Origin of the sequence: Corynebacterium sp. AOP40-9SA-29, assembly GCF_052377405.1 — a bacterium.
Classification (GTDB): domain Bacteria; phylum Actinomycetota; class Actinomycetes; order Mycobacteriales; family Mycobacteriaceae; genus Corynebacterium.
On record NZ_JBQSWR010000004.1, the window covers coordinates 227,993 to 284,370 of the forward strand.

The 56,378-nt window shown below is 67.6% G+C and carries 52 protein-coding genes, 3 tRNA genes, 1 pseudogene and 1 riboswitch (2 of these 57 running past the window's edge); of the genes and pseudogenes, 26 read left to right on the top strand and 30 right to left on the bottom strand.

The annotated features are described in order from the left end of the window. On the top strand, positions 1-974 hold the final stretch of the coding sequence (locus ACT3SZ_RS09260) for an aconitate hydratase (protein WP_444618249.1). 1,000 nt of this gene lie to the left of the window's left edge; only the last 974 of its 1,974 coding nucleotides appear in the window; the start codon falls outside the window, past its left edge; it ends in the stop codon at positions 972-974. A gap of 4 nt (positions 975-978) precedes the next feature. Here ACT3SZ_RS09260 and ACT3SZ_RS09265 read toward each other — a convergent pair whose 3' ends face one another. The 10 genes from ACT3SZ_RS09265 to ACT3SZ_RS09310 all read right to left on the bottom strand — a co-directional run bounded on the left by ACT3SZ_RS09265 (position 979) and on the right by ACT3SZ_RS09310 (position 9,655). Then, positions 979-1,761 (bottom strand): ABC transporter permease, encoded by a 783-nt coding sequence (locus ACT3SZ_RS09265; protein WP_444618250.1) that lies wholly within the window; start codon positions 1,759-1,761, stop codon positions 979-981. Next, positions 1,761-2,720 (bottom strand): ATP-binding cassette domain-containing protein, encoded by a 960-nt coding sequence (locus tag ACT3SZ_RS09270; RefSeq protein ID WP_444618251.1) that lies wholly within the window; start codon positions 2,718-2,720, stop codon positions 1,761-1,763. The genes ACT3SZ_RS09265 and ACT3SZ_RS09270 overlap by 1 nt, the downstream gene beginning before the upstream one ends. Before the next feature lie 21 nt (positions 2,721-2,741). Further along, positions 2,742-3,983, bottom strand: a complete 1,242-nt coding sequence (locus tag ACT3SZ_RS09275) for an HNH endonuclease signature motif containing protein (protein ID WP_444618252.1) — start codon at positions 3,981-3,983, stop codon at positions 2,742-2,744. Between the two features lie 94 nt (positions 3,984-4,077). Then, a complete protein-coding gene (locus ACT3SZ_RS09280; RefSeq protein ID WP_444618352.1) occupies positions 4,078-4,860 on the bottom strand; it encodes a spermidine synthase in 783 nt (260 codons plus the stop codon). Between the two features lie 59 nt (positions 4,861-4,919). Next, a complete protein-coding gene (gene pth, locus ACT3SZ_RS09285; protein ID WP_444618253.1) occupies positions 4,920-5,555 on the bottom strand; it encodes an aminoacyl-tRNA hydrolase in 636 nt (211 codons plus the stop codon). Next, positions 5,552-6,109 (bottom strand): aminoacyl-tRNA hydrolase, encoded by a 558-nt coding sequence (pth, locus tag ACT3SZ_RS09290; protein WP_444618254.1) that lies wholly within the window; start codon positions 6,107-6,109, stop codon positions 5,552-5,554. The genes pth (ACT3SZ_RS09285) and pth (ACT3SZ_RS09290) overlap by 4 nt, the downstream gene beginning before the upstream one ends. A 31-nt stretch (positions 6,110-6,140) precedes the next feature. Further along, positions 6,141-6,770 (bottom strand): 50S ribosomal protein L25/general stress protein Ctc, encoded by a 630-nt coding sequence (locus ACT3SZ_RS09295; RefSeq protein ID WP_444618255.1) that lies wholly within the window; start codon positions 6,768-6,770, stop codon positions 6,141-6,143. 185 nt (positions 6,771-6,955) lie between these two features. Beyond that, a complete protein-coding gene (locus ACT3SZ_RS09300) occupies positions 6,956-7,921 on the bottom strand; it encodes a ribose-phosphate diphosphokinase (RefSeq protein WP_444618256.1) in 966 nt (321 codons plus the stop codon). A gap of 101 nt (positions 7,922-8,022) precedes the next feature. Next, the gene (glmU, locus tag ACT3SZ_RS09305; protein ID WP_444618257.1) at positions 8,023-9,462 is read right to left on the bottom strand and encodes a bifunctional UDP-N-acetylglucosamine diphosphorylase/glucosamine-1-phosphate N-acetyltransferase GlmU; all 1,440 of its coding nucleotides are present in this window, start codon (positions 9,460-9,462) and stop codon (positions 8,023-8,025) included. Between the two features lie 121 nt (positions 9,463-9,583). Beyond that, positions 9,584-9,655: transfer RNA gene (locus ACT3SZ_RS09310), tRNA-Gln, on the bottom strand. Positions 9,656-9,737: 82 nt separating this feature from the next. Here ACT3SZ_RS09310 and mfd point away from each other — a divergent pair. Together mfd and ACT3SZ_RS09320 are read left to right on the top strand one after the other, a co-directional pair. Beyond that, positions 9,738-13,454, top strand: a complete 3,717-nt coding sequence (gene mfd, locus ACT3SZ_RS09315) for a transcription-repair coupling factor (RefSeq protein ID WP_444618258.1) — start codon at positions 9,738-9,740, stop codon at positions 13,452-13,454. 31 nt (positions 13,455-13,485) lie between these two features. After that, positions 13,486-14,652 (top strand): MazG nucleotide pyrophosphohydrolase domain-containing protein, encoded by a 1,167-nt coding sequence (locus tag ACT3SZ_RS09320; protein ID WP_444618259.1) that lies wholly within the window; start codon positions 13,486-13,488, stop codon positions 14,650-14,652. On the opposite strand, the gene ACT3SZ_RS09325 is transcribed toward ACT3SZ_RS09320, so the two are convergent. From ACT3SZ_RS09325 to ACT3SZ_RS09335, 3 genes are read right to left on the bottom strand one after another with little or no spacing between them, the layout of a single operon-like run. After that, a complete protein-coding gene (locus ACT3SZ_RS09325; protein ID WP_444618260.1) occupies positions 14,606-15,487 on the bottom strand; it encodes a metal ABC transporter permease in 882 nt (293 codons plus the stop codon). The two genes, ACT3SZ_RS09320 and ACT3SZ_RS09325, sit on opposite strands and share 47 nt — an antisense overlap. Further along, the gene (locus ACT3SZ_RS09330; RefSeq protein WP_444618261.1) at positions 15,487-16,152 is read right to left on the bottom strand and encodes a metal ABC transporter ATP-binding protein; all 666 of its coding nucleotides are present in this window, start codon (positions 16,150-16,152) and stop codon (positions 15,487-15,489) included. The genes ACT3SZ_RS09325 and ACT3SZ_RS09330 overlap by 1 nt, the downstream gene beginning before the upstream one ends. Then, positions 16,149-17,072, bottom strand: coding sequence for a metal ABC transporter substrate-binding protein (locus ACT3SZ_RS09335; protein ID WP_444618262.1), 924 nt, complete (start codon positions 17,070-17,072; stop codon positions 16,149-16,151). The genes ACT3SZ_RS09330 and ACT3SZ_RS09335 overlap by 4 nt, the downstream gene beginning before the upstream one ends. A gap of 100 nt (positions 17,073-17,172) precedes the next feature. On the opposite strand from ACT3SZ_RS09335, the gene ACT3SZ_RS09340 reads away from it, so the two are divergent. The 7 genes from ACT3SZ_RS09340 to ACT3SZ_RS09370 all read left to right on the top strand — a co-directional run bounded on the left by ACT3SZ_RS09340 (position 17,173) and on the right by ACT3SZ_RS09370 (position 22,306). Then, entirely contained in the window at positions 17,173-17,844 is a 672-nt protein-coding gene (locus ACT3SZ_RS09340; RefSeq protein WP_444618263.1) for a metal-dependent transcriptional regulator, read from the top strand. Beyond that, positions 17,841-18,560, top strand: coding sequence for a lytic transglycosylase domain-containing protein (locus ACT3SZ_RS09345; protein WP_444618264.1), 720 nt, complete (start codon positions 17,841-17,843; stop codon positions 18,558-18,560). Before ACT3SZ_RS09340 ends, ACT3SZ_RS09345 begins: the two co-directional genes overlap by 4 nt. 77 nt (positions 18,561-18,637) lie before the next feature. Further along, positions 18,638-19,918 (top strand): phosphopyruvate hydratase, encoded by a 1,281-nt coding sequence (gene eno / locus ACT3SZ_RS09350; RefSeq protein WP_301443158.1) that lies wholly within the window; start codon positions 18,638-18,640, stop codon positions 19,916-19,918. 30 nt (positions 19,919-19,948) lie between these two features. Then, positions 19,949-20,671 carry an FtsB family cell division protein gene (locus ACT3SZ_RS09355; RefSeq protein ID WP_444618265.1) on the top strand — a complete coding sequence of 241 codons (723 nt, stop codon included), beginning with the start codon at positions 19,949-19,951 and terminating at the stop codon, positions 20,669-20,671. 38 nt (positions 20,672-20,709) lie between these two features. Then, a complete protein-coding gene (locus ACT3SZ_RS09360; protein WP_444618353.1) occupies positions 20,710-21,267 on the top strand; it encodes a DUF501 domain-containing protein in 558 nt (185 codons plus the stop codon). After that, complete coding sequence (locus ACT3SZ_RS09365; protein WP_444618266.1) at positions 21,264-22,223, top strand: Ppx/GppA phosphatase family protein; 960 nt, start codon at positions 21,264-21,266, stop codon at positions 22,221-22,223. The genes ACT3SZ_RS09360 and ACT3SZ_RS09365 overlap by 4 nt, the downstream gene beginning before the upstream one ends. A 9-nt stretch (positions 22,224-22,232) precedes the next feature. Further along, positions 22,233-22,306, top strand: a tRNA-Leu gene (locus ACT3SZ_RS09370). A gap of 222 nt (positions 22,307-22,528) precedes the next feature. On the opposite strand, the gene ACT3SZ_RS09375 is transcribed toward ACT3SZ_RS09370, so the two are convergent. Beyond that, positions 22,529-24,082 carry an SLC13 family permease gene (locus ACT3SZ_RS09375; RefSeq protein ID WP_444618267.1) on the bottom strand — a complete coding sequence of 518 codons (1,554 nt, stop codon included), beginning with the start codon at positions 24,080-24,082 and terminating at the stop codon, positions 22,529-22,531. Beyond that, entirely contained in the window at positions 24,079-25,455 is a 1,377-nt protein-coding gene (locus tag ACT3SZ_RS09380) for a class-II fumarase/aspartase family protein (RefSeq protein WP_444618268.1), read from the bottom strand. Before ACT3SZ_RS09380 ends, ACT3SZ_RS09375 begins: the two co-directional genes overlap by 4 nt. Positions 25,456-26,536: 1,081 nt before the next feature. Here ACT3SZ_RS09380 and ACT3SZ_RS09385 point away from each other — a divergent pair. From ACT3SZ_RS09385 to ACT3SZ_RS09405, 5 genes and pseudogenes are all read left to right on the top strand, one after another. Next, entirely contained in the window at positions 26,537-27,517 is a 981-nt protein-coding gene (locus ACT3SZ_RS09385) for a LacI family DNA-binding transcriptional regulator (RefSeq protein WP_444618269.1), read from the top strand. Between the two features lie 116 nt (positions 27,518-27,633). Beyond that, positions 27,634-28,089 carry a TSUP family transporter gene (locus tag ACT3SZ_RS09390; RefSeq protein WP_444618270.1) on the top strand — a complete coding sequence of 152 codons (456 nt, stop codon included), beginning with the start codon at positions 27,634-27,636 and terminating at the stop codon, positions 28,087-28,089. A gap of 58 nt (positions 28,090-28,147) precedes the next feature. Then, positions 28,148-28,666: pseudogene (locus ACT3SZ_RS09395) on the top strand (Ppx/GppA phosphatase family protein); the annotation flags it as partial. 9 nt (positions 28,667-28,675) lie between these two features. After that, positions 28,676-28,749, top strand: a tRNA-Leu gene (locus tag ACT3SZ_RS09400). Positions 28,750-29,255: 506 nt separating this feature from the next. Next, the gene (locus ACT3SZ_RS09405) at positions 29,256-30,008 is read left to right on the top strand and encodes a sulfite exporter TauE/SafE family protein (protein ID WP_444618271.1); all 753 of its coding nucleotides are present in this window, start codon (positions 29,256-29,258) and stop codon (positions 30,006-30,008) included. 4 nt (positions 30,009-30,012) lie between these two features. Here the strand turns inward: ACT3SZ_RS09405 and ACT3SZ_RS09410 are convergent, their stop codons facing one another. Together ACT3SZ_RS09410 and ACT3SZ_RS09415 are read right to left on the bottom strand one after the other, a co-directional pair. Next, complete coding sequence (locus tag ACT3SZ_RS09410) at positions 30,013-31,164, bottom strand: SPFH domain-containing protein (RefSeq protein WP_444618272.1); 1,152 nt, start codon at positions 31,162-31,164, stop codon at positions 30,013-30,015. 100 nt (positions 31,165-31,264) lie between these two features. Then, a complete protein-coding gene (locus ACT3SZ_RS09415; RefSeq protein ID WP_444618273.1) occupies positions 31,265-32,098 on the bottom strand; it encodes a helix-turn-helix domain-containing protein in 834 nt (277 codons plus the stop codon). Between the two features lie 115 nt (positions 32,099-32,213). Between ACT3SZ_RS09415 and ACT3SZ_RS09420 the strand changes: the two genes are divergently transcribed. The 3 genes from ACT3SZ_RS09420 to ACT3SZ_RS09430 are packed head-to-tail and all read left to right on the top strand — an operon-like array spanning position 32,214 to position 34,451. After that, positions 32,214-33,164 (top strand): quinone oxidoreductase family protein, encoded by a 951-nt coding sequence (locus ACT3SZ_RS09420; protein ID WP_444618274.1) that lies wholly within the window; start codon positions 32,214-32,216, stop codon positions 33,162-33,164. A gap of 12 nt (positions 33,165-33,176) precedes the next feature. Then, the gene (locus ACT3SZ_RS09425; RefSeq protein ID WP_444618275.1) at positions 33,177-33,584 is read left to right on the top strand and encodes a cupin domain-containing protein; all 408 of its coding nucleotides are present in this window, start codon (positions 33,177-33,179) and stop codon (positions 33,582-33,584) included. A gap of 12 nt (positions 33,585-33,596) precedes the next feature. Continuing rightward, positions 33,597-34,451 (top strand): aldo/keto reductase, encoded by an 855-nt coding sequence (locus ACT3SZ_RS09430; RefSeq protein ID WP_444618276.1) that lies wholly within the window; start codon positions 33,597-33,599, stop codon positions 34,449-34,451. Here ACT3SZ_RS09430 and ACT3SZ_RS09435 read toward each other — a convergent pair. Beyond that, positions 34,436-35,836: an MFS transporter gene (locus ACT3SZ_RS09435; RefSeq protein WP_444618277.1), complete on the bottom strand. Its 1,401-nt coding sequence runs from the start codon at positions 35,834-35,836 to the stop codon at positions 34,436-34,438. The genes ACT3SZ_RS09430 and ACT3SZ_RS09435 overlap by 16 nt on opposite strands. A gap of 102 nt (positions 35,837-35,938) precedes the next feature. Here ACT3SZ_RS09435 and ACT3SZ_RS09440 point away from each other — a divergent pair, with 102 nt between their 5' ends. Both ACT3SZ_RS09440 and ACT3SZ_RS09445 read left to right on the top strand, forming a co-directional pair. After that, complete coding sequence (locus tag ACT3SZ_RS09440; RefSeq protein WP_444618278.1) at positions 35,939-36,835, top strand: helix-turn-helix domain-containing protein; 897 nt, start codon at positions 35,939-35,941, stop codon at positions 36,833-36,835. 54 nt (positions 36,836-36,889) lie between these two features. Further along, a complete protein-coding gene (locus ACT3SZ_RS09445; protein WP_301443092.1) occupies positions 36,890-37,060 on the top strand; it encodes a hypothetical protein in 171 nt (56 codons plus the stop codon). Between the two features lie 87 nt (positions 37,061-37,147). Here the strand turns inward: ACT3SZ_RS09445 and ACT3SZ_RS09450 are convergent, their stop codons facing one another. The 6 genes from ACT3SZ_RS09450 to ACT3SZ_RS09475 all read right to left on the bottom strand — a co-directional run bounded on the left by ACT3SZ_RS09450 (position 37,148) and on the right by ACT3SZ_RS09475 (position 43,923). Then, a complete protein-coding gene (locus ACT3SZ_RS09450; protein WP_444618279.1) occupies positions 37,148-39,073 on the bottom strand; it encodes a CotH kinase family protein in 1,926 nt (641 codons plus the stop codon). 1 nt (position 39,074) lies between these two features. After that, positions 39,075-39,761: a DUF4956 domain-containing protein gene (locus ACT3SZ_RS09455; protein ID WP_301441894.1), complete on the bottom strand. Its 687-nt coding sequence runs from the start codon at positions 39,759-39,761 to the stop codon at positions 39,075-39,077. A gap of 48 nt (positions 39,762-39,809) precedes the next feature. Next, a complete protein-coding gene (locus ACT3SZ_RS09460; protein ID WP_444618280.1) occupies positions 39,810-40,733 on the bottom strand; it encodes a polyphosphate polymerase domain-containing protein in 924 nt (307 codons plus the stop codon). 14 nt (positions 40,734-40,747) lie between these two features. Next, complete coding sequence (locus ACT3SZ_RS09465) at positions 40,748-41,932, bottom strand: sensor histidine kinase (protein ID WP_444618281.1); 1,185 nt, start codon at positions 41,930-41,932, stop codon at positions 40,748-40,750. Between the two features lie 99 nt (positions 41,933-42,031). Then, the gene (locus ACT3SZ_RS09470) at positions 42,032-42,907 is read right to left on the bottom strand and encodes a siderophore-interacting protein (protein WP_444618282.1); all 876 of its coding nucleotides are present in this window, start codon (positions 42,905-42,907) and stop codon (positions 42,032-42,034) included. A 20-nt stretch (positions 42,908-42,927) separates the two neighbouring features. Next, positions 42,928-43,923 (bottom strand): ABC transporter substrate-binding protein, encoded by a 996-nt coding sequence (locus ACT3SZ_RS09475; RefSeq protein WP_444618283.1) that lies wholly within the window; start codon positions 43,921-43,923, stop codon positions 42,928-42,930. Positions 43,924-43,986: 63 nt separating this feature from the next. Here ACT3SZ_RS09475 and ACT3SZ_RS09480 point away from each other — a divergent pair, with 63 nt between their 5' ends. From ACT3SZ_RS09480 to ACT3SZ_RS09495, 4 genes are read left to right on the top strand one after another with little or no spacing between them, the layout of a single operon-like run. Beyond that, on the top strand, positions 43,987-45,321 hold the full coding sequence (locus ACT3SZ_RS09480; protein WP_444618284.1) for a helix-turn-helix domain-containing protein: 1,335 nt from the start codon (positions 43,987-43,989) through the stop codon (positions 45,319-45,321). Positions 45,322-45,344: 23 nt separating this feature from the next. Then, complete coding sequence (locus tag ACT3SZ_RS09485; protein WP_444618285.1) at positions 45,345-46,001, top strand: HAD-IA family hydrolase; 657 nt, start codon at positions 45,345-45,347, stop codon at positions 45,999-46,001. 31 nt (positions 46,002-46,032) lie between these two features. Continuing rightward, complete coding sequence (gene ilvD, locus ACT3SZ_RS09490) at positions 46,033-47,739, top strand: dihydroxy-acid dehydratase (protein WP_444618286.1); 1,707 nt, start codon at positions 46,033-46,035, stop codon at positions 47,737-47,739. A gap of 25 nt (positions 47,740-47,764) precedes the next feature. Next, entirely contained in the window at positions 47,765-48,490 is a 726-nt protein-coding gene (locus tag ACT3SZ_RS09495) for a lysophospholipid acyltransferase family protein (protein WP_444618287.1), read from the top strand. Here ACT3SZ_RS09495 and ACT3SZ_RS09500 read toward each other — a convergent pair. The 4 genes from ACT3SZ_RS09500 to ACT3SZ_RS09515 all read right to left on the bottom strand — a co-directional run bounded on the left by ACT3SZ_RS09500 (position 48,475) and on the right by ACT3SZ_RS09515 (position 51,898). Next, entirely contained in the window at positions 48,475-49,509 is a 1,035-nt protein-coding gene (locus tag ACT3SZ_RS09500) for an ABC transporter substrate-binding protein (RefSeq protein ID WP_444618288.1), read from the bottom strand. The two genes, ACT3SZ_RS09495 and ACT3SZ_RS09500, sit on opposite strands and share 16 nt — an antisense overlap. Then, entirely contained in the window at positions 49,506-50,276 is a 771-nt protein-coding gene (locus ACT3SZ_RS09505) for an ABC transporter permease (RefSeq protein WP_444618289.1), read from the bottom strand. Before ACT3SZ_RS09505 ends, ACT3SZ_RS09500 begins: the two co-directional genes overlap by 4 nt. After that, positions 50,273-51,046, bottom strand: coding sequence for an ABC transporter ATP-binding protein (locus ACT3SZ_RS09510; RefSeq protein ID WP_444618290.1), 774 nt, complete (start codon positions 51,044-51,046; stop codon positions 50,273-50,275). Before ACT3SZ_RS09510 ends, ACT3SZ_RS09505 begins: the two co-directional genes overlap by 4 nt. Next, positions 51,036-51,133: riboswitch (TPP riboswitch) on the bottom strand. It overlaps the preceding gene by 11 nt. Before the next feature lie 30 nt (positions 51,134-51,163). After that, positions 51,164-51,898 (bottom strand): helix-turn-helix domain-containing protein, encoded by a 735-nt coding sequence (locus tag ACT3SZ_RS09515; RefSeq protein ID WP_444618291.1) that lies wholly within the window; start codon positions 51,896-51,898, stop codon positions 51,164-51,166. 55 nt (positions 51,899-51,953) lie between these two features. Between ACT3SZ_RS09515 and ACT3SZ_RS09520 the strand changes: the two genes are divergently transcribed. After that, a complete protein-coding gene (locus tag ACT3SZ_RS09520; RefSeq protein WP_444618292.1) occupies positions 51,954-53,228 on the top strand; it encodes an MFS transporter in 1,275 nt (424 codons plus the stop codon). Here ACT3SZ_RS09520 and ACT3SZ_RS09525 read toward each other — a convergent pair. Next, the gene (locus ACT3SZ_RS09525; protein ID WP_444618293.1) at positions 53,133-54,290 is read right to left on the bottom strand and encodes a calcium:proton antiporter; all 1,158 of its coding nucleotides are present in this window, start codon (positions 54,288-54,290) and stop codon (positions 53,133-53,135) included. The genes ACT3SZ_RS09520 and ACT3SZ_RS09525 overlap by 96 nt on opposite strands. A gap of 886 nt (positions 54,291-55,176) precedes the next feature. Here ACT3SZ_RS09525 and ACT3SZ_RS09530 point away from each other — a divergent pair. Continuing rightward, complete coding sequence (locus tag ACT3SZ_RS09530; protein ID WP_444618294.1) at positions 55,177-56,295, top strand: alpha/beta hydrolase; 1,119 nt, start codon at positions 55,177-55,179, stop codon at positions 56,293-56,295. A 3-nt stretch (positions 56,296-56,298) separates the two neighbouring features. Here the strand turns inward: ACT3SZ_RS09530 and ACT3SZ_RS09535 are convergent, their stop codons facing one another. Then, positions 56,299-56,378, bottom strand: partial view of a TetR/AcrR family transcriptional regulator gene (locus ACT3SZ_RS09535; RefSeq protein ID WP_444618295.1) — the end only. The gene runs 565 nt beyond the window's last position; 80 of the gene's 645 nt are visible here — the last part of the coding sequence; its start codon lies off the right edge, out of view — the gene reads right to left on this strand; its stop codon occupies positions 56,299-56,301.

Below are 56,378 nucleotides of genomic sequence, written 5' to 3' on the forward strand. Positions count from 1 at the left end.
CCGTGGACGTCAACCCCACCTCGCGGGAGGTGCTCGCCGACCTGATCGCCGGTGGCTGGCTGACGTCCCTGGTCGGTTCCGGCGCTCGGATCCACCAGTCCGGGTGCATGGGCTGCATCGGCATGGGCCAGGCCCCGGCGAGCGGGCGCAACTCATTGCGCACCATGCCCCGCAACTTCCCCGGACGCTCGGGGACGGAGGAGGACGCCGTGTGGCTGTGCTCCCCGGAGACCGCTGCGGCCTCGGCGCTGACCGGGCGCATCACCGATCCGCGGGACCTGGAGTCGCTGTACGACATGACCTGCCCCGTCCCGCGGATGCCGGAGACGTTCAGCACCGTCGACGACATGCTGCTCCCGCCGCCGGAACGCGAGGAGTCGCTGGCCACCGAGCTGGTCAAGGGGCCGAACATCTCCTCGCTGCCCGAGTTCGACCCGCTGGACGACCGGCTGGAGGGCCCGGCGCTGCTCGTCATGGGCGACGACGTCTCCACCGACGAGATCATGCCGGCCGGTTCGCGGGTGCTGCCGTACCGCAGCAATATCCCGAAGATCTCGGAGTTCAGCTTCTCCCGGATCGACGACACCTACTTCGAGCGCGCGCAGGACGCGACGGGCGGTCACGTGGTCGTCGCCGGCGCGAACTACGGGCAGGGCTCGTCGCGCGAGCATGCGGTGATCGCGCCACGGTACCTGGGGCTCCGGGCGGTGGTCGCGACGTCCTTCGCCCGCATCCACTGGCAGAACCTCGCGAACTTCGGCATCCTGCCGCTCGAGTTTGACGACCCGGACGACCACGACGAGGTCACCCAGGACGAGACTGTCGTGATCGAGGGACTGCGGGACGCCCTGCGCGGCGGCACCACGGTCGAGGCGACGATCGGCGGGCGCGCGGTGACCCTGCGCCACCACCTGTCGCAACGTCAGGTCGAGATGGTGATCGCCGGCGGACGGATCCCGTACACCGCGGCCTGAGCGCTCACTCCGCGCGGCGGAACCGGGCGACGGACAACGGGGCGAAGACCGCGACCAGCAGCACCGCCGCGCCGAAGACCGCCAGCACCGGGTTCTGCATCGTCCAGATGTCCGGTGCAGGGGCGTCGCCGGTGTTGCCGAAGAGTTCGCGGGTGGCCTGCACCAGCGCGGACACCGGGTTCCACTCCGCGAAGACACGCAGGGCGGTCGGCATCGTCTCGGAGGGCACGAAGGCGTTCGACAGGAACGTCAGGGGGAACAGCACCATGAAGGTGGCCGAGTTCATCACCTCGGGGCTGCGGACCAGCTGGCCGAGCAGCACCATCACCCAGGAGAACGCCCAGGAGAACATCAGCAGCAGCGCCATGCCGGCGAGGAATTGCCACACACCGTCCTCGAAGCGCCAGCCCACCGCGAAACCGGTGAGCACCATGACCACCAGGGTCAGGGAGTTCAGGACGAGGTCGGCCAGCGTGCGGGCGACGAGCACGGCCGAGGGCGCCATCGGCAGGGTCTTGAACCGGTCGATCAGCCCCTTCTTGCGATCCTCGGACATGAACATGCCGGAGAAGGTGGAGCCGAAGACCACGGTCTGCACGAAGATGCCGGCCATGAGGAAGTCGGTGTAGTCCTGGCCCGGCACCTGGATGGCCCCGCCGAAGACCTGGCTGAACAGCAGCACGAACATGATCGGCTGGACCATGCCCCACATCAGGACGTCGGGGGTACGGCGGAAGTGGATGAGGTTGCGCAGCGTCACCGCGCGGACGTCGGTGAACCAGTTCATCATGCGTCCTTCCCGGTTGTGTCCCCGGTGAGGGAGAGGAAGACATCGTCGAGGGTGGGTCGCGCCAGGCCGATGTCGTGCACCTCGATGCCGTGGGCGCGGATCTCGCGGACGGCATGCTCCAGGGCGGCCGGGCCGTCCTCCACCGCGACGGTGAGCGTACGGTCCTGCCGCGCCACGGTGTCCTCGGCGATGGCGAGGGGCTGAAGCAGGTCGGACGCGACGTCCGCGTCGGACGGATCGGCGAGGGTGACGCTCACGCGCTGCCCGCCGACCTGCGTCTTGAGCGCGTCGGCGGTGCCCTCGGCGATGACGGAGCCGCCGTCGATCACGCTGATCTCATCGGCGAGCTGGTCGGCCTCCTCGAGGTACTGGGTGGTGAGCAGCAGGGTGGTGCCGGCGGCGACACGCTCGCGGATCACGTCCCACAGGCTCAGCCGGGCCGCGGGGTCCAGCCCGGTCGTCGGCTCGTCGAGGAAGAGGATCTTCGGGTTGTTGACCAGCGAGGACGCCAGGTCGGCGCGCCGACGCATACCGCCGGAGAAACCCTTGACGGGGCGGTCGGCGGCATCGGTGAGGTTGAACAGTTCGAGCAGTTCATCGGCGCGGGTGCGAGCGGTGCGGTCGCCGAGGTGGAACAGGCGGCCGATGAGCATGAGGTTCTCCCGGGCGGAGAGGTCCTCGTCGATGGTGGCGTACTGGCCGGAGGCGCCGATGATCTCCCGGACGCGGGCAGCCTGACGCACCACGTCGAGCCCCGCGACGGTCGCGGTGCCAGATGTGGGGCGGATCAGAGTGGTAAGCACCTTCACGCAGGTGGTTTTGCCCGCGCCGTTAGGTCCGAGGAGCCCGCGCACGGTGCCTTCCTCGACGGCCAGGTCGAGACCGTCGAGTGCGCGTACCTCCCCGGAGGAGGACTGGTAGGTTTTCCGGACGTCATGCAGCTCAATGAGGGGCATGGCACCGGATGGTACAGGTGTTTAGCCGGACTGCTCCTCGCTGTAGCGCACCGGGGACAGCGGACCGGCGGCGACGGTGGTGGCCTTCGCCCCCTCGGGTCCGGTCCAGTCGAGGGTGACGGCATTGTCCCGGCTGGTCGGGGTCCAGATCCCGGCCGTCTTGAGTGTGTGGTGGGTCCGGCACAGGCAGATCCCGTTCTCCACGCTGGTCGGCCCGTCGCTCTTCGGGTCGGTGTGCGGGGAGTTCACCAGGTGGTCGTGCTCGCAGTCATCGGCGGCGACGACGCAGCCGGGGAAGCGGCAGCGCGCGTCGCGTCCCTCGATGTAGGAGCGCTGGGCCGTGGTGAACCGGTAGGCGCCGGTGGCCGGAATCTCCCCGGCGTTCGGGAGGGACCGGACGTGCCGGGCGATACCGGACAGCGTGGCCATGGTGGCGGGGGAGACCCAGCCGGTGCCGAGGACGTAACCCGGGCCGCCGGCTGCGCGGTCGGCGCCGTCGGTGCCGTACAGATTCACGGTCACGTTGAGCTGGTCGCGCCGGGCACCGAAGAGACCGAGCGCGACCTGGCCGCGGCAGTAGTGCATGGACGGCGGGAGCTCGGACTCCGGGTCGTCCTGTGCCTCGATGATCTCGCGGCGCACGTCCAGCGCGGCAGCAGAGACCGAGGACCACAGGGAGTCCGCCACGATCTCGCTGCCGCACTCCAGGGTGAGGCGCGTCCCGCGGCGGGTGAGGGATACGGCGGCCGCGTCGTCCTGCTCGGTCTCCTCGACAACGAGCGGGGCGACGGTGCACAGCACCTCCTCGGCGACGTCGGCGATCGCGGAGATGGCGCCGATCTTGGTGGCGCGGATCCAGGCGAGCACGCCCAGGGCGACGGCGGCATCCAGCGCGTCCGGCACCTGCACGCCGGCGGCGCGCAGGGCGCGGGAGTGACGGTTGACCTTCAGCCAGATCGCGTCGAGGTGGTCGACGGAGTATTGCCCGTCGCCACGGAAGATCTCGAAGAGTTCCGGCATACGCTGCGCCAGGTCGGCGGCGTGGTTGTAGCGGTGGGCCTCACTGGTCGTACGACGGCGCACGGCGAGGGCCGTGGCCACACGCGCGTGCTCCGGGATCTCCATGAGATAGGAGACTAAGTCGAGCTCGGTGCGGTTGAGTAAGGTGCGCAGTTCCACGGCGCGGCTGTCCGGCGTGGTGCTGGGGAAGATACTGGTCTGGATGACGGGCTGGTGGGTGGTGTGGTCGGTGGTGTGGTTCACGTGCCCCTCCTTCGGATACGAACAATGTATCGCACCGTCCGGACATGAAACGCGCCAGAACGCTATCTATCGAACACCTGTTCTAAACTGGAGGTCAGCCCTGCCGCCGCGGCTTCGCGCCGGAGAAGAACTGCCGGACCCACGCCTCGTCCTTGTACTGCGCGGGCACCGCGCCGCCGAGCAGGTCGCGCGCGACCGCCGGCATCGACGGCGAGTTGGCGTCCAGCAGCGGTGCGTCCGACGCGAGCAGCACGATATTGCCGTACCGGCGTCCCTTCAGCATCGGCGGGTCGGCGACGACCGCCACATGCGACCACACCTGCGCCATGCCGGCCAGCTCCGCCTTCGCCCCACGCAGGTCGGAGTGGTCGCCGCAGTTCGCCACGTAGATCCCCGCAGGTGAGAGGCCGCGGTGGCAGTCGGTGAAGAACTCCAGCGTGGTGAGGTTTTCGGGGGTGACCGCGCCGGCGAAGGCGTCGCGGATGATCACGTCGCGGCTGGCGGGGGTGAAGGACGCGGCGACGTCGCGTGCGTCGTCCACCCGGATCTTCACCCGCGGCGAGCGCGGGATGTCGAACCACTCGCGGGAGAGCCGAGCGAGCTCGCCGTCCAGCTCCACGACGGTATTGCGCGAGCGCGGGTAGACGTCGGCGAGGTAGCGCGCCAGGCTGCACGCCCCGCCGCCGAGGTGGGTGATACGCAGCGCGTTCGCGTCCAGGTTCTCCGCCACGTGCGCGCGCAGGGCCGTGGCGATCCACTGCATGTACTCGAAGGCCAGCACGCGGGGCTCGCCGAGCACCACATGACTGCTCGGCACCCCGTTGACGCTGATCAGCCAGCCGTCGGCGAAATCCGGGTCGGGTTCCAGGGCGAGCATGCCGTAATCGCCCTCGTACGTGCCCGCCACCGGGGCGGGACTCTTCTTCGCGCTGCTCACTATCGGGAGTGTATCTCGTTCTGGGCGGCGGCCAGGCCGCGGGCGACCAGGACGTCGACGGCGTCGGCGGCGGTGGACGCCGCAGCGTCCCAGTCGGCCGCGCCGTCCAGCGGTGTCAGGACGTGCTCGACCACGCCGGTGCCGGACGCCGGGCGTCCGATGCCGACGCGTACGCGCACGTAGTCGCGGGTGCCGAGCTCGCCTGAGATCGACTTCAGGCCGTTGTGCCCGTTCTCATTACCGCCGAGCTTCACCTTGACCTTGCCGGCGGGCAGGTCGAGTTCATCGTGCACCACGACCACGTGCTCCGGGGTGATCCCGTAGCTCGTGGCCAGCGGCGCGACGGCCTCGCCGGAGAGGTTCATGAACGTGGTGGAACGCACCAGCAGGACGCCGTGGCCGTCGACCTCCACGCGCGCGACCTGCGCCTTCGTCCCCGGCATGGGGCGCAGGACGTCCCCCGCGCGCTCCAGGAGCTCGTCGGTGGCGAGGTAGCCGACGTTGTGCCGGGTGCCGGCGTACTTCGCACCGGGATTGCCGAGGCCGATGACCAGCCACTGGGCGGGGCCGGGCGCATCGGGGGCGTCGGGGGCAGTGCGGCGGAACGGTGCCAGCAGGCGGGAGAGCAGGCTCATGATTCGGAGTTTACCGACTGGAGGACGAGGTCCGCGGCGTCGGCGAGGATGATCGGCAGCTCGTCGCGCTCCTTCTTCGCGAAGGGCTTGAGAACGTAGGACGCCGGCGCCATACGGCCGGGCGGGCGTCCGATGCCGACCTGGATGCGGTGGAAGTCGCGGGTGCCCAGCGACTTGGCGATATCGCGCAGTCCGTTGTGCGAGTTCAGCCCGCCGCCGTCCTTCGCGCGCACGGTGCCGAGGTCGAGGTCCAGTTCATCGTGCACCACGATGACCTGGGACGCCGGGATCCGGTGGTAAGACGCCAGGGCCTTCACCGGCCCGCCGGAGAGGTTCATGAAACTGCGCGGGACGGCGAGGATGAGTTTGTCGGTGCCGATGCGCGTATCGGCGACGCGGGCGTTCAGCTTCTTGTTGGTGCTGAAACTGCAGTGGGTGGTGGCGGCAAGTTCGTCGAGCACCATCGCGCCGACGTTGTGCCGGGTGCCCTCGTACTGGGTGCCGGGGTTGCCGAGGCCGACAACGAGAAAGGGAGACCGGGCAGTGTTATTCACTGCACCAGTCTCCCATATTCAGGGGAGGGGACTACTCCTCGGAGTCGCCCTTGTCCTCCGCGGCATCGGCCTCGGTGGTGACCGCGTCGTCGGTCTCCTCGGGCTCCGGGGCAACCTCGGGCTCGATGATGTTGACGATGAGGGTGTCGGGATCGGACACCAGGGAGGTGTTGCCCGGCATCTTCAGGTCGCCGGCGGTGATCTGGTCGCCAACTTCCTTGCCCTCGATGGAGAAGGTGATCTCCTCGGGGATGGACAGCACGTCGGCCTCGATGGTGACGGTGTCGGCATCCTGGACGACCTGGGTGCCCGGGCCGGCCTCGCCCTCGGAGACGACGGGGACGTCGACCTCGACGGTCTCGCCGCGCTTGACGGAGAGCAGGTCAGCGTGGTCGATGTCCAGGGTCAGGACGTTCTGGTCGACGGCCTTGATCATGCAGAGGTTGTCCTGGCCGTCGATCTCGACCTCGAGGATGGCGTTGGAGCCGTGGTTACGCACGATGCCCTGGAACTCCAGCAGCTCGAAGCTCACGTGGATCGGCTCGTGGAAGGTTCCGTACAGGACGGCCGGGATGCGCCAGTCGCGGCGCAGACGGCGGGCGGCGCCCTTGCCGAACTCGGTGCGGGGCAGGCCGCTGATGCGGATGATGTTGGTTGCCATGATGATCTCCTAGAAGTCGGAACTGATCGGTCTCACGAAAAAAGCCGCAGACTCTGCTGCGGCTCCTGGTGCGGTGACCGTCCCGTGGTGAAGTCACCGTGGAACGAATGCGCGCCGATAACGGCTGGTGTGAACCAGCCCTCGCCGAGACGTGCGAAATACTACCAGACGCCTCGGCCGTGCTCCTACTCGAAGAGCGTGGTGACCGACCCGTTCTCGAAGATCTCGTGCACGGTCTTGGCGACCAGCGGCGCGATCGGCAGGACGGTCAGGTTGTCCCAGCCCTCGGTGTCCTGCGGCAGCGTATCGGTCGTGATGACCTCGCGCGCGCCGCAGTTGTTCAGCCGCTCGCGGGCCGGGTCGGAGAACACACCGTGGGTGGTGGCGATGATCACGTCGCCGGCACCGGCCTCACGCAGGACCTTCACGGCACCGGCGATGGTTCCGCCGGTGTCGATCATGTCGTCCAGCAGGATGCAGGTCATGCCGTCGACGTCGCCGACAACACGGTTGGCCGTGACGCTGTTGGCCACGTCGATGTCGCGGGTCTTGTGGACGAAGGCCAGCGGGGCGCCACCGAGCACGTTCGACCACTTCTCGGCGACCTTCACACGACCAGCATCGGGGGAGACCACGCAGAGGTTGTCCATGCCGTACTTGTCGATGATGTAGTCGGTGAGGATCGGCATGGCGTGCATGTGGTCCACCGGGCCGTCGAAGTAGCCCTGGATCTGGTCGGTGTGCAGGTCCACCGAGACGATCCGGTCGGCGCCGGCGGTCTTGAGCAGATCGGCGATGAGGCGGGCCGAGATCGGCTCGCGGCCGCGGTGCTTCTTGTCCTGACGGGCATAGGGGTAGAACGGCAGGATCGCGGTGATGCGCTTGGCGGAGCCGCGCTTCAGTGCGTCGATCATGATGAGCTGCTCCATCACCCACTTGTTCAGCGGCTGCGGGTGTGACTGCAGGACGAAGGCGTCAGAGCCGCGGACGGACTCCTCGAAGCGGACGAAGATCTCGCCGTTGGCGAAGTCGTGCGCGGTGGTGGGGGTGAGGGAAATCCCCAGCTCACGGGCCACAGCCTCGCCGAGTTCTGGGTGGGCACGACCGGAGAAGAGCATCAGGTTCTTCTGGTTGTCGATCCAGTGGGACACGGGTTCTACGACCTTTCCGACTTAAGGGAGGGAGCTATTCGCTGTTGTGAGTGTAAGACGAGCGGTTCAGGTGAACCAATCCGGGGCATCCCCAACGGGGGTCAGGAGTCGGCTGCCTCAGCAGCTTCCGCTGCTTCGGTACCGGGACGCTTGCGCTGTACCCAGCCTTCGATATTGCGCTGCCGGCCGCCGGAGACCGCCAGGGCACCGGCGGGGACGTCGTCCTTAATGACGGTGCCGGCGCCGGAGTAGGCGCCGTCGCCGACGGTGACCGGGGCGATGAACATCGTGTCCGAGCCGGTGCGCACGTGCGAGCCGACGGTGGTGTGGTGCTTGTCCACGCCGTCGTAGTTCACGAAGACGCTGGACGCACCGATGTTGGAGTACTCGCCGATGGTGGCGTCGCCGACGTAGGTCAGGTGGGGGACCTTCGAGCCGCGGCCGATGGTGGCGTTCTTGGCTTCGACGAAGCCGCCGAGCTTGCCCTCCTCGCCCAGGACGGTTCCCGGACGCAGGTAGGTGAAGGGGCCGACTTCGGCGTGCGCGCCGATGGTGGAGTCCACCGCGTGGGTGCGCACCACGGAAGCTCCCTCGCCGACGGTGACGTCCTGCAACGTGGAGTCCGGCCCGACGGTGACATTGGCGGCGATGGCGGTGCGTCCCTTGAGCTGCGTGCCAGGTAGGACGGTGACGTCTGTGCCGACGGTGACCTCCACGTCGATCCACGTCGTCGCGGGGTCGACGACGGTGGCGCCGCCGCGCATCGCGGCTTCCACCGTCCTGCGGTTGAGCTCGCGCCCGGCAGCGGCGAGCTGGACGCGGTCGTTGACGCCGGCGAGTTCGCGTGGGTCGTCGGAGCGGTGGGCGCGCACCGGGTGGCCGTCGTGGCGGGCGATGCCGAGCACGTCGGTGAGGTAGAGCTCGCCCTGGGAGTTGTCGGTGCGCAGGCGGGTGAGCGCGTCGCGCAGGATCGCGGCGTCGAAGGCGAAGACGCCCGAGTTGATCTCGGTGACGGCCCGCTCGGACTCGTCGGCGTCCTTCTCCTCGACGATGGCGGTGACCTCGTTCTCGTCGTTGCGGATGATACGGCCGTATCCGAAGGGGTCGGCGAGGTCCGTGGTCAGCACGGTGACCGCGGTGGGGACCTCGGTGTGCGCGGCGTGCAGGTGGCCGAGCGTGGTGCCGGTCAGCAGCGGCACGTCGGCATTGGTCACGATGACCGTGCCCTCGAAACCTTCCAGGGCGGGCATGGCGCACTGCACGGCGTGCCCGGTGCCCAGCTGTTCTTCCTGCACGGCGAGGTCCACCGGTGCGTCGAGTTCCTCGGCGATGTGCTCAGCGGCGGGACCGACCTGCTCGCGCCCGTGGCCGATGACGGCGACGATGCGCTCGGGGGCGACCGTATCGGCGGCGTGCAGGCTGTGCGACAGCAATGTGCGCCCGCCGATGGAGTGCAGAGTCTTCTGCGTGGCGGACTTCATGCGGGTTCCGGCACCGGCGGCGAGTACGACGACGGCGACCGGTTTGTTGACTTCACTCACGATGGGCGGTGTCCTTACCTTGGAGCTCGACTGCGGATGTGGATCACGCGGATGTCCGACAGTTTAACGCCGCGCCCGTGGGAATCGACGAACCGGTGTGCTCCGCCCCCCGACAAAGAAGCTCCCCCACCAGGACTCGAACCTGGAATGACGGTACCAAAAACCGCAGTGTTGCCTATTACACCATGGGGGAACGTCCGGCACCGGTGGTTAATCCACCCGTCCCGGTCAACCGGTCACTCTACCTGATCGCCGCGATACTACGATGGTTGCCCATGAGTCCCTCGCAGAAGTCGCCGCAGACACCACCGCTGTCCGGGGTGCTGAGTTCCCTCGCCTCCGACCCGAAGCTGCGGGGCATGGTCACCCACGTCGGCGATCAGCGTCTTCATATGCAGGGGCCGGACGCGGCGTGGGCATTCGCCGTCGGCGCGCTCGCCAGGCACCGCCCGGTGCTGCTGGTTACCGCCACGGGACGCCAGGCCGAGGACCTCACCGCCCAGCTCACCGCGATGCTGGGGGACACCGTGGCGATGGTGCCGTCCTGGGAGACGCTGCCGCACGAACGGCTGTCGCCGGGGGTGGAGACGGTGTCGCAGCGTCGCCAGGCGCTCTACCGGCTCGCCCACGGCGAGGTGAACGTGCTGGTCGCGCCCACGCGCTCGGTGGTGCAGCCGGTGATGGCCGGACTCGGCGAGGTGGAGCCGGTGCGTCTGGTCGAGGGCGTGGAACTGGACTTCTCCGAGGTGCAGCAACGCCTCGTGGAGTTCGGCTACACCCACTCCGACGTGGTCGGACGCCGCGGCGAGTTCGCCACCCGCGGTGGCATCCTCGATATCTTCCCCGCCACCTCCGAGACGCCCGTGCGCGTGGAGTTCTGGGGCGACGAGGTCAGCGAGGTGCGCGCCTTCTCCGTCGGTGACCAGCGCACCATCCCCGAGGCCGTCGCCGGCGAGGTGCTCGCGCACCCGGTGCGCGAACTGCTGATCACCGATGAGGTGGCCCGCCGCGCCGAGACCCTGGCCAGGGAGAACGCCGGTAACCCGGAACTCGCCGAGGCCTTCGACAAGATCAGCCAGCACACCCCGGTGCAGGGTATGGAGTCGCTGATCCCGCTGCTCTACGACGGCCCGATGCAGACCCTGCCCGAGCTGATGCCGGACGGCGCGCACACCGTGGTGCTCACCCCGGCGGCCGTGGAACGACGCGCCGAGGACCTCATCGCCACCGGCCGCGAGTTCCTCGCCGCCGGGTGGGAGGTCGCGGCGATGGGCGGCGCCGCGCCGGTGGACGTCGCCGCGATTGCGGATAGTTCGCAGGACTCGCAGGACGTAGACCGCGCGGGTTACCGCACGCTGGCGTCCCTGCGCGCCACGCAGGACGCCCTGGGCGCGCCGTGGTGGACGCTGTCGCCCACGGGCGTCGCGGACTGGGACGATTCCGACGCCGAGCCGCTGCTGCTCGACTTCGAGGTCGCGCCCGCACCCCACGGTGACATGGAGGCCATCGGCCAGCTGATGTCGGCGATCCGGCGTCGGGTCGAGGGCGGCGGACGGGTCGCCTACGCCGCACCGTCCCCCGCGATCGTGGCGCGCATGCTGCGCCGCTTCCGCGAGGCCGGCATCGCCGCCGAGGCGGTGGACGTCGAACTCGACGGCATCACCGGGCAGGGACGGATGCGCCGCTCGAAGCGCACCGCCGACGAGGTGCCGTCCACCGGCACCGTCAGCATCTACCAGGCCGCCGCCCACGGCGGGCTGGACACCACCGACCTGCTCTTCGTCACCGAGTCCGACGTCACCGGCAACCGCGTGGAGGCCAGCGCGACGGGGCGTCGTAAACCCGCCAAGAAGCGCAACCGGGTCGACCCGCTGGCCCTGGCCCCCGGGGACCTGGTGGTCCACGACCAGCACGGCATCGGCAAGTTCGTGAAGATGACCGAACGCACCATCGGCAAGGGCGCCGACGCCTCGCGGCGCGAGTACCTGGTGCTGGAGTACGCCCCGTCCAAGCGTGGCGGCCCCGGCGACCAGCTGTACGTGCCGATGGACCAGCTCGACCTGCTGTCGCGCTACGTCGGCGGCGAGAAGCCCGCACTGTCGAAGATGGGCGGCTCGGACTGGAAGAACACCAAGAAGAAGGCCCGCGGTGCCGTGCGGGAGATCGCCGGAGAACTGGTGCAGCTCTACGCCGCGAGGCAGGCCGCGCCCGGCTACGCCTTCGACCCGGACTCGCCCTGGCAGCGGCAGATGGAGGAGGCCTTTCCCTACACCGAGACCGAGGACCAGTTCAACGCCATCGAGGCGGTTAAGGGCGACATGGAGAAGCCGGTGCCCATGGACCGGGTCATCGTGGGCGACGTGGGCTACGGCAAGACCGAGGTCGCCGTGCGCGCCGCCTTCAAGGCGGTGCAGTCCGGCAAGCAGGTCGCCCTGCTGGTGCCGACCACCCTGCTGGCCCAACAGCACTACCGCACCTTCATCGACCGGATGCAGGATTTTCCCACGCAGATCCGGGAACTGTCGCGGTTCACCTCGCCGAAGGAGTCCACCGAGGTCTTCGCCGGCATGGCCGATGGCACCGTGGACATCGTGATCGGCACCCACCGGCTACTGGGCACCGGGATCCAGTGGAAGAACCTCGGGCTGATCATCGTCGACGAGGAGCAGCGCTTCGGAGTGGAGCACAAGGAGCACATCAAGTCGCTGCGTACCCACGTCGACGTGCTGACCATGTCCGCTACACCGATCCCGCGCACCCTGGAGATGTCGATGGCCGGCATCCGGGAGATGTCCACGATCCTCACCCCGCCGCAGGATAGGCACCCGGTGCTGACCTATGTCGGCTCGCAGGACGAGAAGCACGTCGCCGCGGCGGTGCGTCGTGAGCTGCTGCGCGATGGTCAGGTGTTCTACGTGCACAACAAGGTCAAGAGTATTGAGGAGACCGCCTCGCGGATCCGCCAGCTCGTGCCCGAGGCCCGGGTGGTCGTCGCCCACGGGCAGATGAGCGAGGAGCAGCTGGAGACCACGGTGCAGGGTTTCTGGGACCGTGAGTTCGACGTGCTGGTGTGTACCACCATCGTGGAGACCGGCCTGGACATCGCCAACGCCAACACCCTGATCGTGGAGAACGCCCACCACATGGGCCTGTCGCAGCTCCACCAGCTGCGCGGCCGCGTGGGACGCTCCCGGGAACGCGCCTACGCCTACTTCCTCTACCCGAAGGGGGAGACGCTCACCGAGACGTCCTACGACCGGCTGACCACCATCGCGCAGAACAACGACCTCGGCGCGGGCATGGCCGTGGCGATGAAGGACCTGGAGATGCGCGGTGCCGGCAATGTGCTCGGCGCCGAGCAGTCCGGTCACATCGCCGGGGTCGGCTTCGACCTGTACGTCCGGCTGGTCGGGGAGGCCGTGGAGGCCTTCCGCGCGATGGCCGACGGCGAGACCGTGGACGGTTCCGACACCGCCGAGCGCCGCGAGATCCGCATCGACCTGCCGGTAGACGCGCACATCCCGGTGACCTACATCGCCAGCGAGCGGCTGCGACTGGAGGCCTACCGCAAGTTCGCCGAGGCCACCGACGACGAGTCGCTGGCCCACGTCCTCGAGGAGCTACGCGACCGCTACGGCGACATCCCCGAGGAGGTGCAGCGCCTGGTGGTCGTCGCCCGTCTGCGCATGGTGTGCCGCGACCTGGACGTCACCGAGGTCATCCAGACCGGGGCGAAGATCAGCTTCTCGCCGATCACCCTGGCGGACTCCGGGCAGGTGCGACTCAAGCGGCTGTTCCCGGCGGCAACCTACCGGGCAACACCCAAGACCGTGCTGGTCCCGGTGCCTAAGGAGGGGTCCGGGATGCGGGCCGTCGCCCTGCGGGACCTCGACCTTGTGCAGTGGTGCGCCAATGCCCTGACGGACCTGGCGGGCGTGCCGCGCCGGGAGATCACCGGCGCCGGCGGACACACGGAGCCGGTTACCCGCTGAGACCGAACGGTGAACCGGTACACTGACCTCCATGTCCGTCGTGCTGCTGGATCCCAGGTTCCCCGCGATGCTGCCTGTCGAGGCGGTACCGCTGCTCGGTGATGACGTCTGCTACACCGAGGAGGTGCCGGTCCGCATCCGCTGGGTCATCGCCGACCTCGGTGGACACACCGTCGACGACACCGACGTGATCGTCACCACCGACCTCGCCAATGAGGCCGTCGCTGAGCGCCTTGAGCGCGGCGATGTGCTGGTCAAGGCACCCAGCCTGCTGATGGAGATGGCCGGTGACCGGGAGATCGAGGCACCGGGCGCCGCCGAGGCGCCCGTGCCGGAGATCGACTACTCCGGTGGCGGCGTCGTGGACGGGGAGATCGTCGGCACGGACGATCACACCGCCGCGGTCGCCGGGATGCGGCGCACCTCGCGCACCGAGGTGCCGTCCTCGGTGATCGACGAGGTCGAGGACGCGGTGGCGTTGATGACCCGGGCGATGAGGCAGGGGGAGTGGGAGCAGTCCCAGACCCACCGCAGCCTGCTGGCCTACCTGCGCGAGGAGACCGAGGAGCTCGCTGAAGTCATCGACCGGCTCGCCGAGGATGGCTCCGATGAGCAGTCCGATGAACAGGAACTGTGCCGCGAGCTGGCCGATATCCTGCTGCAGGTGCTCTTCCACGCCGAGATCGCCAACCAGCGCGGCTCCTTCGACATCGGCCACGTGGCCGGTGCTTTCGTCGCCAAGATGCGCTCGCGTGCGCCGTACCTCTTCGAGGACGTGGAGCGTCCGGTGTCCCGCGAAGAGCAGGACCGGCTGTGGGCCGAGGGCCGTGCCGCCGAGGGCAAGCCTCCCTACAAGCCCGAACCCACCCCGGAAATCACCGAGAACACCGGGCGGCAGGAGCCGCATGCCTCCAGCTTCGCGGCGGTGCACACCCCGGAGGCTGCGGCACCTGCCGCGCCGGCTGCGCCGTCGGCTCTGTCGGCAGCCGAGGAGGTCATCATCCTGGCCCGCGGGCACGGCTTGCACGACTCGGAGATCCCCACCGACATCCGCTTCCCGATGATCGGGCTGGAGCGCGACAATGTTGGCGACTCCGACAACCGACTGATCGGTGCGGTCGAGGAGTTCCGCCGGGAGCTGGAGCACCGTTTCAGTGGTGAGCCGGCACAGGAGGCACCGGAGGGCTGGGGGAAGTAGCCCGGCGCACCGCGGTAGTGACCAGTCCCTCCCGCGGAGCGAAGAGGTAGACCAGCACGAAGAAACCGGCCTGGACCAGCACGATCGATCCGCCGGTGGACACATCCAGGTAGAAGCTCGCCCAGATGCCGACGATCGAGCTGACCCAGGCCACGGCCGGGGCGATGAGCATCATGCGTCCGATGCGTCTGGTGAGCAGGTAGGCCGTGGCACCCGGGGTGATCAGCAGGGCGACGACGAGGATCACACCCACCGCCTGCATCGAGGCGACCACCACCAGCGCCAGGCACACCATCACCGTCCAGCGGATCAGCCCGGTCGGCATGCCGACGATGCGGGAATGCTCGGCGTCGAAGGCCCAGGCGGTGATGTTGCGGCGCATCACCAGCATCACCACCAGCGCGACCGTGCCGAAGACGAGCACCTGCACCAGGGAGTCGTGGGTGATGCCGAGCAGGTTGCCGAAGAGAATCTCCTGCAGGTTCGTACCCGCCGGGGTCACCGACGACAGCACCAGTCCCAGGGCGAACAGCGCGGTGAAGATCACGCCGATGGCGGTATCGCCCTTCAGCGTGGTGCGTCTCCCCACCGCACCGACCATGCCGACGGCCAGCAGGGCGGCGATGAGCGCGCCCACGGCGAAAGGCCAGCCGAGGATATAGGACACCACCACACCCGGCAGCACGGCGTGGGACACCGCATCGCCCATCAGCGACCAGCCGATCAACACCAACCAGCAGGACAATAGCCCGGCGGTCACCGCGGTGACCGTGGCCACCAGCAGGGCGCGCTGGATGAACCCGTACTGCAGGGGTTCCAGCAGTAACTCGACCATCAGTGCACCATCCTGTCCAGGACGTCCGACGGGGCGCCGTGGGCGACCACGGTGCGCTGCAGCAGGGTGGCGGTATCGCACAGCCCGGGTACGGACGCCAGGTCGTGGGTGGCGATGAGCACGCACCGGCCGTCGTCGGCCAGGGTGCGCAGCAGGTCGGAGACGGTGCGCTGGCTCGGCCGATCCACGCCGGCGAAGGGTTCGTCCAGCAGCACCGTCGCGGCGTCCTGCGCCAGCCCGCGGGCGACGAAGGCGCGCTTTCGCTGCCCGCCGGAGAGCTGGCCGATCTGGCGTCCGGCGAGGTCGGTGAGGTCGGTGCGGGCCAGGGCGTCGTCCACGGCGCGGCGGTCGGCGGCGCGCGGACGCCGCAACGGGCCCATGTGCCCGTGGCGTCCGGCCGTGACCACGTCGCGCACGCTCACCGGGAACGTCCAGTCGACCTTCTCGGACTGCGGGACATAGGCGACGGGGCCGGGGACGCGCACCGTGCCGGCGTCCGGCCGGATGGAACCGGTGAGCACGCCGAAGAGCGTGGACTTGCCGGCGCCGTTGATACCGACCAGGCCATGGACGGCGCCGGCGGGCAGGGTGAGGCAGACGTCCTGCAGGGCCTGGACCTGCCCGTAGGTCACCGAGACGTGCTGCAGATCGATCGCCGGGGTCACTGCTGACCACCCTGCTCGCCACCTAAGCCGGCGACGATGGTGTCGACGTCGTGACGGATGAGGTCGAGGTAGGTCGGGGCATCGCCGTCGGCATCGGTCAGCGAGTCGACGTAGAGGGTGCCGCCGTCCTGCGCGCCGGTCTCGCGGATGAGCTGCTCCTTCGGGCCGGGGTCCACGGTGGATTCGCAGAAGACCGCGGGGACGTCGTTGTCGCGGACCACGTCGGCGGCGTCCCGGACCTGGGCCGGGGTGATCTGCGCGGAGGAATTGACCGGCCAGATGTAACTCTCGGTCAGTCCGGCGTCCGCGGTGAGGTAACTGAATGCGCCCTCGCAGGTCTGCAGCACGCGCTGGTTCTCCGGCAGGTGGGCGAGGCCGTCGACGAGGTCGCTGCGCACCTCGTCGAGCTGTTCCCTGTAGGACGCCGCGTTGGCGCGGAAGGTGTCGGCGTCCGCCGGGCGGTGGTCGCTGAGGGCGTCGGCGATGTTGTCGACGTAGGACGTCGCCAGCGTCGGACTCATCCAGGCGTGCGGGTTCGGCTCGTCCGTGCCGGCGATGGGCAGCGGGTCGATGCCCTCGGTGACGGTGACGCGGGTGGCGTCCGAATCGGCGGTGAGTTTGTCGACCCAGTTCTCCAGACCCAGCCCGTTGCTCAGGATCACCTCGGCGCCGGCGGCGGTGCGGATGTCGCCGGGGGTGGGGTCGTAGCCGTGGATCTCCGCGCCGGGGCGGGTCAGCGAGGCGACCTCGAGGGTATCGCCGGCGACCTGCTGGGCCATGTCGGCCAGGATCGTGAAGGTGGCGAGCACCTGCGGGGTGTCGTCGGATGTTGCATTGCTGCAGGCAGTGAGGCCGCAGGCGGCGGCGAGTACGGCGGCGGCAGGGGTACTTCTCACGTGAGTTCTCCTCGTTGCTGTCATGAGTTCAATAGGGCGAACTCTATACTTTCACGTTGGGAACTTGCAAACATGCGCCGAAGTGGCGGCAGAACGGAGGTCAGGGTGGGGTAAAGTCTCCGCCATGCATGTCACCGATCTGCCCGACCGGTCGCAGGACTACCTCAAGAAGATCTACGACCTCCAGGAGTGGGACCGCAGCGGCGCGTCCCTCTCCGTCCTCGCCGACGAACTGGGGCAACGTCGCTCCACCGCCTCGGAGGCCGTCAAGCGGCTGGTCGCCGAAGGCCTCGTGGTCCACGCGCCGTACGGTGACATCACACTCAGCGACGACGGGCGCCGCCTGGCGTTGCAGATGGTGCGGCGCCACCGCCTGATCGAGACCTATTTGCTGCGCGAACTCGACTACGGCGTCGACGAGGTCCACGACGAGGCCGAGGTGCTCGAACACGCCGTGTCCGATACCTTCATCGCCCGCATCGACACGATCATGGGCCACCCCGTGCGCGACCCGCACGGCGACCCGATCCCCGATGACGAGGGCACCATCACCGCGCCGGAGACCCGGCCCCTGGCCGAGGCGACCGAGGGTCAACGCCTGCTCGTCGACCGGGTCAGCGACCGCGATGGCGCGCTGCTGCGCTACCTGCAGGACAACGGCATCGCCCCCGGCGTCCACCTGGTGGTCGGGGAGCGTCCCTACCCGGATATGGCCGTGCTCGGCGTCGACGGGCGCGACGTCCAGCTGTCCGTCGCCTCCCTGTCGGCGATCCTGTGCCGCGCGGAGGAGGCGTGACTGCAGGGGACACCGGGAGCACTGGAGTAGAACGCGCCCGTCCCAGCGGACGTGCAGGCTGCGGCGGGTTCCTCGGCCTGCTCATCACCGTGTTGCTGGTGGTGATCGTGGTCGGCGTCTTCCTCGTCGACGAGCAGGAGCCCGAGGAAGAACGCGTCCCGGTGCCCGACGATGTCCCGCCGGCCCGCGCGGTGAGGGTGCACGACGTTGCCGCCACCGCCGAGACGCTGGCGATCCCCGAGGACCACCTCGAGGGCTACATCGCCGGCGCGCAGACCGCCGCGAACGAGTTCCCGTCCTGCAACCTGGCCTGGAACACCCTGGCCGGCATCGGGTACGTGGAATCCCACCACGGCACCTACGGTGCCGGTGCCGACGGCGGGCAGATCATCGGCCCGCGGCTGGACGGTTCGGGCAGCTTCATGGAGATCCCCGACACCGACAACGGCGAACTCGACGGCGACCCCGAGTACGACCGGGCGGTGGGGCCGATGCAGTTCCTCCCCGAAACGTGGGGGACCTACGGTGCCGGGGGAGACCCCCACGACATCGCCGACGCCGCCGCGGCGTCCGGCCGTCTGCTCTGCGGAAACGACCGCGACCTCGACACCACCGACGGGTGGACCCGGGCGCTGTTCGCCTACAACCGCTCCGAGGAGTACATGATCGAGGTGCGCGACGCCGCGGCGAACTACGCCCTCGGCCAAGCTGCCTGACGCACCGGCGGCGGATAGGGCAGAATGGTGGTGTCTGATATCCACCGACATTCCCAGCCGAGGAGGCTGACAGCCACATGGCCGAAATCATGCAGATCATCGCCCGCGAAATCCTGGACTCCCGTGGTAATCCGACCGTCGAGGTCGAGGTCGGTCTGGACGACGGCTCCGTCGGCCGCGCCGCCGTGCCCTCCGGTGCCTCGACCGGTGTCCACGAGGCCCACGAGCTGCGCGACGGTGGCGACCGCTACCTCGGCAAGGGCGTGCTCGAGGCCGTCCGCAACGTCATCGACGAGATCGACGAGGCTCTCGCCGGACTCGAAGCCGACGACCAGCGTCTCGTCGACCAGGCCATGATCGAGCTGGACGGCACCCCCAACAAGTCCCGTCTCGGCGCGAACGCCATCCTGGGCGTGTCCATGGCCGTGGCCAAGGCCGCCGCCGAGTCCGCCGGCCTGCAGCTCTTCCGCTACGTGGGCGGCCCCAACGGCCACGTCCTGCCGGTGCCGATGATGAACATCCTCAACGGTGGCGCTCACGCCGACTCCGGTGTGGACGTCCAGGAGTTCATGATCGCCCCGATCGGTGCGGAGACCTTCAGCGAGGCCCTGCGCATCGGCGCCGAGGTCTACCACTCCCTGAAGAAGGTCCTCAAGGACAAGGGCCTGTCCACCGGCCTGGGTGACGAGGGCGGCTTCGCCCCCTCCGTCGACTCCACCCGCGCCGCGCTCGACGTCATCGACGAGGCCATCTCTGCCGCCGGTTACACCCTCGGCACCGATGTCGCCCTGGCGCTGGACGTCGCCGCCTCCGAGTTCTACGAGGACGGCCACTACAACTTCGAGGGTGGCAAGCGCACCGCCGAGGAGATGGCCAAGGTCTACGGCGAGCTCGTCGACGAGTACGCCCTGGTCTCCATCGAGGACCCGCTGCACGAGGACGACTGGGAGGGTTGGGCGAAGCTCACCGCCGAGATCGGCGACAAGGTCCAGCTCGTCGGCGACGACCTCTTCGTCACCAACCCGGAGCGTCTGCGCCGCGGTATCGACGAGGATGTCGCCAACGCCCTGCTGGTCAAGGTCAACCAGATCGGTACCCTCACCGAGACCTTCGACGCGGTCGCCCTGGCCCACAACTCCGGCTACAAGACCATGATGTCGCACCGCTCCGGTGAGACCGAGGACACCACCATCGCCGACCTGGCCGTCGCCCTGAACTGCGGCCAGATCAAGACCGGTGCCCCGGCCCGTTCCGAGCGCGTGGCCAAGTACAACCAGCTGCTGCGCATCGAGAGCTACCTGGAAGGTGCCGCCGTCTACGCCGGCGCTTCCGCCTTCCCGCGGTTCACTGCGAAGTAGTCGCGCGGCAACGGGCTAGTATCGTCCCCTATGGGAACGCGTGACCGGAGGGACCGGGAAGACACGAGACCGTCGGACGAGCGCGACAGCGCCCGGACCGACGGTCCCGGTCTGCCACGACCACGGTCCGTGGAGGGCCGTGACCGCCGCCAGCGCGAGGTGCGTCAGGCGCCCCGCAAACTGGCCCGCTCCTTCGTGGAGCTGCCGAAGAAGGTCAACCCGCTGGTCACCGTCGCGGTGATCCTGGTGCTCGCCTTCGTCGCCCTGTCCGTGGCCACTCCGCTGCGCAACTACTTCCAACAGCGCGCCGAACTCGCCGAGGTCAATGCCACGATCGAGCGTCAGCTCGCCGAGCGCGATGATCTCAACGAGGAACTCGACCGCTACAACAGCGAGGCCTACGTCCGCGAACAGGCACGCACCCGCCTGGGTGTCGTGGAGCCGGGGGAGTCGGCCTTCAGGCTGATGGACCCGCGCATCGACACCAGTTCACCGACCGATCCCGGCATGGAGCAGGACGAAACCGAGCCGGACCCCTGGTACACCCAGCTGTGGGGTTCGGTCGCCACGCCGGACGACGAGGACGACGGTGACGGCTCCGGTGACGAGGGGCAGGACGGTGGCTCCGATGGCGGTTCCGGTAATCTGCCGATTGATCCAGACCAGCCGGAGGACCCCGCCCAGGAGGGCGACCCGGACCTGCAGCGCGAACTGCAGGAGCAGCAGCAACAGCAACAGCAGGGAGCACAGTAGTGACTGAGAGTACCGTCAGCGACGCCGACTACGAGACCATGTCCCGTCAGCTCGGACGCAAGATCCGTGGCGCGATCGAGGTCTCTTACCGCACGCCGGACGGCGCGCCGGCCGTGGTGAAGACCGCCCCGCGGCTGCCGGACGGCACCCCGTTCCCCACGCTGTACTACCTCACCGACCCGCGGCTCACCGCCGAGGCGTCCCGCCTGGAGGTCGCCGGTGTGATGCGCACGATGCAGGCGCGGCTGGGGGAGGACGCCGAGCTCGCCGCCGACTACCAGGCGGCCCACGAGCACTTCCTCGCCGAGCGCAACGCCATCGAATCCCTGGGAACTGACTTCTCCGGCGGCGGCATGCCCGACCGAGTGAAGTGCCTGCACGTGCTCATCGCGTACGCACTTGCCGAGGGGCCGTCGCGGGTGCGGCTCGGCACCGAGGCCGTGGCCCTGGCCGCCGCGCACACCCCGAAGCTGTCCGGCACCGCCATCCCCGCGGACTGGCCGACGCCCGAAGACCTCGGTACGTCCATCGAGGCTGCTTTCGACGAGCACGTCGACGAAATGACCTATGACCGTTCTGACGAGGAGGACCAGTGACTGGCACCTACGCCGCCATCGACTGCGGTACGAATTCCATCCGTCTGCTGATCAGCGAGGTTCTTGAGGACGGGACGTTGCGGGAGATCAACCGCGACAACATCATCGTCCGACTCGGCCAGGGGGTGGACGCCACGGGGCGTTTTGCTGATGCTGCGCTGGACCGCGTCGACGAGGCGCTGGGCATCTACGCTGACCGGATGATCATGAACGGTGTCACCGACGTGATGATGGGGGCCACCTCGGCCACGCGTGACGCGGAGAACCGCGAGGACTTCTTCGCCATCACCCGCCGTCACCTGGGTCGGGTGGCTCCTGGTGTGCAGGCTGAGGTTGTCTCCGGGGTGCGCGAGGCGCAGTTGTCCTTCGCCGGCGCGGTGGCCGACCTGGGTGAGGTCGACGGCCCGGTCTGCGTGATCGACCTGGGCGGCGGCTCCACCGAGTTCGTCGTCGACGCCTACGGCGACGGATCGGGCCAGGCGTACTCGGCGGATATGGGCTGTGTGCGGCTCACCGAGCGTTACCTGCACTCCGTGCCGCCCACCGACGAGGAGATTGCCGAGGCGCGCACCTACGTCGACGGGCTGATGGAAACCGTGGAGGCGAACGTGGATCTGGGGTCCGTCGCCCGCGTGGTCGGGGTGGCGGGCACGGTGACCACTGTGGCCGCGATCCAGAAGGGGCTGAGCGAGTACAACCCGGAGCGGACCCACATGTCGGATCTGGACCTGGAGGAGTTCCGGTCCACGGCGCGTTCCCTGCTGGGGGAGACTGTGGAGCAGCGGCGCGCGCATGCGGCGATGCACCCGGGCCGTGCGGACGTGATCGGTGGCGGCGCGATCGTGATCGACGCCTTTGCGTCCCGCTTTCTGGACCGGGGCCTGACGTCGATCACGGTGAGTGAGAAGGATATCCTTGACGGTATCCTCGCCGAGGTCATCGAGCGCAACAGTTAGCGCGCTCCCGCCCCTATAGCCCAATTGGCAGAGGCAGCGGACTTAAAATCCGCGCAGTGTCGGTTCGAGTCCGACTGGGGGCACTGAATTTTCCGATGACGACATCAACCATTGCAGACGATGTCAGATTCGATCACCTACTTCGCGTCGGGCCAGCGTGCTCAAGGTGACCTGTCGATAGCAGATAACATCGTGCTAGCGAGAGCGGGGGACGATTCTTTAGTGGAAACCTTGGCCGGATTCCCATGTCGTCTCCAGGACGATGACTTCTTCGGACTTCTTGGCGGTGCCCTTCTAGCACGGCCTTAGTTGAAGACAAAGAGCATAATGCTCATTGCAAGGCCGATGATAAGCACGATACTGATTAAGTCGCAGATAACTCCAGTCCGTACCATCCTGCTGATCGGTACCATCCCAGAGCCGTAGACAATCGCATTCGGCGGGGTGGATATCGGCAGCATCGCGCCTGAAGACGCCGCAATAATTCCAGCCATTGCGGGGACTACGGGATCAATGTTCGCCGCTGTGGCGATCGGGATGATGATGGGAAGTAGGATTCCCACGCTAGCAGTGTTGCTGACGGTCTCGGATACGACAAGTCCGAACACTACCGCGAGCGTAGTGAGGGCAAATGTAGTGCTCACTCCCGTCACGTCGGCCAATCCATTTCCAAGAGTGGTCGCGAGCTCCGTCTGGGTCATCATCGACCCGAAAGTAAGCCCTGCTCCGACCAGTAGAACCGTTCCCCAATCAATCTTCACTGCATCCGGCCAAGAAAGAACTGGTTGCCTCCCGCCGCGACGAGCGGGAATGCAGAACAAGAGTGCGGCACCGATCACCGGAATTGCTCCCTCATTCAGGTGGTCGCTGAGATTGATCATCCAAGCGGGTGGTGAGGATAGAAAATCAACGAGGCTCGGCGCGATCCATAGAACGACTACTGTTCCGAAAATCGATATAACGGCCTTTTCGGCAAAGCTCATACGTCCAAGACTCTTCAGCTGTTCTTGGAATATCTCCTGCCCATTGGGAATGTGGCGTACTTCGGGTCGATTTAATAGACAAACAATAACCGCCATTATGAATCCCATGATAGCAATATAGGGAACGGAGATGATCATCCAATCCACGAAGTTGATCGTGGTTCCCGTCTGTTGCTCGATCAAACCTCGACCGATGAGGTTGGCTGGCCCACTGACCGGAGTGAGTAGCCCTCCTACGGACGCACCGTACGCAATGCTGAGCATGATCAAGCAGGAGAAGCGTAGCTCGCTAACCGTTTTCTCGGGATGCGCCTCCTGGATAATCTTTCCTACCGTCCCGGCAATGCCGATACCGATAGGAAGTAGCATCGCTGCCGTTGCAGAGCTGGAGATAAAGCCCGAAATAGCGAGGGCAACTGCGCCGAACGCCAGCGCGGTGCGGTAAGTACTGTGTCCTACTCCGGGGAGGGAAAGAACACTCAGAGCGAATCTTCGATCAAGGCCGTGAACGGTCATGGCTCGGGCAATCATGAATGCCCCGATCACGAGAAAGATGGTGGTCGATCCGAATGCTCCGAAGATTTCCGCCGCCGGGGCCACTCCCAGTACAACCAGTAGGGAGATTCCAAGAAGAGCCGTTACGGGGATCGGGAGTGCCTCTGTGAGCCACAGCAGTATCACCAGGCCAAGCACTGCAAGTAGATTCTGCTGCTCAGTAGCTAGGCTCGTGGGAACTAGGAGAGCGATGAGAAGAATGGGAAGGGCGAGCCAAGTACCCAATAGTCTTCTGATTCTATCGGCCTTGTTTTCTTGCGAGGATAGGGGGGTTGCTCCCGCTTTATCGGGTGCCGATTTTGTGGTGGAAGAGGTTGTCATCGGTTACTCCCTTCTTCTGGAGTTTTGCGAACCGCCTCATTCCAATGCGTGACTGCGGTTGCCGAAATATCCACGGACTCTCCGAGGTATCCTTCTGTGCCATTGATGGCGGCTAGCACAGAGCTATCGTGCCCGGCTTCTTGTGCTTCGGTCAGAAGGGCTTCGGTGAGAGTCTCGTTGTTTTGACGGGCCCTCTGGGAGGCCTCGTACACGAGCTCGTGGGCATCTTCTCGTCCCAGATGTTCTGCGAGGAGTATCATGTGCGCTTCGGCCATGATTAGTCCGTGGTCGAGGGAGAGGTTCTCTTTCATTCTATCTGGATCGACTCGGAGGCCGGTCGCGAGATCGGCTGTCTCAGCGACCGTACTGCCCGTCAGTACCGCGATTCTGGGGAGAACTTCCCATTCCAATTGCCACTCTCCGGCCGCTCGTTCATGACCGGCCTCTTGAATTCTGCTCATGGTTGACGCTAGTCCGGCGACCGACTGCGAGAGCCCAATGATGGCCTCTGAGGAGATGGGGTTTACTTTCTGGGGCATGGTCGAAGAGGCGCCCCGGTGGCTATCGAATTTCTCGAAAACTTCCCCAATTTCGGTTCGTGAGAGATCCACGACGTTTCGCGCCAACCTGGCGCAGGTGGCGGATATTTCGGCGTAGAGGTGGCCAAACTCGGCGAGTCGGTCCCTCGATGTGTGCCAAGGCACGGTCGAATTGGACAGGTTCAAACGTCCTGCGACAGCAGCGCGGATCTCTGATGCGTTGGCCCCATATGCGGCGCCCGTTCCTCCTGCGCCTCCGAGGGAAACGGTAGCGAGCCTACCTCGGGTTTCGTGCAATCGATTCAGATGACGGGCGAATTCGTCGAGCACCGTGGCTAGTGATGCGCCGAGAGTAGTGGGGACTGCGTGCTGGGCATGGGTTCTTGCCGGCATGATCGTATGGCTGTGTGCCCGAATGAGAGTCGCGATGGCATTGCCGCATTCACTCACTTGTTCCTGTAGAAGATCAAGGGAATCGATGAGCTGAAGTACCAGGCCGGTGTCCATGATGTCCTGGGTCGTCGCCCCGTAGTGCACCCGTCCGTTAGGTCCAGAGGGGAGAGCGCGCGATATCTCCTGGACTAGGCCAAGAATCGGATAACCTACGTTCTTTGCGCTGGTCCAGAGTCGGCTGGTGTCGACGTTGTCGAGTGTCGCAGCCGCGGTGATGGCGTCTGCATCTTCCTGGCTGAGGACTCCGACTGAGGCCTGTCCCTGGGCGAGCGCAGCCTCGACTCTTAGCCAACTGACGATTGTTGCTTCCTCGGAGAATATGGACTGCTGGGAGCTGTCGGCGTAGAGGTGGCTGAGGAGGGTGAAGGTGTCTCGTGACATAGGGACCTTTCAGTGAAATCGATTCCACATCGGTCACCAGGGGGTGACCCGCGTCATATGAAATCGTTTCCATAGTATGGAGGCTGATGGGACGCCAGTCAACCCCCAGTTGAGACTGTTCTCCTGTTCTGCGGTGTTGCGAGTCGGTGCAAGGGCCCCCGAAAAGGCTCTTAGCAGCGGTGGAATCGGAATCAAGTTGTGGACTGCACGGCACGGAGAGCCCGTTCACTGGAGGGGTAGGCCTGTGCCCGGCGTTGCTCCCGGTCCAATGCATCTGCTGCGTCGCAATCCGGGTGTCGGGGCCATTCGTCTACAAGTCGACGCTATCGGTGGCGTCGATCTTCCGTGTTTCCCTCTGGGCGTGCTGGGAGGGAGCAGAGCGTCGCCGTTGACCGAAGCGGCCTGGACTTGTCGCCGGTGGCTGAGGTTCCGATGGAAGGCATCCCGCGCCGACATCGGTCCGCTGTTGGCAACCGGTAGGCCCACTGGGGTACGGCAGCGGTCTCAGTTGGTTGCGTATTTCAGCGGCCCCGTGGTTTAGGGGGGTTGGCTCATGTGGCGCCCTATTAGGGCGGGGTAGCGTTGCGGAAATCCATCATGTTCGATGTAGCGTCCACGATCGGTCACGATTCAACTACCCTTGAGAACGAGTTCGCGGTTCGACCAGCCGGATTGTCAATCGCCTGTTGCGTCGGTCTGGTAGGTCGCCCTGACTCGTGCGGGCAGGTATGTTCTGCAGGCCGGTAAGGGGACGGTTCTGGACTGGTGAAGCCAGTATCTATTTGGTTCGTGGTTGTTTGCGATGAAGGCCTAGGCAAACGCACGAGGCCTTCAGAGGTCCGGCGTCGGTGTTGGGGGTTTTCGCCGGGGCCGGGGTACTCTTCATAGACTGTCGTTTGCGCGTCGTAGGTGCTAGAGAACGTTCGAAGTGGCAATGTCAACTCGGACCTCGACGCAACTTCGTCTTTGGATGCATATGTTGAGGTAGGTTCGTGTGGGATCAGGCAATTAGTTTTGTCGGTCTTGGCTGATTTATCGATTGGATGGATTGGTACAGTAATACCCGATAAGGAGCGGTGCAGTGGTTAAGATCCGTGATGTAGCCCAGCGTGCGGGCGTGGGCGTGAGCACGGTTTCCCGAACTCTGAACGAGAGTGGGTACGTTGATCCGGCGACTCGGAAGCGAGTTCTCACTGCGGTGGAAGAGCTCGGGTACAGGCCGAATGCCGTCGCGCGGGCCCTGCGGTCACGCAGGACTGGGACGGTGGGGTTCATTGTCCCAGACCTCCGCAATCAATTCTATGCCGAAGGATCTGCCGTGCTCCAGTCCAGTCTGGAAGAGGCCGGATACCAGCTTCTCGTTGGCGTCAGTCGTAATGATCTCGAAGTGGAGAAACGATGTTTCTCAGCATTTCATGATCAGCGGGTCGATGCTGTGGTGAGCATTCCAGTTGGTGAAACTTTGCCAGGAGGCCAGGGTGTTCCTGTCATTGAGATGAATCGGTGGACGAGAAATTCCGAACGTGATTCCGTGGTGTCCGATGAAGTGACCGGGTTAACTCGGCTGACGCGTGTGCTTCTTTCTGCTGGTCACCGTAACATCGCCTTGATGGTGGGTCCGCCGAGGTGGTCGACTGCGGTGAACAGAGCGGAAGGGTTCACGCGTGCACTAGATGAGTTCCCAGATTCTTCCGGTCAGGTATTTTCCGGGGAGTTCTCGGCTAGTTGGGGCAGAGAAGCCGCTGCTGAGGTGCTGGCATCGGGTGTCACTGGGATTGTAGTGGCAAGTAGTGCGATAATGGAGGGTTTTGCAGACCACTGTTCGTCTGTGGGTGTCAGAATTCCGGAGGATTTCTCGGTGGTATCAGTCGGTGATCCACCATGGTTTGGATTCTGGCAATCAGGTATTACCACCTATGCGCCTGATCTCGGAAAAATAGGTGACGTTACCGCACAGCGGGTTCTAGTGAGGCTTGGCGAAGAATCGCGATCGCAGGACCCTGTCCATCTCGTCGTGGATGGAGAAATAAAGGAACGAGGGTCGGTCGCTGGGCTAGCGTAGGCGCATGCGTCCAATGGAGTCCGTGCACTAGGGCGCCACTGGGTAGCGAGGAAAAGGGTGCGTATCAAAGAACCATTTTTCAATGGCACGATAGTGTTGCTATTTGCTGTGAGGTCGTGGCCACCGCCGCGATCGTACCCGTCCTCGCGGTGACTTTGTTCCAGCCCGACCAGGCTCGACTGTCCGAGCACTCCCGGGCCCCGATGTTTATCGCCGGTGCGGCCGGTGGGTTCATGAGCACCGTCGCAGGCATTGCCGCCCCCGCCTTCACCGTCTACGCCCGCCTGACCGGCTGGGACTACCGCGACTTCGTGGCCACGCTGCACCCGGTGATCATGGTCGCCGACACCCTGTCGTTCCTGCTGAAGATCGTGATCCTCGACGGACTCGACGTCGGTGGTCTGCCCTGGTGGCTGTGGGCTATCACCATCGCGGCGATCTTCGTCGGCGCTTGGTTCGGCGACCGGCTCTACGACCGCATCTCCAGCGAGGGCACCAGGATGATCGCCACCGTGCTTGCCTTTGCAGGGGCCGTGACCCTGGTGGTCAACGGCGTCCTCGCGCTGGGGTAGGGGCCTCAGTCGACCGTGGCGACGTCGCCGCCACGGGAACCGGCGCGGCGGCGGTTCCACCGAGTTCGTCGTCGATGCTTACGGCGACGGATCGGGCCAGGCGTACTCGGCGGATATGGGCTGTGTGCGTCTCACCGAGCGTTACCTGCACTCCGTGCCGCCCACCGACGAGGAGATTGCTGAGGCGCGGGCCTACGTCGACGGGCTGATGGAGACCGTGGAGGCGAACGTGGACTTGGGGTCGGTCGCCCGCGTGGTCGGGGTGGCGGGCACGGTGACCACCGTGGCCGCGATCCAGAAGGGGCTGAGCGAGTACAACCCGGAGCAGACCCACATGTCGGATCTGGACCTGGAGGCGTTCCGGTCCACGGCGCGTTCCCTGCTGGGGGAGACTGTGGAGCAGCGGCGCGAGCATGCGGCGATGCACCCGGGCCGTGCGGACGTGATCGGTGGCGGTGCGATCGTGATCGATGCCTTTGCGTCCCGCTTCCTGGACCGGGGGCTGACGTCGATCACGGTGAGTGAGAAGGATATTCTTGACGGTATCCTCGCCGAGGTCATCGAGCGCAATAGTTAGCGCGCTCCCGCCCCTATAGCCCAATTGGCAGAGGCAGCGGACTTAAAATCCGCGCAGTGTCGGTTCGAGTCCGACTGGGGGCACCGAATTTTCCCGTCGGGTGGGTCGAGGGACAGGTCAGCCGGCGGGGGACAGACTCAACGGCTAGAGCCGTTCGAGTTGAAGCTGAATACCTGCTTGCCGGCCTCGGGCGGATCGTTCCGGAACTCCCTGGGCACCCGCTTGTCACCGCGATCCGATAACAGGGACCAAACGTTCACGTTCTTGACCTTGTTTCCCAGACGATGGAGAAATGATTTACCGGGCATGGCACGATCCCTTCTCTTGGGGTGGGTTACAACGTTAGCAGGTGGGCAGGCGGCGTGACCCTGAATCGCCGTCCGCGAAGCACCGACGAGGGCCGGTCCTGGGGCCCACGCTCGCGTGCACGATTCGGTCTTTTCGTGCCAAGAATTGGGCGGATCCGGCACGCGACGCGGGGTCGCTCCGCGGGCACCGGGTGCGGCAGGGTCGTGGCAGGAAAGCAGACTCGCCCGGAAGTCCATGTAGTGCCGTCGGACCCACCGGGCCCCGTCTATGCTGTGAGATCGTGTCCACCGCCGCGATCGTCCTCGTCCTCGCCGTCCTCATCGGGGCGGTTCTCCAGCGGATCACCGGCATGGGGGTCGGTCTCGTCGCGGGGCCCGTGCTGTCGGTCGTCCTCGGACCCGCCGCCGGCGTCACCGTGGTCAACGGACTGTCCACCGTCAACGCGGTGAACAACGCCTGGGCGGTACGCAAACGTACCGACTGGCGCCGCTTCACCTTCCTCGCCGGGGGACTGCTGATCGGCTCGCTGCCGGCGGTGTTCGTGGTGATGATGATCGACGGCCCGTGGTTGCTGATCACCGTCGGTGTGCTCGTGCTCCTCGCCCTTGCGGTGACCTTGTTCCAGCCCGACCAGGCTCGACTGTCCGAGCACTCCCGTGTCCCCATGCTCATCGCCGGTGCGGCCGGTGGGTTCATGAGCACCGTCGCCGGCATTGCGGCGCCGGCGTTCACCGTCTACGCCCGCCTGACCGGCTGGGACTACCGCGACTTCGTGGCCACGCTGCACCCGGTGATCATGGTCGCCAACACCCTGTCGTTCCTGTTGAAGATCGTGATCCTCGGCGGACTCGACGTCGGCGGTCTGCCCTGGTGGTTGTGGGCGGTCACCATTGCGGCGATCTTCATCGGTGCCTGGTTCGGTGACCGGCTCTACGACCGTATCTCCAGTGAGGGCACCAGGAAGATCGCCACCGTGCTCGCGTTCGCCGGTGCCGTGACCCTGGTGGTCAACGGCGTCCTCGCGTTGGGGTAGGGGGTTAGTCGACCGTGGCGACGTCGCCGCCGCGCGCGCCGGCGGCGGTCTCGCGCAGGTTCGGGATCACCGCGGCGAACTGCCCGAGCAGCTTCGTCAGGTCCTGACCCTCGCCGACCATCGTCAGGTTCGCACCGGTCAGGCCCTCGGCCATGGCGGTGAAGATCTCCGGCAGCTGGTCGACGACCTGCTTGTCCAGGATCACCCCGTTGTTGGACGCCACGGCCTCGGCCTCCGTGCGCAGGGCGGTGGCCTTCGCCTCGGCATTGATGCGGGTGCGCTCGGCCTCCGCCTCGGCCGGCTTGATGACCTCGGTGATCAGCTCCTGCTCACGCAGCGACGCCTGCGACTGCGCCAGACGGGCCTGCTCCTCGGCGACCTCACGGTCGGTGACTGCCCGACGCTGAGCCAGGGCAGCCTGTGCGGCGATGACCTGCTCCTGGGCCTCGGCCTCGGCGCGGGGGCCCGCGGCGTCCGCCTCGGCCTTCGCTGCGGCGATCTCCTTGGTGTTCTCGGCGACCTTGGTGTCCGTCTCGCGCTGGAAGTCGGACTTGCGACGCTCGGACTTCTGCTGCTCCTCGGCGATCTCCGCGTCGCGCTGGGCCTCGGCCACGGCACGCTCACGCTGCACGCGGGCGAGCTCGGGGGCAGACAGGGCCTGGATGTAGCCGTTCGGATCGCTGATGGAGTTGATTTGGAAGCTGTCGATCTGCCAGCCGAAGCGCAGCATCCGCGGCTCGGCGTTGGAGAGCACCTGGCTGGCAAGGGCGGTGCGGTCGGAGATCATCTCCTCCACGGTGAGCTGCCCGATCATCGCGCGGGTCTCACCGGAGAAGATGTCCTGCGCGGTGGACACGATCTGGCCGGTGTCGACGCCCAGGAAACGGTTCGCGGCCTCGATGACGCTGTTCTTCTCGGCGGTCACGGAGAACACCACGGAAGCCTCGACGTCCACGTCCACGTTCTGCTTCGACTGGGCGCGCACCGCGATGTTCACGGTGTTCGCGCCGATGTGGAAGCGCTGGACCCGGTGCAGCACCGGCACCGACCAGGCACCGCCGCCGATGACGACCCGGTAGGGGTTGTCGGGCTTGCGGGCGATCATGCCACCGGTGATCAGCAGGGCCTCGGTGGGCTTGGGGACGTCGTAGAGCATGCTTCTCTCTTTCGTGAGGAATGTGTGGAGAATCGTGGAGAATTAGTGAGACGGCCATGAGCCTATCTGCCCCGAGGACCCCTCGCCAGGGTTCGGACGCTCAGGCATGGCCGGCGAGGCGGCGCAGCGCCGCATAGGTCGCGGTGTCCTCACCGGCGGTCCACACCACGATCTGCTGCTCCGGGTCATCGGCTTTAACCAGGGTGTCCCAGTCGAGCTCGAGTTCGCCGACCTCCGGGTGCACCAGGGTCTTGGTGCCGGTGGTCAGGCTGGCCACGGTGCGTGCGGCCCACCAGGAGGCGAACTGGGCGTCGCCCACGGAGAGCTCGCCGACCAGGGCGGTTAGCCGGGCGTCGTCCGGGTAGCGCGCCGCCTCCATGCGCAGTTGCGCCACCGCGGTACGTGCCACGGTCTCCCAGTCCTTGTACAACGCCCGCATCCTGGGATCCGTGAACAGTAGTCGTACGTAATTACGCCGGGCGGCGGGGACCTCGCCGAAGTCGAGCATCATCGCCGCGGCCAAGGGGTTCCAGGCCAGAATGTCCATGCGCCGGCCCATGACTATCGCCGGGGTGGTGCTCAGGTCGTCGAGCACGCGGCGCAATTGGGGCAGTACGGTCTGTCCCACCCTGCGCGGGGTGCGCACCAGGTCCTTGCCGGACAGACTGACCAGGTAGGAGCGTTGGTCCTCGTCGAGCTGCAGCACATCGGCCAGGACGGTGAGTACGGGTGCGGACACCCGGATGCGGCCCTGCTCGACGCGGGTATAGTAGTCGGTGCTGATGTTGGCCAGGGAGGCGACCTCCTCGCGGCGCAGCCCGGGCACCCGGCGCGGGCCCGGGGTTTGCGTGACACCGGCCTGCCGTGGGGTCAGTCCGCTGCGCCGGGTGCGCAGGAAGGTGCCGAGTTCGTTCATCCGGGTGTCGCCGCTCATCGCACCAGTATGTCAGCGGGGGAGGGATTTGTCCCAGGATGTTTTCCTCCGCTGCGGGGGCGCGAAAGGGGGAGAAGTATGGAGCGGTAGCCCAGAGAAGCGAAGGAGATGGCATATGCGTGCACTTGTCGCCGGACGTGGTCCGGTGTGGGTCCTCGACGAGGTCGAGACCCCGACGCCCGCGGCCGGGGAGGTCCTGGTCCGAAACTACGCGTCCGCATCGAATAACGCGGACCTGCCGATGCTCGATGCGGCGGACAGTGAGTTCACCGCCGGTTTCGAGTACGCCGGTGAGATCGTCGCCGTCGGGGAGGACGCCGGGACGTGGCAGGTCGGCGATGCGGTGATGGGTTCGGTACCGGCATCCTTCGCCGAGTACGTCGTCGCCGACCACCGGTTCGTCCTGCCGCGGCCCGAGGGGCTGGCTCCCGAGGTCGGCTGCGCGCTGCCGACGGGCCTGCTCACCGAGCACGGCGCGCTCACGGTGGCGCAGTTTCGTGCCGGACGCAGCGTCCTGGTCACCGGTGCCACCAGCGGTATCGGCATGATCGGCGTGCAGATGGCGAAGGCGCTCGGGGCGTCCTGCGTGATCGCGACGACGCGCTCGGCGGCCGCGCGCGAGCGGCTCACCGCGCTGGGCGCGGACGTGGTCGTCGTCACCGGTGAGGAGGACCTCGCCGAGGCGGTGCTCGCCGCGACCGACGGGCGCGGGGTGGACGTGGTGCTCGATCATGTCGCCGGGCAGACCTTCGCCGACTGCCTGCCCGCCACCGCGGTGGACGGGCACGTGGTGAACATCGGCCGGCTCGCCGGGGCGGCGTCCACCATTGACCTGGACGCGCTGTCCTACCGGCACCTCACGGTGCACGGCGTATCCTTCGGTTTCACCCGCGACGACGAGATGGCGCGCACCATCGCCGGGCTGCTGCCGGAGGTGATCCCCGCGGTCGCGCGCGGGGAGATCCGCCCGGTGATCGACTCCACGCTCGCGGCGTCCGACGCGAAAGACCTTGCCGCGCGCCTGCGCAGCGGCGACGCCGACGGAAAAATCGTCCTGACCTTTTAAAGGAGCACAACTATGAGTGACTACACACCGACCTTCCCGATCGGCGAGCCCAACACGGCCTTCGCCGAGTACTTCGTGGGGCAGAGTTTCCTGACCATGCTCACCACCGAGGGAGTGACCATCGGCAACGTGACTTTCGAGCCGGGCTGCCGCAATAACTGGCACATCCACCACGCCTCGTCCGGCGGCGGGCAGATCCTGCTGTGCACCGACGGCAGCGGCTGGTACCAGGCCGAGGGCGAGGCCCCGGTGAGCATGACGCCCGGCACGGTGGTGAGCATCCCCGCCGGCCAGAAGCACTGGCACGGCGCGAAGGCGGACTCCTGGTTCACCCACCTGGCCGTCGAGGTGCCCGGCGAGGACACCTCCAATGAGTGGCTGGAGCCGGTCACCGACGAGCACTACGAGAACCTGAGCTAGAAGGAGCTGATCGTGAGCTACACCGAGACACTGACCCTGAACAACGACGTCACCATCCCCGCGCTGGGGCTGGGCACCTGGTTCATCGACGACGACAAGGCCGCCCAGGCCGTGCGCGACGCCGTGGACGCCGGCTACCGCAACATCGACACCGCCCAGGCCTACGGCAATGAACGCGGCGTGGGTGAGGGCGTGCGCAGCAGCGACGTGGCACGTGGGGACCTGTTCGTCTCCACGAAACTCGCCGCGGAGGTCAAGGACTACGACGAGGCCGTCGCCGCGATCGACGGCTCGCTGGAGACCATGGGCCTGGATTACATCGACCTGATGCTGATCCACTCCCCGCAGCCGTGGGACGACTTCCGCGGCGGCGACTACGCCGAGGGCAACCGTGAGGCGTGGCGCGCCCTGGAAGATGCGTACAAGGCCGGCAAGCTGCGGGCGATCGGGGTGTCGAACTTCCGGGAGGCCGACCTCGACAACATCCTCGGCTCCTGCACCGTGACCCCGCAGGTCAACCAGCTGCTGGTGCACGCCGGCAACACCCCGGCCGGGCTGCTGGACTACTGCGCGTCCAAGGACATCGTGGTCGAGGCGTACTCGCCGATCGCCCACGGGGAGATCCTGGACAACGACAACGTGGGCCAGATCGCCGAGCGTTACGGGGTGAGCGTGCCGCAGCTGTGCATCCGCTACACCCTGCAGCTGGGCACGGTCTCCCTGCCGAAGACGGCGAATCCGGAGCACATGCGCTCCAACGCCGAGCTCGATTTCGCGATCAGCGAGGCCGACATGGACACCCTGCGCGGCCTCGACGAGCGCGACTACGGCGAGTCCAGCGCCTTCCCGGTCTACGCCGGCAAGTAGCGCTTACGCGCGAGCGGCAGGACGGCGACAGCGGCGGCGAGCACGGCGACGACGAGCATGAGCGTCCCGCCCCGGTAGGCGTCCACGACGCGTCCGAGGACGGTGTCCGCGCCGGCCGCCGCGGCGGTGAGTACCGCCACCCCGAGGGTGGAGCCGAGCTGGTGGGCGGCGTTGACCAGGCCGGACGCCGCCCCCGCATCCTGCGGCAGCGCGCCGGCGACCCCGGCGGAGGTCAGTGGGCCGAAGGTGAGGCCCTGGCCCGCGCCGAGCAGCAGCATCGGGCCGACAACGCCGGCCAGGTAGCTGGTCGAGGCGTCCAGTCCGGTCATCCAGGCCATGCCTGCGGTGACCGTGAGCAGCCCGAGGAGCAGCAGGGGAGCGCCGCCGAACCGGCCGGTCAGCCGGGGGACCGCCAGGGAAACGGCGAACTGCACCGCCGTCATCGGCAGGAACCCCAGCCCCGCCTGCAACGGCGACCATCCGTAGACGCCCTGGAAGAGCTGCGTGGTGAAGAAGAAGTAGGCGATCATCGTGCCGGCGAACAACAGCCGCGCCACCGCCGCCCCGGAGCGTTGCCGGCTGGCGAATAGGCGCAACGGCAGGATCGGCTGCGGTGCGACCCGCTCGGCGACGACGAAGAGCACGAGCACGACCAGTCCGCCGAGCAGCGGGCCGAGTGCACGCGGCTGCGTCCACCCGTCCTCCCCGGCGTTGATGATGCCGTAGACCACCGCACCCATGCCCACCGTGGACGTCAGCGCGCCGATCAGGTCGAAACGCGCCCGGACCGTCCGGAAGCCGGGCAGGTAGCGTGCGGCGAGCACGATCATCACCACCGCAATAGGTACGTTGACCAGGAAACCAGCGCGCCAGGACACCGCCGAGGCCAATGCCCCGCCGACGACGAGGCCCAGGCTCGCGCCCAGTCCGGCGGTGGTGCCGTAGGCCGCGGTGGCCCGCGTGCGCTGCGGGCCGGCGGGGAAGAGCGCGGTGATCAACGACAGGGAGGACGGTGCGACGACCGCCGCGCCGGCGCCCTGCACCGCCCGCGCGGCGATCAACCACGTGGCGTCCTGCGCCGCGCCGACCAGCAGTGAGGCGACGCCGAACACGGCCAGCCCGGCGATGAACACCCGCCGACGTCCCAGGACGTCGCCGAGGCGCGCGCCGAGCAGGATCAGCCCGCCGAAGACCAGCGTGTAGGCGTTCTGCGTCCACGCCGCCGCGGCGTCCGACAGGCCGAAGGACGCCTGGATCTGCGGCAGGCCGGTGAAGATGATCGAATTGTCGAGCAGGATCATGAAGTAGCTCGCCAACACCAGCACCATGATCATGGTGGTGTGGCGGGGCGGGGAGGTCGTGCTTGTTGTCGTGCTTGTTTTCATGGCATCCAGTGCACCGCGCGCGGACGCCCGCAGGAAGTGACGACTGATCCGTGTATTCGCCGTACACCCCACGGGCGCGCGGCGACGATTAGCGTGAGGGGCATGGATCAGCGAAATGAGGTCGGCGACTTCCTGCGCAGCAGGCGTGACAAGGTGACCCCCGAGCAGGTCGGGATCATCGGCGGTGGACGCCGCCGCGTGCCCGGGCTGCGTCGCGAGGAGGTCGCCATGCTCGGCGGCATCAGCGTGGACTACTACGCGAAGATGGAACGCGGGGACCTGCGCGGGGTGTCCCCGGAGATCCTCGACAGCGTGGCGCGGGCCCTTCGCCTCGACGACGCCGAGAACGACCACCTCCACGACCTCGCCCGCGCCGCCGATCCCTACCCGGCGCGGCGGCAGGGCAAGCGGGGACGGCAGGTACGCACGGTGACCCCGGGGCTGCAACGTTTCGTCGACGCCGTCACCGGTGCCCCGGTCTGGGTGCGCGACCGGCGCATGGACCTGGTCACCGCCAACGCCCTGGGCCGGGCGCTGTACGCGCCGGTGCTGCAGGACGCCGACGGGCGCGGCAACACCGCACGGTTCATGTTCCTCAGCCCGGCGGCGCGCACCTTCTTCCCCGAGTGGGACGCCGGGGCGGACGCCATCGTCGCCACGATGCGCACCTACGCCGGCCAGAACCCCCACGACAAGGGGCTGACCGACCTGATCGGCGAACTGGTGACCCGCAGCGACGCCTTCCGGCAGCGCTGGGCCGCCCACGACGTGCGCCACCACCGCGCCGGGGTGAAACGCATCAACCATCCCGACGTCGGCGACCTGGAACTGACCTATGAGGCGATGGACCTGCCCGCCAACCCGGACTGGTTCATGTTCGGCTACACCGCCGAACCCGGCAGCCCCACCGAGGAGCGTCTGAAGCTGCTGGGTAGCCTCGCCGCCACCGCGGAGGTGTCCGAGACATCGTCACTGCGGGGTAGTGGGCGGGGAGCGTAACCTGGGGCACGTAAAGGATCCCGACATTTTCCGAGAAGGTACATGGAGGTCACGATGAGCGACGACAAGAAGCGCGACGACGAGGACCTGGCCAAGAAGAAGATCGCGGACGACGAGTCCGAGCGTCCCGGTTCCGGCAAGGAGAGCCACGAGGCCGCCGAGAACAGGGTGGACCAGTGGGAGGAGGAGTCCTTCCCCGGAAGTGACCCGCCCGCACACTACTGACGCGGCCGCAATCCGCAGCAAAAAAGAGTCCCGGTCACCGTCCCCATGGGGGATGGTGACCGGGACTCTTTCTCTGCCGAGGGTGACTCAGGCGTCGGTCTGATCGGTCTGATCTGCCTGGGTGCCAGTGTCGGTATCGGTGTCGTCGGGACGTCCGCCGCCCATGCCACCACCCATACCGCCGCCCATGCCGGAACTGGGCTCCGGGGCCTCCTCGCTGAGGGACTCCAGGCTCGAGCGGATCGACTCGGAGAGAGACTCTGCACCGGTGTCGCCGGCAGCGACCGCCCGCTCCGTGAGTTCGTCGAGGGTGTCGAGCGCGTAGCCGCTGGCGATCAGCTGGTCGTACAGGTCGGCGTAGGCGCTGTCGTACATCGCACGGAACTCCTCGTTGTCGAGGAAACGCTCCTTGAGGATGCTGCTGTCGCTTCCGCCGCCGGGACCACCGCCGCCTTCGCCGTCCTCGTCACCGCCGCCGGGGCCGCCCATGCCGCCTTCGGGCATCTCGCCCATGTCGCCCATGTCGGTGCCGTCAGGCATCTGCGGCATCTCACCGTCCTGCGGCATGCCCTGCATGCCGCCCTCAGGCATCTCGCCCATCTCTCCCATCTCGGCGCCGTCGGGCATCTGCGGCATGTCGCCGGACGCAGCGGCGTCGTCATCTGCGGTGCCGTCGGCGGCATCGCCCGTCGCGTCGTCCTGCGTGGTGCCGTCCTGCGTGGTGCCGTCCTGCGTGGTGCCGTCCTGGGTGGTGTCGGCACCCATGCCGCCACCCATGCCGCCGCCACCGCCCATGCCGCCGGACAGCGACATGTTCAGGTCCCAGGACAGGATCGTGAACTGCTCCTCGTCGGCGTCGTACCAGAGGTAGTAGTTATTGCCCGGGCCGTCCATCGCGTCGTTATTCGACAGGATCTCCTGCATGGCCAGGTACTCCGCGTAGGACTCCGCGTCGATGTAGTCGTCGAGCTGCTCGGCGAACTCCTCGTCGGTGGAGTCGTTGAGGAACTTCACCAGGTTAATCACGGGTTGCAGGTCGTACCCGCCCTCGCTGTTGATCTGCTTGAAGGAGTCCTCGTACTCCGTCGGGTCCTCGCCCAGGTAGTCCAGGGAACCGTCGGCACGCGCCTTGTAGAGCACGCCGTTGCCCAAGTCGTCCGCCCACGGGGCGTCCGGGGTGTCGAGCACGATGCGCGCCACCGAGTCGCCGCCGTTGACCGACACCGAGGTGAAGCTGTAGTCCTGCGTTGTCTGGCCGGCCTCGGCGGTCATCTCCAGGGCGAGTGCCTCGTTCAAGGCCACATCCGAACCGCTGGTGGCTGGACGCAAGGCGATCTCGGTCATGCCCTCGTAGGCGCGACCCTCCTCGTACTCGTCGAAGCTGATCAGCCACGGGAGGTCCTCGGGGGAGTCCTCGGAGAGCTGGATCATGCTTCCACCTCCACCTCCGCCGCCCATACCGTCCTGCTCGGCGTCGTCTGCCTCGGTGTCAGCGTCGGTAGCGGTGTCGTCGCCAGTAGCGTCCGGGTCAGCAGCAGCGTCGTCAGCAGCGGTGTCGTCCTCGTTCTCGCCGGGGCCGCCGCCCATCTCGCCGCCCATGCCGCCACCCATACCGCCGCTCAGCGACGACAGCGTGGAGTTGCCCTTGAGCCGCAGTCCGACGTTCTCGATCAGCGTTCCGTCGATGGTGATGTCGGCACGGATGTACTCCTTCTCACCCTCGTTCTGGAAGGTGGAGATCATCTCGTCGTACTCGGTCTGGTTGAAGGTGATGTCGATGGTGTGCTCGCCGCCATCGTCGAAGAGTTCCGTGTCGCCCTCGATGTTCTGCGTGATCACCGTCTCGGACACCAGGTCCGAGGTGATGTACGGGCGCACCATGCTGGCACCGAAGACCAGGGCCACGGCCACGCACACCGCGATGGCGGTGACGAGCAGTTTCCAGTGGTGGCGCAGCCGCACCGGCAACCGGTGCCGTAGCGGCGTGCGCTTGGCGTTGGTGGAGTCCGTCATGTCACATATCCGTCTGGTCGTACCCGGTCAGGACGGTGGCCTTCTGGCCGGCGTTGACCACCCGGAGCTCATTGATGAGGTCGGCGGCCTTGACGTCCTTCTTCAGCTTCGCGGTGTAGCTGTACTCCACCAACGACCCGCCGCGCACGCTCTCGGTGCTGATCAGCTCGTACTCGGTGGTGTTGCGGATCAGGATGTCGTCGATGACCGGGCTGTAGTCGTCACCATCGGCGGGGACCTGCAGCTTCACGACCTGACGCTGGACGTCCAGGGCGAACCAGTTGAACCGGTGCATCACCAGGATCACCGCGCAGATCACGACGGTGGCCAGGATCGCCAGCGTGTAGAAGCGGGTACCGCAGGCCATGCCGATGCCCATCACCAGGAAGATGAAGCCCACGTCGCGGGTTTCCTTGATGGCGTTACGGAAGCGGACCACGGACAGGGCGCCCACCAGGGCGAATGCCCGGGCCACGTTCGAGCCGACGACGAGCATGATCAGGGAGATCAGCATGCCCAGGATGATCAGGGTCTGCACGTAGCCCTGGCTGTAGCTGATGTTCTTGTGGGTGTTGCGGTAGACCCAGGCGACCACGAGGCTGCAGACGAAGGCGAGGGTCAGGGAGAGCAGGACGTCAGCGACGCTGAACGTTCCGGAGAGGTCGGTGAGACCGAAATCGAGGTTCATGGGGAAGTCTTTCTCCTGGTGACGAAAAGTTGGTTGGGGAAGGGGGGATTAGTGGACGTGACTGTGGCGGGGCGTGTACTCCGCCGTGTCGGACGGTTCGGACGGCCCCGCCGTGCCGGACGGTTCGGACGGCCCTGCCGCCTCGGCGCCCAGCGCCGCGGGGTCGACGTGGTCGTCGTCCGGGGCGTGGAACAGCGAGCGTGGTGCCATGCCGTGGGCCTCGACGCTCTGGCAGTACTTCGAGATCCGCTGGACCTGCAGGTCGTGGCGGGCGGCCATGTCGGTCACCCAGTAGGGTGCGCGTTCATTGACCTTGACCTCCATCACCGCCAGGTCCGGGCGGATGATGTAGCGGCTGTCGGTCTCGGCACGCAGGTCGAAGTCGCGGTCACGGCCACGCACCCGGTGGTCCAGGGTGACCCGCAGACCGAGGTCGGCATCCGAGCCCACGTACGGTTCCCGGCGGTAGCCGGTCATCGCCATGGGACGCAGGTCCAGGCGGATGACCAGGTCCAGGACCTCGTCGATGAAGCTCTGGTCGGCGCCGGGGTACTCCACGCGCTGGCGGCGGTCGCACAGGTCCAGGGCCAGGTTGTAGGGCAGCATCACCCGGCGTTTCTGGGTGACGCGGTTGACCCGCTGCTTGATCTCCACGGAGACCATCGAGTCGGCGGTGAGCGGTTCGTCGGCCCCACCGGTCTCGCCGTAGCGGCGGATCCGCAGTTTGCGGCGGAACTTCAGGCCCTCGATCTTCTCGTAGTAGAAGCGCAGGTTGTCGGTGTCGTAGTAGACGCTCCACACCCCGTAGCCGCGGGGCCCGGCGTGCGGGTCGCGTTCCATGCGGTCGGTGAGTTCCTGGCGGATCGCCGGGATCTGCTCGGCGGGCACGAGGTACTTCAACTCGTAGCGGTTGAAGGAGTGCAGTTTGCCCGGCGCGCGCAGCTGGTGGCTGATCTTGTTCGGTTTCGTCATGGTTGGTCCTTTCCTCAGGTGTCTTTTAAGGGGAGTTCGGTGACGAGGGTGAAGATGTCGTTGTCCTTTCTGAGCGTGACGGTGCCGCCGGCGGCGGTGACCCGCTCGCGGAGCCCGGTCAGGCCCAACTGGCCGCTGGGCGCATTCGGCTGGTTCGGGTCGGCCCGCGACGTCGGGTTGGTGACGGTGACCAGCACCGAGTCGTCCAGCACCGAGACGCTCGCGTCGGCGGCGCGTCCGGAGCCGTGTTTGTGGGCGTTGGTCAGACCCTCCTGCACCACCCGGTAGGTCACCTGGCCGACGGTGGTGCCGACGCGGTCCGGATCGCCGTCGGCGTGCAGGTTGACCTGCATCCCGGAGGCGGTCATGGAGTCGACGAGGGCGTCGAGGTCGCGCAGGCCGGGCTGCGGGTGCCGCGTCGCGGCGTCCTCCCGCAGGTAGTTCAGCAGGACGCCGATGTCGCCGAGCACCTCCCGGGAGGCCGCGCGGATGGTGCCGAGGGATTCGCGGGCCTTGTCCGGGCGGGTGTCCAGGGAACTGGACGCCACGCCGGCGTTGAGGCTGATCACCGAGATCTGGTGGGCGACGGTGTCGTGCAGATCCTGGGCGATGCGCAGGCGTTCCTCGGCGACGCGGCGGCGCGCCTCGGCCTCACGGGTCTGTTCGGCACGTTCGGCGCGTTCGGTGGCCGCGCGGGTGAACTCGCGGCGGGAGCGGGCACTGTCGCCGAGCGCGCCAGCGATGGCGATGCCCGCGGCGATCTGGAAGACCTGCGGGTCCAGGGTGATCTGCTCGGTGGTGAACAGGCTGATCACGGCGACGAGGACGGAACCGACACCGCAGAGGGTGAAGGACACCGGACGCCGTGTCTGGTTGGCGACACTGTAGGCGGCGATGATCGCGGCGATGCCGGGGCCGAGAGTCTGGATGTCGGCGACCAGGGCGCTGAGGTAGATGCACAGGGCGGCGGTGAACACGGCCACCGGCACACTGCGGCGCAGCGGGATCTGCAGCGCGGCGATGAGGGAGAGGATTACGGGGGCGAGCGTGGGAAGCAGCTCGGGGATGGCCGCCCCACCGGGGCCCGCCATCGGCGGACGCGGGCTGGGGAACGCGGAGGGGATCATGACGAGAATCATGAGTGCCACGTCCCCGGCCCACCGCGGGATGCGGTGCTCCGGATGAGGTCGACTGGTCATATGACCATTCTTTCCCCGGCGGGGCCGGGGCGAATCCCGCAGACGTGGGATTCTGGCGTACCACGTTCGTAGTACGACGGCAGGGTCGGCAGATACCCGCTAGATCTCGATATCGAAATCGTCGGCGTCGCCGAAGGTGCGTCCCTGCTCCTGGTAGGACGCCGCGGCGCGCAGGCGCGCCAGGTCGGCCTGCGTGCCGGACTTGCCGCGTCGCCAGTAGCCGAAGACCTGGACCTGGGCCTTCGGCAGCTCCAGGACCTTCAGGCAGTGGTGGCGCACGCCGCGGATGTCCTCACGCTCGCCGGCGGCCCAGAAGACCGTGGTGTCGTCCGAGGGGAGTTCGCCGACGAGGTCGGCCAGGGGAGTGCCCGCGGTGCCGTCGGTGAGTCGGACGTCCGCGCCGGGGAAGTCGGCGGCGTAGGCCGTCGGGTCGCCGTCCGGCACAGCCAGGGTCACGGTGTCCACGGCCACCGCGCGGGCGATCGCGCTGGCGGCGGGGTACGCCGAACCGTCCGCCAGCAGGTGGATGCGCTGCTCGGGGGAGGTGCGCGTCGGCGCGGGGTGCGGACGCGGCCCGGCGAAGGGCACGAGGTCGCCGGGGGTCAGGTCGCGCAGCCAGCACATCATCGGCGAGTCCTCGCCGTGCACCACCACGTCCACATCCAGGGTCGCGGTGTCGCGGTCGAAGGCGGCGACGGTGTAGACCCGCCGGCACGTGTCGGGCTGGCCGGTCATCTCGCCGATCGCGTCACCGGGATCGGGGATCGCCAGGCGTACCGCCAGGTTGGTGGGCTCCCAGGCGGCGTGGTCGGTGATCCCGGCGACGTGGCCGGTGACGCGCACCAGCCACGGGTGGCGCTGGGTCACGGAGGTGACCTCGATGGCCAGTTCGCTCAGGCCCTTGGTGTGCTCCTCACTGCTGAGGACCGAGGTCACGACCTCTTTGTCGGTGCTTGTGGTAGTGCTGTTATTCATGCGGCTCCTTTCCGGGGGTGTCAGAGGTTGCTGAAGTAGGTGTCGAGTTCGTCGAGCAGCCACGGGATGGCCAGCGCCGTCGGCGCGCCGAGGGCGGTGGCGGCGGCGGACTGCAGCTCGGCGGCCGTGCCGGCCTCCACGGACGGCAGCGACGACCAGCCGGCGAGCCCGTCGGGCAGAGCGTCCGGCGTCGTGCCGCGCACCCACACGGCCAGCAGGTCCATGTCGAGCAGGCTGATGTTCTCGGCGGACACCGTGATGCCGCGGGCGCTTGCCTCGCCCTCGATCTCGTCGGCGGTGAGGTCCATGCCCAGGTCGGTGAAGAACTTATTGGCCGCGTCGTCCTCCGAGGACAGCACGCTGAACGAGCCGTCGCTGTAGGCGGCGTAGGCGAAGCTCGCCCCGTCGACCGCCGGGTAGTCCTCGGTGACCTGTGCCATGCGCTCGTCGACGTCCGCGACGACCTCCTCGGCCTGGTCCTGCTCGTCGAGGATGCGTCCGGCGGCGGTGGTGACCTCACGCCAGTCGTCGACCTTGCCGGTGCCGACGGTGGCCACCGTGGGGGCGATCTCCGACAGGGCGTCGTAGGTCGCCTGGTCGGGAACGTAGCCGGCGAGGATCACATCCGGGTTCGTCGCGGCGATCTCCTCCAGACCGAAGGACTCGATGGCGTTGCCGCCGCCACCGGTGTTCGTGATCGTCTCACCGGCGGCTTCGGTGCTCCAGGGCACGCCGTCGGTGAAGACGGAGCTGATGACCTCGGTTGCCACCGGGTGGCCCAGCGCGGCGAAGGCATCCGACCACGCCTGGCTGAAGCTGATGGCGTGCTCCGGGTTCACCGGTACCTCGGTGCTGCCGTAGGCGTGCTCCACGGTCTCGGTGCTGGTGCTGTTCTCGGCGCTGGCGCTTGCGCTGGTGCTGCTCTCGTCGTCCGAAGACGACGAGCACGCCGCCAACCCGACCACGCATGCGCACGCCACGAGCACCGACATGCCCCGCGTTCCTGCTGTTCTCACTTCTTGTCCTCCTTGTAGCTAAGCCTGACCTTCTTTACGGGGGACGAGTGTACGGTCGGACGCATGGCCCGGATTGACCGTATGACGCATCCTGTTGAACTCAGGTTCCCCGTCTTCTTCTGGACGCTCACCGGCTCCGCGCACGTGATCGTCGGCAAAGGGACGAGCGCCAGCCTCCGGCTCGGCGAGGGACGCGGCGTGTGGGTCAATGCAGGTCAGCGCCTGCGCGTCGACCGCGCGCCGGACGCCGTGGTGCTCGGCATGCGCTGCCGCGGTGACGATGACCTGCCCTTCGCCGTGCAGGGTGGGGCGACCACCGGGGCGGTGGACGCCGCCTGGCACGGTCGGCTCGTCGACCAGTTCGCCTCGAGCCTGGGCTACCTGCAGGAGGACCGTCGTGCGGCACCGGCGGCGATGCCCACCTCAACCGGCGCGCGCGAGGCCGCGCGCATCCTGCTGGATGACCTGAGTACACCGGTCGACGTCGCCGACCTGGCTGCTGCCGTGCACCTGTCGGCAGCCACGCTGAACCGCCGGTTTCGTGCGGAGACCACGCTCAGCGTGGGGCAGTGGCGGGCGCGGGCCCGGGTCGCCACCGCCGAGGCGTACCTACGCGAACCCGGGGCCACACTGGAGTCCGCCGCACACTGGGTGGGCCTGTCCTCGGCCTCGGCGCTGTCGCGGCTGATGCGCACGACCGCCGCACCATCGCAGGCCCCGGCGCACACCGGCGCGGCGCGCTCGACGTGGCCGCGCACCAACCGGATGCACGTGCTGGTCTGGGTGCACCGCGGCAGCGCGCAGGTCTCTGCCGGTGAACGCACCGTGGAGTTGGCCGAGGGGGCATTGGCCTGGCTTCCCGCCGGGATCCCGAACGTGGTGCGCATGGACGCCGGCAGCCTCGTACTGCCGGTCGGCGCACGCGTCGGCAGGACGCCGCGGGCCGGCGGGCCGGTCCGCGTCCACCCGCAGGACGCCGCCGCGCTGCTCGCAGCGTCCGCACGCGAGTACGACCCGATCGCGCCGACCACCACAGCGCTGGTGGATGGATTGTTCTACGGTTATCTCGCCCGTGGCTCCGAGGAGGACCGGCAGGGTTCCCGGCTGATGACGCGGCTGCTCGAGGAGTTCCACCGTGAACCGTCCTCAGACCGGTCGGTGGGGCAGTGGGCGGAGCACCTGGGCTGCACGCGCGACGAGCTGGAGGAGGCGCTGGACGGGGGATTTCGCCGGTGGCGGACCTCGGCGAGGATGGGCATCGCCCGCCAACTGCTCTTCGCCGGAGTGCCGGTGCGCAGCATCGCGACGCACCTCGGCTACTCCAGCACCAGTTCCTTCAGCCACGTCTTCGCCCGCGAGCACGGCGTGGCACCGAGCAACTACCGGGGCTACGTGTGATCGGCGCCGGTACGGTGGGGTGCATGTTCACCGTCGCCGCCATTCTTTTCGACATCGACGGCACCCTCGTCGACTCCACTCCCGCGGTCGAGCGGGCCTGGCGGAGGTGGGCCGTCGACCACGGCATCGACGCCGAGGCGGTGCTCGCCGTCTGTCACGGGCGTCGCTCCGCCGACACGATCGCCGACTTCCTCCCGGCCGACCAGGTTGCTGCGGAGGCAGCGGACCTGGAACGACGGGAGGCCGGGGACGTTGACGGCGTGGTGGCACTGCCCGGGGCGGCGGACCTGCTCGCCACCCTGCCGGACCATGCGTGGGCGGCGGTGACCTCCGGGTCGCAGGCGCTGATGCGGGCTCGACTGACGGCGGCGGGCCTGCCCGTGCCACGGATCCTCGTGGCCGCCGACGACGTGACCGAGGGCAAACCCGACCCCGAGGGCTACCTCAGCGCCGCCGCGAAGCTGGGAGTCGAACCACAGGACTGCCTGGTCGTCGAGGACGCTCCGGCGGGACTCGCCGCCGGCCACGCGGCCGGGGCACGGGTGGTCGCGGTCGCCACGTCCCACCCGCGTGAGGAACTGGAGCGGCAGGACGGCGTCTCCGAGGTCCTCGACGAGCTCACCGAGCTCACGGTTGAGGTGTCGTCCGGACTGCTGTCGATCACCGCGTCGCAGCGGTAGCAGTTGCCGCCGGATCCACTAGAATTGTCGTATGGAACACACTGCGAAGCACGACATCAAGCCCCGTTCCCGTGACGTGACCGACGGCCTAGAGAAGACCGCCGCGCGAGGCATGCTCCGCGCGGTGGGTATGGGAGACGACGACTGGGACAAGCCGCAGATCGGCGTTGCCAGCTCCTGGAATGAGATCACCCCCTGCAACCTCACCCTCAAGAAGCTCGCCGGCTTCGCCAAGGAAGGCGTGCACGCCGCCGGCGGCTACCCCCTGGAGTTCGGCACGATCTCGGTGTCCGACGGCATCTCGATGGGGCACGAGGGCATGCACTACTCCCTGGTGTCCCGCGAGGTTATCACCGACTCGGTGGAGACAGTCATGTCCGCCGAACGCCTCGACGGCTCCATCGTGATGGCCGGTTGCGACAAGTCCATCCCCGGCATGCTCATGGCGGCGGCCCGCCTGGACCTGTCCTCGGTGTTCCTCTACAACGGCTCGACGATGCCTGGGCAGGCGCGCCTGAGCGACGGCACGGAGAAGGAAGTCACCCTCATCGACGCCTTCGAGGCCGTCGGTGCCTGCCGGGCGGGCAAGATGTCCGAGGAGGACGTGGGAATCATCGAACGCGCCGTGTGCCCCGGCGAGGGTGCCTGCGGCGGCATGTACACCGCCAACACCATGGCCTCGGCTGCCGAGGCGATGGGCATGAGCCTGCCGGGCTCCGCCGCCCCGCCGGCGATCCACCGCAACCGCACCGAGTACGCCCGCCAGTCCGGCAAGGCCGTGGTGGGGCTGCTGGAAAAGGGGATCACCACCCGCGACATCATCACCCGCGAGTCCCTGCTCAACGCCGTGGCCGTGGTCATGGCACTCGGCGGGTCCACCAACGCGGTGCTGCACCTGATGGCCATCGCCCATGAGGCGGAGGTGGATCTGAAGCTGCAGGACTTCAACGACGTCGGCGACCGCGTGCCGCACTTCGGAGACCTCAAGCCGTTCGGACGCTACGTGATGAACGACGTCTTCAAGGTCGGCGGCATCCCCGTGGTCATGCGCGCCCTGCTGGACGCCGGGCTCATCGACGGCAGCTGCCTGACCGTGACCGGCCGCACCGTGGCGGAGAACCTCGCCGAGATCAACCCGCCGGACCCCGACGGCAAGATCCTGCGCAGCCTGGACGAGCCGCTGCACGCCACCGGTGGGCTGAGCATCCTGCGCGGCTCCCTGGCCCCGGAGGGCGCGGTGGTCAAGACCGCCGGCTTCGATGCCGAGGTCTTCGAGGGCACCGCCCGAGTGTTCAACCAGGAGAAGCCGGCGATGGACGCCGTGCTCAACGGCGAACTGAAGAAGGGCGACGTGGTCGTCATCCGCTACGAGGGGCCCAAGGGTGGCCCCGGCATGCGCGAGATGCTGGCGATCACCGGCGCGATCAAGGGTGCCGGCATCGGCAAGGACGTGCTGCTGATCACCGACGGGCGCTTCTCCGGCGGTTCGACGGGCCTGGTCATCGGCCACGTCGCCCCGGAGGCCGTCGACGGTGGACCGATCGCCTTTGTCGAGGACGGTGACCCGATCCGGGTGAATATCCCCTCGCGCAGCATCGACCTGCTCGTCGACGAGGAGACCCTGGCCCGACGGGCCGAGGGGTGGACGCCGCCGCCGAACCCGAGGCTGCACGGGGTGCTGGGCAAGTTCGCCAAGCTGGTGCAGTCCGCCTCGGTGGGCGCGGTGACGAACGTATAACACCGCATTCGATAGGGTGCTTACCATGTCGAAAGAAATGTCCCGCGTGGCGCGCTCCCTCATCACCACCGTCGATGGGACGCCCCCGGTACCTCGTCACCGCCCCCGGAGGCCCTATGACCTCGCCAAGAGCCTACTGATCGGGCTGTTCTGGGCGCAGAACATCCGGGTACGCATCGAGGGCGCGGCCAATATCCCGCTGACCGGCGGGGTGGTCCTGACCCCCAACCACCGGGCCTACTACGACATGATCCCGGTGCACGGCCCCTTGGTGGTGCGCGGTGACCGCAAACCCCACGCCCTGCTGAAGAAGGAGGCCTTCGCCAACCGGTGGGTCTCCGCACTGTTCCTCGAACTCGGCGGCATCCCGGTGGACCGCACGCCGGGCAAGGGCGGGGGATCACTCACGGAGGCGTCGGACGCCCTGGCCCGTGGTGAGGTTGTGGCGGTCTTCCCGCAGGGCACCATCCGCCACGAGGCGGAGATCGGCGAGCTGAAGACCGGCGCGGTGCGTCTGGCAGCGCAGTCCGGTGCCATGATCGTGCCGGTGGGCTGCTCGGGCACGCAGAAACTCTGGACCAAGGGGCAACGCCCCCGCCTCGGCGGACGCCGGGTGACGGTGCACGTGGTCGTCGGTGAACCCTTCACCGCCAGCGGGGACGTGGCCGCCGACAACCAGGAACTGCGGCAGCGGATGCAGCAGGTCAAAGATAGGGCGGATGAGGCATACCGGAGCTACTCCGGCAGGTAGTCGTCCGTGGTGGCCGCCCCACCGTCCACCAGGGTGTCCAGCAGACCGTTGTCGCGCAGCCAGTCGGCGTAGTCCGCCCAGGCCTGCGGGTCCTGCACACCGAAGGTGGTGTCGCCGTCATTGTTGCCCTCGCGCAGGATGTCCACGGTGGCGTCGACCATCTTGGCCAGCAGGTCCGGGTCATAGGCACCCTGGGTCACCGGGGTCATTGCTTCGACCGCCAGGTCGGGGTCCTGCAGGGCGGCGTCGTGACCGGCGGCGGTGCCGGCGAGGAACCGCCGGATGCGGTCGGCGTAGTCGGCGTCCTGCGCCAGGCGCGTGGGGTTGGCGATGATCACCAGCTCCGCGGAGGAGGGGATGCCCATCTCCGTGGCGCTGAGCGTGGTGATGTCGGTGCGTTCGGCCAGTTCCACACCCTCGATGTTGGGGTAGGCGCCGAAGATGGCGTCGACCTGGTCGCTGAGCAGGGCCTGGTTCAGGTTCTGCTGCACATTCGGGGTGGTGATCGTGGAGCCATCGAAGCCGGCTTTCTCGGCGATGAAGTCCAGCGAGGCGGTCTGCGAGGGCGAGCCGGAGGTCGCCACCGTCTTACCCTCCAGGTCCGCCGGGGTGGTGATGCCGGAGGACTTCTTGGTGATCAGCGAGTTCAACGGGGTGGGGATCAGGGCGCCGACGTTGATCACGTCCAGGCCCTCGGCGCGGGCGAGGATGGTCTCGGTCTCGTAGCTGATGGCCAGATCGGAGCGTCCCAAGGAGACGTCCTTCGCGGCATCGGCGGTATTGCCGGGCAACAGGAACTCCACGTCCAGGTCCTGATCCTCGTAGGCACCGGTGTGCTCGGCGGTGTAGAGCGCCAGGTGGTCGGGGTTGGGGTTCCAGTCCAGCAACACACGGGTCTGGTCCGCGGAGGTGGAGGAGTCCTCGTCGGAGGCGCAGGCGGCGAGGGAGAGAACCGTGGCGGCGGTGACGAGTACGGCGGTGGGACGGGAGAGCAGCTTCATCATGGTGGAGGGGGTCATCGTGAGCCTTTCGGTGCCCAGGGGCAGCAGAGTCGTTCCAGCAGGGTGGCGGTGAGCAGGAGGAGGGCGGACATGAGGGTGAGGACCACGACCAGGGCGAACACGTAGTCGGTCTGCAGCCGGGGGATGGCCTGCATCAGCAGGTAGCCGATGCCGTCGGAGGAGCCGGTGTACTCGGAGAACACCGCGGCGACCGGCGCATAGGTCACCGCGACGCGCAGCCCGGCGAAACCGGCGGGCAGGGCAGCGGGGAAGCGTAGCCGCCAGAACACCGAGGCGCGGGTGCCGTGCATGCTGCGCATCGTGTCCACCAGCCGGTCATCCACCCCGCGGATGCCGGCGAGCAGGTTCATGGCGACGGGGAAGAAGCAGACCAACGCCACCACGATCACCTTCGGCAGCATGCCGTAGCCCAGGGCGATGGTGAGGATCGGGCCGAGCACGATCGTGGGGATCGCCTGCGAGGCGATGAGCAGTGGGGTGAATGCCCGGCCGATGACCGGCAGGTACCCGGCGGCGACGGTGACCAGCAGGGCCACGGCCACGCCGGCACCGATACCGAGCAACGTTTCCGACACCGTCAGCCATGTCGCGGAGGCCAACCGATCGGCCCAGTTGACCTGCAGGGCGGTGAATACCGCCCCCGGTGACGGCAGAACGTAGTCCTCCACCCGGTCACCGGCGGTGGCCCAGAGCCACGCCAGTGCCACGAGGACGATCGTGACCACCGGCGGCAGCACGGTGGTGGTGAATCTGCGGACCATCATGCACCCCCGGCGAGTTCGCGCAGCAGCGCCGAGCGGGCGGCGGCGAACCCCGGGTCGGCCAGGACGTCCTCCCGGGCGCGTCCGCGCCGTCGGTCGAACCAGCCCTCGCGGCTGCGTCCGGCAGGCTCCACGCTCCCGTCGGCCACGAGAACCACGCGGTGGGAGAGCAGCAGGGCCTCGTCCACGTCGTGGGTGACCATGACCATGGTGGTGTCGGTGGTGCTGAGCACCCCGTGCAGCCAGTCCTGGATCTCGGCGCGGGTGATCGCGTCCAGGGCGCCGAGCGGCTCATCGGCCAGCAGCACCGGCTTGTCCGCCAGCAGCGCGCGGGCCAGGGCGGCACGCTGGCGCATCCCGCCGCTGAGCTGGTCGGGACGGTGCCGGGCATGGTGCTCCAGCCCGCACCACGCCAGGGTCTCGGTGGCACGTTTGCGTGCGGCACGGCGTCCCACGCCCCGGTTGCGCAGCGGGACGGCGACGTTGTCGCGCACGCTGAACCACGGCAGCAGGCTGTCGCCCTGCGGCATCAGCGCACAGTGGCCCAGCCGGGCGTCCGCACCGGAGCCGTCGCGCACGCGCACGGTGCCGCGGGCGGGTTCGAGAAGGCCGGCGACGAGATGCAGCAGGGTGGATTTCCCGCAGCCGGAGCGGCCGATGACGGCGATATGCTCCCCGGCGGGGACGGTGAGGTGCACGTCCGTGAGGACGGCGGGTGAATTCGGGTAGGCGACGTCGACATGGTCGAGCGCCACCGCCGGGACTTCCGGCATGGGACATTCCTCCGCTCATGTGAATGAGTTCAGGTTCAGCGGGTGTGATCTCAGCCCCTGCGTGCAGGGACACCCCGTGTCTGTTGATCTGTGTTCAGTTGGTGACAACATCATAGGCTATCGGTACAACGACCCCGGTGTCCGCCCGAACGAGGAACGGAATGCGGTGATGAACGCACTGGGGGAGGAGTAGCCGCACGCGGCGGCGACCTGCGTCACCGCGGCCCCGTCGGCCAGTAATAATGTGGCGCGGTGCAGCCGCACCTGATGACGCCACGTGGTGAACCCCATCCCGCACTCCGCCCGGAACAACCGCGACAGGGTGCGTTCACTCGCCCCCACCCGGCGTCCCAGCGCCGCCAGCGGGAGGCTGGCGGACAGGTCCTCCTCGACGACGCGCTGTACATCGCGCAGGCGTGGGTCGTGCACCGTGGGCAGCATCGTCGGCGGGGCGTCCGTGGCGACCAATTGGTCGGTGAGCACGCCGAGGAGGCGGTGTTGCGCTGCAGTGACCGGTGCGCCGGCGTCGGCGCAGGCCACGGTGAGTTCGCGGAACAACGGGGTCGCCGGCACCAGGAAAGGTAGCGGCGGGGTGCCGGGGAACTGTGGCACCCCGACCAGGTGCACCGTGGCGCTGCCGTGCACCGTCCAGCTGTGGATCGTGCCGGACGGGACGAACACGGCCCGCACCGACGGGGTGAACCACGTGCCCTCCGGGACGAGGACCTCCAGCACCCCGGAACTGGCGTACACGATCTGGTGGGTGTCGTGAGAGTGCGGGGTCACATCGGAGCCCGGGCCGAGGCGACGGGTCTCGGTGGGCGCGGTGGCGACGTGGCGGATTCCTGACATTGATAGTCAGTCTAGTGAAAGCGCGCCGGGTGCGGGGTCTGCGATGGTGGACCCCATGACCTCGCACGCCGCCAGTACCGCCGCCAGTACCGCCGCCAGACGCAGCGTCCGCCTGCTGTCCTACTCCCACGCCGCGGTCGACTTCTACCAAGGCGCGGTCGCCGCCCTCGTTCCCTTCCTCGTGCTGGAGCGGGGTTACGGCTACGCCGCGGCGGCCGGGGTGGTGCTGGCGTCCTCCCTGGCATCGTCGGTGGTCCAGCCGTTGTTCGGTGTGCTCGGCGACCGGTGGCGCATGCGGTGGCTGATCCCGGTGAGCATCGCCATCGCCGGGGCCGGCATCGCCGCGGTCGCGGTCTCGGAGGCATTGTGGGTGACCGTGCTGGTCGCCGCGGTGTCCGGCATCGGGGTGGCCGCCTACCACCCGGCCGCGGCGGGACGCGCCCGCCAGATCAGTGGCAACGACCACGTGGTGATGTCCTGGTTCTCCCTCGGCGGCAACCTCGGTTTCGCCGTGGCGCCGTTGGCCGTGGCCGCCACGGTCGGTGTGCTGGGCCTTCGCGCCAGCCCACTGCTCGCCGTGCCCGCAGTGACCGGGATTGTCGCGGCCGTGTGGGCCGGGCGCGTGCACGCCGCGCAGGACGCACCGGGCGGCGCGCCCGGTACGTCCGGTGCGTCCGGCGCGGCTGCACCGCGGGAGGACTGGGGGAGTTTCCTGCGCACCACCGCGGCGATCATGTGCCGCTCGGTCGTCTTCGTGGGCATCGGCTCCTTCATCGTGCTGTTCATGCACGAGTACCGGGGCGTGGGGGACGCTCTGGCCTCTGCCTCGCTGTTCGTGTTCTACCTTGGCGGCGCGGTCGGCACCGCGCTCGGCGGCCACCTCGCCCGGCGGTGGCCGCGCACCACGGTGCTGCGGGCGTCCTACCTGGTGGCCACGCCCGTGGGCGCGGGCATGCTGCTGATCCCGGGGCCCGTCGCGTGGATCTTCATCGCGCTGACGTCCGTGGTGCTCTACGTGCCGTTCTCCCTGCACGTCACACTCGGGCAGGACTATCTGCCGCGGCACCCCGGCACCGCCAGTGGGGTGACGCTCGGCCTGGCGGTCTCGGTCGGCGGGGTGGCGTCGCCGGTGATCGGGGCGGCCGCCGACACCGTGGGCCTGGAGGTTGCGCTGCTGCCGCTTATCGCCCTACCGTTGCTCGCCGCCGCGGTGCTGACCGGGGTGCGCGACCCCTCACGAGAACACGGACAGGGCGAAAACCAGGAAGAGCATCAGGTGCGCCGCCCCGTGGATCGCCGTGACCAGGCGGCCGGTGAAGCTCGCCACTGACAGCAGCAGCGTGACCGCCAGCAACACCAGGTTCGTGGGGGACTCGAAGAGCTCGACATGCTGGCCGGTGGCCATGCCGATGATCAGCACCGCCGGGATCGTGAGCCCCACCGTGGACACCAGGGCGCCGTGGCACAGGTTGCTGACCCGCTGGATCTCCCCGGTGTGGGCGGCGCGCACCGCGGTGATCGTCTCCGGCAGGAAGACGATCATGGCGATGAGCACACCGGACAGGGCCACGGGTGCGCCGGCGCGGGCCAGGCCCTCGTCCAGCAGCGTGGCCATGTCGTGGGAGAGCAGCACGATGGGCAGGACGGTGAGCAGCAGGATGATCGAGCGGGCGATGATCTCCGGGCGGTGCCCGGCGCTGGCGCTGGCCGCACCGTCGGCGCGCGGCGCCGGGGCGTCCTGCGTGGTTGTCTGCGCGGTTGTTTCGGCGGTGACCTCACGGAAGTCGGCGGCCTGCGCGCCGGTCTGGCGGTACAGGAAGTAGCCGTAGAGCACCACGGTGAGCAGCGCGATCGTCACCGCCTGGCCGGTGGTGTACGAGCCGTCCGACCCGATCAGGCCCGGCATCACGAAGGCCATCGTGGTCAGCACCACGAGCAGCGCGAGGTAGGACGAGGTGCCGGTCCGGTTGGGGGTGAGGTCGCCGTGGCGTGTGCCGCCGACGAGCAGCGCGACGCCGATGACGAGGTTGAGGATGATCATCGACACCGCCATCACCGAGTCGCGGGCGATGGTGGTGTGCTCGCCGGGGCCGAGCATCACCGCGGAGATCAGGATGACCTCGATGACCACGATCGACAGGGTCAGCACCAGGGTGCCGTAAGGGTCGCCGAGGCGGTGGGCGAGGTGTTCGGCCTGCGCGACCACGCCGAAGGCGCAGACGACGATCACGCCGACGAGGCCGAGAAGGATGGCGGTGAGTACCGGGGTGGAGAGATCGCCGTCGAGGACCGGGCCGGCGAGGAGGGTGGCCAGGAAAGTCCCCCAGCCGAGGATAAGACGCGCGACGACAGACGTTGTGAGGGTCTCGCGCAGGGCGGATGCACTGGTCATGATGATGTACCCGGAATCTTCCGCGGGGACGTCCCTGCTCGAGCGGTGTGCCGACGGGCCGTCCCGCCGGAGTTCGTGTTCGAGGCCATGCTAGCACCGGTGTGGAGGTGTGGGTGGGGGTGTGACCCGTAAGGTTCAAGTGGGATGCATGAATAGGTCGCGGGTGGCATGGGACATGAACCTGCAGGAGGTATGGGAGATGACTAGTCTCCTCACCAACTCAGCCTGCCTCAAGGAGCGGCATCGCCTGTCGCGGTCTCCTCTGGGGTAGCCAGATGCTACCGCTGGATGCGCATCGTGGGGTCGTCGTACTGGTCTGTCTGATCTGAGATAGGGGGAGGGGTAGGGGCTGGAGGTGCCTGTTGGTCTGTCTTACTTGGCATAGGGGGAGGGTTAGGGGCTGGAGGTGCCTGCTGGTCTTTCTTACTTGGCATAGGGGGAGGGGTGGGGACTGGAGGTGCCTGCGGTGCCGTTATGTTCTCGACGATCGTCTCGATGCCGGCAGCGATCCGCTCCAACGCCGCGACCTGTCGCCAGGCGGCAGCCTCGGTAAGATCTCCGGGCCTGTAGATGGGACCGGCGATGTCGGTCAGGTACCGAGTCAGCTGGTCGGCTGACCCGGGGTTGCCGATATCGACGGCGAAAGTCTCTGGTGAAGGTCCGAAAAAGCCCATTGGTGTGCCTGTCTCCTCTGATTGTGGTTTCCGTGTCAAATGTACGGGATCGTCCAGGCGGCGAGGGTCGAGCGGGCTTTATGTCGTTTGCAATGGCTGTGTACTACGCCAACTCGGGAATCCGTCGATGCAATTCGGGGCCGACGCTGGCGCGGGGTGGACTTCGGCTCTTTCGCCCCGCAGATACGTTTGTCCCGGTAACCTGCTTTTTCATGACGTTGCCCTTCGCGGGAAGTCCCGCACACCCCTCATCTCTCCTCCCCACACGATCCACCAAACTCGCCGCCGTGCTCACCGCCAGCGCTCTCGCCGTCGCCGTCTTGGCGCCAGCGGTCCTGCCACCGGCGGTGGCGGACGCAGCGGAACGTCCTGCGCCGTCCGGCTGCGAGGCGTACGTCCCGCAGGACGCCGAGGCGTCCTCCACCAGCGGTTCCGGAAGTCTCGGCAGTGCCAGCGACGAGACGGCGCTACCGCAGGACGCCACCGGCGCGCTCGAATGCCAGGTGCCGTCCCCGTCGATGGGCCGCGAGTTCTCCGTGATCGTGCGCCCCGCCCACACCGAGCACAACCCCAAGGTCGCCCTGTTCCTCGACGGTGCGGACTCCGGCGAGGTCAACGGCTGGGTGGAGAAGGCAGGCGCGCTCGACTACCTGGCAGGGGAGGACAAGACCCTCGTCTTTCCGGTCACTGATCCGTGGACCTGGTCGCAGAACTGGGACGAGGTCGCGCCCGGCGACGCCGACGACGCCCAGTTCGAGACCTTCCTCGTCGACGAACTGCCGGACTACCTTGAGAACTCTTTCGACGTGCCAGACGGCGGGCGGGGGACCACCGGCGTGGTCGGCCTGAGCGCTGGCGCCTACGCCACGATGAACATCGCCTCGAAGCATCCCGAGCAGTACAACTCCGTCTATGCGCTCAGCGGAATCTATGATCCGCAGTCGCCGGGAGGACGCTTCGCCATCGACATCACTTCCTCTCAGCTCAGTGACCGGGGGCGGGCTCCCTGGACATCCGAGGCCAGCCGTGCGGCGAACAATCCCACACTGAATCTGGACAATCTCACCATGCCGGTGCTGGTCAACGTGTCCACCGGCATCGTGCACCCCGAGGAGCTGCGGAGTGAGAACCCTTCGGCCGCAATGTTCCTTGGCGGTCCCGTGGAGACCGGGTCGTTCGTGATGACCGGGCAGCTCCAGGCCGAGACTGTTCGCCGGGGGCTGGATAACTTCGAGTTCCGCTATGACATTTTCGGCGGGCACACCTGGCCCACGTGGCGACGTGCGGCCTTCGATAATGGCACGATCTGGACGTTCTTGGAGCGGATCTGACTCCTAAGGCTGGACCCGTCGGGTGTTGCGTCGGGCCGAGCCCACCGGCTCCTGCTCGGCGGCCAGGGTAAGTACTTCGCTGG

Coding starts and splice junctions, on each gene's coding strand:
- ACT3SZ_RS09445 (WP_301443092.1), top strand. CDS start 36,890: ATGAGCGACGACAAGAAGCGCGACGACGAGGACCTGGCCAAGAAGAAG.
- ACT3SZ_RS09435 (WP_444618277.1), bottom strand. CDS start 35,836: ATGAAAACAAGCACGACAACAAGCACGACCTCCCCGCCCCGCCACACC.
- eno (WP_301443158.1), top strand. CDS start 18,638: ATGGCCGAAATCATGCAGATCATCGCCCGCGAAATCCTGGACTCCCGT.
- ACT3SZ_RS09500 (WP_444618288.1), bottom strand. CDS start 49,509: ATGACCCCCTCCACCATGATGAAGCTGCTCTCCCGTCCCACCGCCGTA.
- ACT3SZ_RS09415 (WP_444618273.1), bottom strand. CDS start 32,098: ATGAGCGGCGACACCCGGATGAACGAACTCGGCACCTTCCTGCGCACC.
- ACT3SZ_RS09510 (WP_444618290.1), bottom strand. CDS start 51,046: ATGCCGGAAGTCCCGGCGGTGGCGCTCGACCATGTCGACGTCGCCTAC.
- ACT3SZ_RS09515 (WP_444618291.1), bottom strand. CDS start 51,898: ATGTCAGGAATCCGCCACGTCGCCACCGCGCCCACCGAGACCCGTCGC.
- ACT3SZ_RS09340 (WP_444618263.1), top strand. CDS start 17,173: ATGCATGTCACCGATCTGCCCGACCGGTCGCAGGACTACCTCAAGAAG.
- ACT3SZ_RS09460 (WP_444618280.1), bottom strand. CDS start 40,733: ATGACGAAACCGAACAAGATCAGCCACCAGCTGCGCGCGCCGGGCAAA.
- ACT3SZ_RS09525 (WP_444618293.1), bottom strand. CDS start 54,290: ATGACCAGTGCATCCGCCCTGCGCGAGACCCTCACAACGTCTGTCGTC.
- ACT3SZ_RS09325 (WP_444618260.1), bottom strand. CDS start 15,487: ATGGTCGAGTTACTGCTGGAACCCCTGCAGTACGGGTTCATCCAGCGC.
- ACT3SZ_RS09270 (WP_444618251.1), bottom strand. CDS start 2,720: ATGCCCCTCATTGAGCTGCATGACGTCCGGAAAACCTACCAGTCCTCC.
- ACT3SZ_RS09505 (WP_444618289.1), bottom strand. CDS start 50,276: ATGATGGTCCGCAGATTCACCACCACCGTGCTGCCGCCGGTGGTCACG.
- ACT3SZ_RS09465 (WP_444618281.1), bottom strand. CDS start 41,932: ATGACCAGTCGACCTCATCCGGAGCACCGCATCCCGCGGTGGGCCGGG.
- ACT3SZ_RS09440 (WP_444618278.1), top strand. CDS start 35,939: ATGGATCAGCGAAATGAGGTCGGCGACTTCCTGCGCAGCAGGCGTGAC.
- ilvD (WP_444618286.1), top strand. CDS start 46,033: ATGGAACACACTGCGAAGCACGACATCAAGCCCCGTTCCCGTGACGTG.
- ACT3SZ_RS09530 (WP_444618294.1), top strand. CDS start 55,177: ATGACGTTGCCCTTCGCGGGAAGTCCCGCACACCCCTCATCTCTCCTC.
- ACT3SZ_RS09420 (WP_444618274.1), top strand. CDS start 32,214: ATGCGTGCACTTGTCGCCGGACGTGGTCCGGTGTGGGTCCTCGACGAG.
- ACT3SZ_RS09295 (WP_444618255.1), bottom strand. CDS start 6,770: ATGGCAACCAACATCATCCGCATCAGCGGCCTGCCCCGCACCGAGTTC.
- ACT3SZ_RS09380 (WP_444618268.1), bottom strand. CDS start 25,455: ATGTCACGAGACACCTTCACCCTCCTCAGCCACCTCTACGCCGACAGC.
- ACT3SZ_RS09425 (WP_444618275.1), top strand. CDS start 33,177: ATGAGTGACTACACACCGACCTTCCCGATCGGCGAGCCCAACACGGCC.
- ACT3SZ_RS09455 (WP_301441894.1), bottom strand. CDS start 39,761: ATGAACCTCGATTTCGGTCTCACCGACCTCTCCGGAACGTTCAGCGTC.
- ACT3SZ_RS09450 (WP_444618279.1), bottom strand. CDS start 39,073: ATGACGGACTCCACCAACGCCAAGCGCACGCCGCTACGGCACCGGTTG.
- ACT3SZ_RS09360 (WP_444618353.1), top strand. CDS start 20,710: ATGTCCCGTCAGCTCGGACGCAAGATCCGTGGCGCGATCGAGGTCTCT.
- ACT3SZ_RS09410 (WP_444618272.1), bottom strand. CDS start 31,164: ATGCTCTACGACGTCCCCAAGCCCACCGAGGCCCTGCTGATCACCGGT.
- ACT3SZ_RS09520 (WP_444618292.1), top strand. CDS start 51,954: ATGACCTCGCACGCCGCCAGTACCGCCGCCAGTACCGCCGCCAGACGC.
- ACT3SZ_RS09335 (WP_444618262.1), bottom strand. CDS start 17,072: ATGACAGCAACGAGGAGAACTCACGTGAGAAGTACCCCTGCCGCCGCC.
- ACT3SZ_RS09485 (WP_444618285.1), top strand. CDS start 45,345: ATGTTCACCGTCGCCGCCATTCTTTTCGACATCGACGGCACCCTCGTC.
- ACT3SZ_RS09495 (WP_444618287.1), top strand. CDS start 47,765: ATGTCGAAAGAAATGTCCCGCGTGGCGCGCTCCCTCATCACCACCGTC.
- pth (WP_444618253.1), bottom strand. CDS start 5,555: ATGAGCCTGCTCTCCCGCCTGCTGGCACCGTTCCGCCGCACTGCCCCC.
- ACT3SZ_RS09470 (WP_444618282.1), bottom strand. CDS start 42,907: ATGAATAACAGCACTACCACAAGCACCGACAAAGAGGTCGTGACCTCG.
- ACT3SZ_RS09280 (WP_444618352.1), bottom strand. CDS start 4,860: ATGCTCGCCCTGGAACCCGACCCGGATTTCGCCGACGGCTGGCTGATC.
- ACT3SZ_RS09320 (WP_444618259.1), top strand. CDS start 13,486: ATGTCCGTCGTGCTGCTGGATCCCAGGTTCCCCGCGATGCTGCCTGTC.
- ACT3SZ_RS09480 (WP_444618284.1), top strand. CDS start 43,987: ATGGCCCGGATTGACCGTATGACGCATCCTGTTGAACTCAGGTTCCCC.
- ACT3SZ_RS09265 (WP_444618250.1), bottom strand. CDS start 1,761: ATGAACTGGTTCACCGACGTCCGCGCGGTGACGCTGCGCAACCTCATC.
- ACT3SZ_RS09355 (WP_444618265.1), top strand. CDS start 19,949: ATGGGAACGCGTGACCGGAGGGACCGGGAAGACACGAGACCGTCGGAC.
- ACT3SZ_RS09375 (WP_444618267.1), bottom strand. CDS start 24,082: ATGACAACCTCTTCCACCACAAAATCGGCACCCGATAAAGCGGGAGCA.
- mfd (WP_444618258.1), top strand. CDS start 9,738: ATGAGTCCCTCGCAGAAGTCGCCGCAGACACCACCGCTGTCCGGGGTG.